Genomic DNA, 53,957 nt, shown 5'->3' with positions numbered 1-53,957 from the left:
TCGCCATCGGCCCGATGCTGATGTCGCTCGCAAGGGCCAATGCCGGTAGACGCGAGCAGACAGGGTGAGAGCATGGTAGATGGCGATTTGCTAGACATGATACCCGCGTTGTCAATTCGGCCACGCTAAGGTCTGAGCAATGGAAGCGTTGTGCCTTTTTACTACCGATAAGCTACCGACTGCTCATTACTGCAAATGGCTGAACGTTCGTAAAAATGGTTTTTTCGAGGTAAATAGTTCGGGCATCGGTCAAGAGGTCGCCAAGGCTCGCGGCAATTTTTGCTGAGCCTTGGCAACGAGTTTTGAAGTTCTATAGCCTCAGGCGGCCTTGCTTTCGCCGACTGCGGCAAACTGCTTCGACCAATCGGCATACCAGGTCTGGAACAGAGCAAACTGCTTTTCGACGAAACCGCGCTGGCTGTCGGACAGGCTGTCCGTTTCGTTGAAGTGCAGCGTGAATTCGGGATGGCCGGTGAGCACGAGCATGTGCTTGTAGTAGAGAACCAAATCCGGGCCTTCGTCGAAGGAGGACAGCACGCCAAGCGCCGCTTCGAGTTCCAGGGCGTGGGCGCGGGCCTTTGCATCGCCGGCGGCTGCGGCCTCGGACAGGGAAACAAGATGCAGGACTTCGCGGGGCAGGACATTGCCGATCCCGGTGATGGCGCCAGCCGCGCCGCAATTGACGAAACCGTGGAAGACCGCGGTATCGACGCCGACCATCAATGTGACGCCGTCGTCGCGGCTGGTGATGTTTTCAGCCGCATAGCGAAGGTCGGACGGACCGCCGAATTCCTTGAAACCGATGAGGTTCTTGTGTTCGTTGCGGAGTTCGAAAAACAGGTCTGCGCGTGTGGCGAAGCCGTAATAGGGGCTGTTGTAGATGACAGCCGGAAGTTCTGGGGCAGCCGAGAGAACCGTCTTGAAATGGGCGCGCTGGGCCGAAACCGATGTGCCGCGCGACAGCACGCGCGGTATGACCATCAGGCCGTGGGCGCCGACGCGCTGGGCGTGGGCTGCGTGAGCGGCTGCCATCCGGGTGTTGACGGCGCCGGTACCGACGATGACGCGAAGACCGGCCTTCACCAGGCGCTCGACGCCTTCCATCCGCTGCTCGTCCGTCAGCAGTGGCCAGTCGCCCATCGATCCACAATAGACCACGGCAGACATGCCGGCCGCGGCCAGTTCCTTGCCCTTGCGCACGAGACCGTCGAAGTCGGGGCTGCGGTCGGCATTGCATGGCGTCATCAGGGCCGGAATGCAGCCGGTGAAAATATTGGAAGTCATTGCACTCTCCATCATGGTGTCGGTCAGCAGCGGTCTCGCGGCGATGCTTCGTTGTATACAGTTTGTATTTTAATGTCGATGCCGAATTTGCGGCGGCATGTGGATTGTCGACCGTATGCCTTGGTCGGAAGACGGAATGGGGAAGGGGGTGACAAAAGGCGTGGGAAAGTCACCCAAGACGCCGGGCAAGCGACGAAGGGTTCGCGGTTCGCGCCAACAACGCAAAAGCACCTACGGCAAGGGCCGCACCACAACATCACAAATTATAAAAGGGGAAAGGTCAGCTTTAAAAGCTGAAATTGGTCGGAGTGGAGAGATTCGAACTCCCGACCCTCTGGTCCCAAACCAGATGCGCTACCAGGCTGCGCTACACTCCGAACCGTTGGTGAGGCGGGGATACACAATTCACTCCCCGCCTGCAACAGCAAATGTGCCGGCATTGCCGTTGCAGGCCGATTTTCCTCTGCGGCCCACAAATTGCGGCCCGTACTGCCCCTTGTTCATCGCTGGCTGGCGGCTTGTCTCGATGACAGATGCCGTAAGCCCTGTAATTTGGGATCAATCGTGCGCGCAGAGAAATGCGGAGACCGTCTGCATGCAGAGATTCTTTTCCTCGACATGCGGCATATGGCTGGAATGTTCGAACAGCACCCATCGGCAATCAGGCACCCGGTCGACATAAGGCTTGACCACGAGCGGCGTCGCTTCGTCGTATTTTCCGGAGATCAGCAGCGTCGGGGCGGTGATCCGGCCCAGCCGCTCCTCGATCGTCCAGTCTTTCATGGTGCCGATGACGTGGAATTCGGTCGGTCCGTTCATGTTGCGGTAGACTGTGTTGTCTTCTTCCATGATCTCGAAGGTCCGGGCCACTTCGGGAGGCCAGGGGGTGACCCGACAGACGTGGCGGTCGTAGAAGACGCGTGAGGCGGCGATATAGTCGGGGTCGGTAAGCGTGCCTGCTCGTTCGTGGCGGAGCAGGGTGTCTTGGACGTCCTGTGGCAATGCTTCGCGCAAGCGGTTGGCCTCCGTTACCCAGGTGTGCATGTTGGCCGGGGAATTGGCGATGACGAGCGCCGTCAGGCCGTCTGGTTGCCGCACCGCGTGTTCCGCGCCGAGCATCCCGCCCCAGGACTGCCCGAGAAAGGCATAGCGGTGCTGGATGCCGAGATGGGTGAGAAGAGCGTCGAGTTCCTCAAGGAACAAGGCGGGCGTCCAGAAGTCCGGGCCCTTGTCCGGCATGCGGGTCGAGTTGCCGTTGCCAAGCTGGTCGTAGTGGATGACGGCCCGGCCATCCAGGGCCGCGATCTCCTTGAATGCGTCGACATAGTCATGGGTGCAGCCGGGACCGCCATGGGCCACCACCAGCGGTAGCCGGTCGCTGTCGAGCGATCCGGTGATGCGGAACCAGGTCCGGTAGGTCCGGAACGGCAGATAATCTTCTTTCGAGGTCATGTCGGCCACCTGCGTCTCCATCTCGATGAACTATCGGGAGCAGCATAGAGGCGGAGGAGTGCCACTGGCAGCTATCACAAGTTATAGGATGGCAGGGTTTCCAGCAGCCGGTAATGGGTGGCGCGGACGACGGCCTGGGTGCGGTTTCTGGCGCCGAGCTTCCGGGCAGCGGCATTCAGGTGCATGACGACGGTCGGTACGGAGCGCTCGATGATCCGCGAGATTTCCTTGGCCGAAAGTCCCTCGGCGGAATAGCGCAGGCATTCCCGCTCCCGCTCTGTCAACCGCATCTTGGCGACCGTCAGGGCAGAATTGTCGAACAGGCAAAAGGCCGCCTCGTGGAAGACATGGGCAAGCAGCCCGAAGTCGGCGATGTAACGCAGGGCATGTTTCTTGAAGTCGCCGTTCTGCCCCAACCTGATGCCGGTAACTGTTGCATAGTCGCCGCGCGGCATGTGAACCGGCACGGTGACGCCCGTCGACATGTCGTGCTCGCTGAGATAGCGGGCAACGGGTTCGCTGGCTTCGCTCATGAACCTGTTGATGACCGTACCGGCGCGCCGGTCGTAGTCCCAAAAGAACGGCGTCGAGGTGCGCAATGCTACCTGCTGTACCGGGTCGAGCCGGAAATAACCGCGGTCGAACCAGTATTCGTGCATGTCGTCGGAGATATTGCGCAGCTTCAGCAGCGAGGGAAGCATGATGCCGCCGTCGAGGTCGTAGGGCACCGGCGTGTAGTCGTAGATCAGCGCCTCAAAGCCGAGCCTTTTGATCGCCTCGAACGCGTGGTCGATGCGCCCGTCAAGGGTGTTGTGGGCAGTGAACTGCCGTCGGATCGTCCCAATCTCATCGAGCATCGCTGTTTCCCCGGTCGTCGAACCGCGACCTATCACTTCTTATAGCTGGTAACGCAGCCGGTTTCCGGTAAAAATTTAGTCATGCCCAAAAGTTGAGCAAGAGAAATCTTCCTGGAGCCCCATCGATGTGGCATGAAATGCAGCCGGACGCCCGCTACGAGGTCGAAGTCGACGGCTTCAAGGTCGTGGCTTACAGCTTCGGCAGCGGCAGTGAAACGGTGTTTTGCCTGAATGGCGGACCGGGGCTTGCCTGCGACTATCTTCGTGAAGCGCACAGCTGCCTTGCCGCAAAGGGATATAGGGTCGTTACTTTCGACCAGCTGGGGACGGGGGCATCGGATCGGCCGGACGACGCCGCGCTATGGACAATCGAGCGCTATGTCGAGGAGACAGAGACGGTCCGCCAGGCGCTGGGCCTCGGCAAGGTGCATTTGCTCGGTCACTCCTGGGGCGGCTGGCTCGCCATCGATTATGCATTGCGCTACCCGGACAATCTCCTTAGCCTCATTCTCGAAGACACTGTCGCTGACATGCCGCATCTGATCCAGGAACTGGACCGGTTGCGGGCGGCGCTCGGGCCCGAGACCGTGGCGATGATGCAGAAGCACGAGGCGCAAGGGACCTACGACCATCCCGAATACCAGGCGGTGCTGACCATCCTCAGCTACCGCCATGTCTGCCGGCTTGCCGAATGGCCGGCGCCTGTCCGCCGCTCGCTCGATGACTGGAACATGGCACCCTACATGGCGATGCAGGGGCCGAACGAGTTCCTCTATATCGGCAATCTCAAGGATTGGAACCGCATCCCGGATCTGGGGCGACTGACGCTGCCGGTGCTGATCACGGTAGGCGAGCACGACGAACTGACGCCGGCCTGTGCCCTGCGCATGAAGCTGGCCCTGCCGAATGCCGAGCTGAAGGTTTTCTCCAACGCCAGCCACATGCCGTTCTACGAAAATCCTGGCGCCTACTACCCGGCGCTTCTCGATTTCCTGACCCGGCAAAAGGCTGCCTGATGCCATGTGAGTGCAAAGAGGTCCGGCTGGAGCGAGGGGGAGTGCGCCACGATGCATCGCTATAAGTTCATCCTGACCCGGCCGCTGCAGTTCGTGCCCGTGTTGTTCGGCATCAGTGTCATCACCTTCATCCTCGTCCGTCTCATTCCCGGCGATCCAGTGCGCAATATTCTCGGTACCCGCGCGACGCCCAGTGCCATCGCCAATATCCGCGCCCAGTACGGCCTGGATGAGCCGATGTGGGTGCAGTACTTCTATTTCCTGCGCAATCTCGCCAATGGCGAAATGGGCAAATCCATCCTCTACAAGATCGACGTGCTCAAGCTCATCCTCACCCGTATAGAGCCGACGCTGGCACTGGTCGCGACAAGCGTCGTCCTGTCGGTGCTGATTGCCGTGCCGCTGGCAGCGATTGCGGCGCGCAGCAATGGGCGCGCGCCCGACCACATCATTCGCGTCGTCTCGACGTTCGGCATCGGCTTCCCGCCGTTCTGGCTGGGGCTGATGCTAATCATCCTCTTCAGCGTCGATCTCGGTTGGCTGCCGGTCTCCGGCTACGGCAATACGCTCGGCGATAAGGCCGCCCATCTGCTGTTGCCGAGCCTGACCATTGCCTTGTCGCTCTCCACCGTTCTCACCCGCAGCCTGCGCACCGCGATGATCGAAGGCCTGAAATCCGACGTCGCAACTGCGGTGCGGGCGAGGGGCATGCCGGAAAGCACCGTCTTCTGGCGCCACGTCCTGCCTAACTCTCTTTTGCCGACCATCAACCTGCTTGCCGTCAACATCGGATGGCTCATCGGCGGGACCGTGGTCGTCGAAACCGTCTTTGCCTTGCCCGGCATGGGGCAACTGCTGGTCCGCGCCATTTTCTCCCGCGACTACATGGTGGTCCAGGGTGTCGCCATGGTCTTTGCCTGCGCCACGGTGTTCATCAACTTCATTGCCGATATCGCGACGGTGATGGTCGATCCGCGGGTGCGGCTATGAGTGTGCCATTGGCGTTTTCCACTGCGTTCGGCTGGCGCCGCGTCTTCGGGGGCCGGCTGACCCTGGCCATCGGCGCGGGCATCCTGCTTTTCTTCGTGCTCGTGGCAGTCGGCGCACCGTTGATTGCGCCCTACGACCCGGTCCTCCAGGCCGCCGATGTGCGTCTGCAGGCACCGACGTTGCTGCATCCCTTCGGCACCGACAATTTCGGGCGGGATATCCTGTCCCGCGTCATCTGGGGTACGCGGATCGATCTACAGATTGCGGTGATCGGGGTTCTCTTTCCCTTCATGATCGGCACGACGGTCGGCACTATCGCCGGTTTCTTCGGTGGGCCGGTCGACGCGGTTTTCATGCGGCTCGTCGATATCATCCTTGCCTTCCCTTTTCTGGTGCTGATGCTGTCGATTATCGCCATCCTCGGACCTGGGCTCGGCAGCTTCTATATCGCCATGGCGCTGGTGGGATGGGTGTCCTATGCGCGGCTCATCCGTGCGCAGATGCTGGTGCTGAAAAGCAGCGACTACGCGGTCGCGGCCGTCAGCCTCGGTTTCAGCCGCCCGCGCATCATGTTCCGGCATCTGCTACCCAATGCTATCGCCGGATCGCTGGTGTTCTCGATGTCGGATGCAGTGCTGGTTCTCCTCAGCGGCGCCGCAGTCAGCTATCTCGGCCTCGGCGTGCAGCCGCCGCTTGCCGAATGGGGTGTCATGGTGGCCGAGGGACAGAGCTTCCTGACGACGGCCTGGTGGATCACGCTGTTTCCCGGCTTGTCCATCGTCCTCCTGGCTTTCGGTTTCAGCATGCTCGGCGATGCGCTTGGCGAACTCTTCGGAGTACAGGAATGATCAGTCCCCTTCTCTCTGTCCGGGATCTGACCGTCAGGCTGCATGGCCTCGGCGAGGAGAGGACGCTCATCGATGCTGTCTCGCTCGACGTCGGCAAGGCCGAGATTGTCGGGCTCGTCGGCGAAAGCGGCTCCGGCAAGAGCCTGTTCTGCCGCTCGCTGGTGCGTCTGATGCCGTCGTCGCGCCTGAAGATCGACAGCGGCTCCGTGCTGCTGGATGGCCGCGACCTGACCGAAATCAGCGACGTCGAGATGCTGAAGGTCCGGGGGGCGGAGATCGGCATGATATTCCAGAACCCGACGAGCCACCTCGACCCCGTCATGCGGATCGGCGATCAGATTGCCGAAGGTATCCGCTATCATCAGGATGCAAGCCCGCGTGACGCGAAGGCCGCAGCCATCGACATTCTGGGCCAGGTCGGGCTGCCCGATCCAGTCCGCCAGTACGACAGTTACGCCCACGAATTTTCCGGCGGAATGCGGCAGCGCGCAATGATCGGGGTTGCGCTGTCCTGCAATCCCAAGATCCTGATTGCCGACGAGCCGACGACTGCCCTCGATGTCACCATTCAGGCGCAGATCCTGCGGCTGCTGATGGACATCCGCGACAAACGCGGCCTTTCGATCATTCTCATCACCCATGACCTCGGCATCGTTGCCCAGACCTGCGACCGGATCGCCGTGCTGCGTGGCGGACGATTGCTCGAGACGGGGTCGAAGCGCCAGGTCCTGTCCGCGCCGCGCGATCCCTATACTGTCAGCCTGATCGCCAGCCATCCTTCTATCGTCGAAGAGGCGCCGTTCTCCGTCGGATGCGTCAGCGCCGCAAAGCCGGTTGAGCGGCCGCTTCTCGAGGTGGACGACCTCTATGTGCGCTTTGCCCTGGGCGGTGGGCTGTTCAAGGCTGGCGCGAAAACTGTCACTGCGGTTTCCGGCGTGAGCCTGCGGATCATGCCCGGCGAAAGTGTCGGGGTGGTCGGCGAATCCGGCAGCGGCAAGAGCACGCTCGCCCGCGCCATTCTCGGCCTGACACCGATCTCCTCCGGCCATGTCTCGTTCGAGGGTATCGATCTTGCCCAGCAGAGGCGCGCCGCCCTCGACAAGTTGCGCCATGAGGCGGCGATGGTGTTTCAGGATCCCTACAACGCACTCAATCCCCGGCTGCGCATCGGCGACATGCTTGCCGAAGTGCTGCGCGTGCAGGGCAAGACCTCTGCCACCGATATTCCGGCGCGGATCGGCGAGCTTCTGGACCTTGTCGGCTTGGAGCGTGAGTTTGCCAACCGCCGGCCGCGCAGCATGAGCGGCGGGCAATGCCAGAGGGCGGGGATCGCCCGGGCGCTGGCCGTCGATCCGAAACTGATCATCGCAGACGAATGCGTCGCCGCCCTCGACGTGACGATCCAGGCGCAGATCATCGAACTGTTCCGGGATCTGAAGCGGAAGATGAACCTGACGCTGATCTTCATCGCCCATGACCTCGCCATCGTGCGCAATCTTTGCGACCGGGTCGTCGTCATGTATCGCGGCGAGATCGTCGAGGAGGGGCTCTGCGCAGAGGTTTTCGCCCGGCCGAAGCATCCCTACACCGCAGCCCTGATCGCGGCGATTCCCGATATCGATCCGGACAAGCCCTTGCTTGCCGACATCGCCTGCGAGCAGCGATTGACGCTACCACCTTCACTCGAACGACTGTCATAACAAAAAAGGGAACGACATCATGACCAGGAAATGGAAGACTGCTGGCCTCGCGCTCATCGTCGCGGGCCTCACCCTCAGCGCCAGCTTTGCAGAAGCGGCCGGCGTTCTGACCATCGGCCGCCGCGAGGACTCGACCACCTTCGACCCGATCAAGACGGCCCAGAATATCGACAACTGGGTGTTCTCCAACGTCTACGACGTTCTTGTCCGCGTCGACAAGACCGGCACGAAACTGGAGCCGGGACTGGCCGAAAGCTGGACGATCTCAGAGGACGGACTGACCTACGTCTTCAAGATCCGCGACGCCAAGTTCTCAGACGGCTCGCCGCTGACGGCTGAAGATGCTGCCTACAGCCTGTTGCGTATCCGCGACGACAAGGCATCGCTCTGGGGCGACTCGTTCAAGGTGATCGACACCGCAGTCGCGACCGACCCCCGCACCATGACGATCAAGCTCAAGAACCCGTCCGCGCCCTTCCTGTCGACGCTGGCTCTGCCCAACGCCTCCGTGATTTCGAAGAAGGGCATGGAGGCGCTCGGATCGGATGGCTACAGCGAGAAGCCAATTGCTTCCGGTGCCTTCGTCGTCGACGAATGGCGTCGCGGCGACCGCGTCATCCTGAAGAAGAACCCGTATTTCTGGCAGGCCGATCGCGTCAAGCTCGATGGCGTGGAATGGATTTCGGTTCCCGACGACAACACCCGCATGCTGAACGTGCAGGCCGGCCAGCTCGACACTGCGATCTTCGTTCCCTTCTCCCGCGTCGCCGAATTGAAGAAGGATGCCAACCTCAACGTCGATATCGACCCGTCCACCCGTGAAGACCACTTGCTGATCAACCACGAGCATGGCGCCCTCGCCAAGAAGGAGGTCCGGCAGGCGCTGGATCTGGCCATCGACAAGAAGGCAATCGTCGATGCTGTGACCTTCGGCCAGGGAACCGTCGCCAATTCGTACATTCCGAAGGGCGCACTCTATTATTACGCCGACAACATGCAGCGCCCTTACGATCCGGAAAAGGCAAAGCAGATGCTGGCTGCTGCGGGAGCCTCGGACCTGAAACTCAATTATCTCGTGCGTGCCGGCGACGAGGTCGACGAGCAGATTGCCGTGCTCTTGCAGCAGCAGTTGCAGAAGGCCGGTATCACCGCGACCCTACAGAAAGTCGATGCCAGCCAGGAGTGGGACATGATCGTTGCCGGCGAATACGATGTGTCGGTCAATTATTGGACAAACGACATCCTCGATCCGGACCAGAAGACGACATTCGTGCTCGGCCACGACTCGAACAACAACTATTCGACCCATTACAAGAACGAGAAGGTGAAGGCGTTGGTGGCTGCCGCTCGCCTGGAACTCGATCCGGTAAAACGTGAGCAGATGTATGTCGATCTCCAGAAGATCGCCAAGGACGATGTCAACTGGATCGACCTTTACTACAGCCCCTACATCAACGTCTCGCGCAAGAATATCGACAACTTCTACCAGAACCCGCTCGGACGCTTCTTCCTGGAAGACACCGTCAAGAACTGAGCCCTTCGAAAACGAAAAAGGCTGCCGCGAGCAATCGCGACAGCCTTTTCGGTTGAATGACGGTCAGATCGCCGTGGAAAGGCGGCTTGCCGTGTAGAGGTCGCGCAGCTGCCGGCAGATCGGGCCGGGCCTGCCATCGCCGATCGTCGTGTCGTCGATCCTGACCACCGGCGTTGCGAAATTGGTCGCGGACGTCACGAAAGCCTCTGCAGCCTGCTTGGCTTCCTCGACGCTGAACCCACGCTCCTCGACGGCAATGCCCGCGCCACGCGCAAGGTCGATGATGCTTGCCCGGGTAATTCCGTGCAGGATCGCGTGGGAGAGGCCACGAGTTACCAGCGTGCCATCGGTCTTGACGATATGCGCCGTTGCAGAGCTGGCCTCGGTGACGAGCCCGTCCTCCACCAGCCAGGCATCGTCGGCGCCGCGCCGCATCGCCTCCATCTTTGCCATCGAAGGGTAAAGCAGCTGGACGGTCTTGATATCGCGGCGCTCCCACCGCCAGTCCGGAACGGTGGCAACCGCGATCCCCGTCTCGTTACGGGGATTGGCTTGCACCGGTTTTGCCTGGGTAAAGAGCACGATGGTCGGCTCCGGTTTTGCCGGAAAGGCGAAATCGCGGTCGGCAGGACCGCGGCTGATCTGCAGATAGATCAGCCCCTCGTCGAGCCCATTCCGGCTGACGAGTTCCCGATGCACGGAAAGCAGTGCGGTCTCGGACAGCGGGCAGGCGATATCGAGTTCGGACAGCGAGCGCTGCAGGCGGGCGGAGTGGCCCTGGTAGTCGATCAGCTTGCCACCGATCACGGCAGTCACCTCGTAGATGGCATCGGCGAACAGAAAGCCGCGGTCGAACACGGAGACTTTCGCGTCGGTTTCAGCAAGCCAGTCGCCATTCAGATAAACAATGCGGGTCAAGTTTGGGTCCTCGGTCAAAGAGCGGGTTTTGCGAAAGGGGCGATATCGATGCCGTGTGCCGAAAGCGATGCACGCAGGGCACGGGCCATGGCGACGGCGCTGGGATTGTCGCCATGGACGCAGATCGTTGCAGCCTCGACCGGCAGCATCCTGCCGCCGATGGTGGGGATCAATCCATCCCGGACCATAGACAGGACCTGGTCGACGCTCTGTTGCAGGTCGTGGATGACCGAGCCCTCCTTCTGCCGCGATGTCAGCATGCCGGTATCGTCGTAGGTCCGGTCCGCGTAGACCTCGCAGGCAACCCGCAGGCCGACGGATTCCGCCGCCTTCATCGTCTCGGAATAGGGGAGGGTGACGAACACCAGAGACGGGTCGACGGCCTTGATGGCGCGAACGCAGACGTCCGCAAGCTCCGCATCTTCCGCCGCCATGTTGCCGAGCGAGCCATGGGTCTTGACGTGGGTCATCGGCCAGCCGAGCGCTCTTGCCATCCCCTGCATCGCGGCGATCTGGTAGATGATCTGGGCTTCCAGATCTTCCGGCCGTTCGCCCGAGATGCGACGGCGGCCGAAGCCGTAGAGATCCATGAAGGACGGATGGGCGCCGATGGCCACGCCCCGCGCCTTGGCGGCAAGGATCGTATCGCGCATCACTACGGGATCGCCGGCGTGAAAGCCGCAGGCAATGTTGGCGGTCGAAATCACCTCCAGCATAGCGCTGTCGTCGCCGATCTTGTAGGCGCCGAAACTTTCGCCCATGTCGCAATTGAGGTCTACGGTTGCCATGGCTGGGATCTCCTTGCAGGATAGGCGTCAGGCCAGCAGACTGATGTCATGCGCAGTTTACGACCGGGCGGTCGCGCGAAAAAGCACTTTCGGTTGACATACAGTTGGTATACTGAAATAGCAATATAATATGACAACCGACAATCGCACCTTACTCGGATGGACGGAAGGGGACCGCAGACAATGGTGAGGACGTTTCCCCGCATTCTTGCTTGCGGCGATAGCGCCTTGTCGGTTGAGCTCGCGGATACCATCGACGAAGCCGTCAGCGAACGGGTGATCGCGCTTGCCGCGAGCATGGCCGACAGCCCGGTGGATGGCGTCGAGGAACTGGTGCCGACCTACCGCTCGCTGATGGTGGTCTACGATCCCGCCGTCGTTCGAGGCCGCAGCCTGGCGCTGACGCTGCAGCAGCGGCTGGATACGCTGGTAGTTGGCAGCGTCCACCCGCAGCGCTTCGACGTCCCCGTTGTCTATGGCGGCGCGGTGGGACTGGATTTGCAGGAACTTGCCGGCATGAAGGGGATGACGGTGTCCCAGCTTATAGAGCTCCATTCCTCCGTCGAATACCGGGTCTACATGATAGGCTTTGCGCCAGGGTTTGCCTATCTCGGCGGCCTGCCGGAGATTTTGCACACGCCGCGACTGCCCACGCCCCGCCAGAGGATCGAGGCCGGCGCCATCGGTATCGGAGGCAAGCAGGCAAGCATCAATTCCGTTCCCGGGCCGAGCGGCTGGCGCTTTATCGGCCGGACGCTGCTTCGCCTGTTCGACCCCTCCCGCGCCACGCCCTTCCTGCTCGGTGCCGGTGATCGGGTCCGCTTCCGGCCCGTCAGCGAAGACGAGGCATCGCAGTTCGCGCGTACCTCGGCTGCGGGGGAGGGGGCGACGTCATGAGCTTCCTCGAAATCCATGGCACGGGACCGATGACGACCGTCCAGGATCTCGGGCGGAAAGGCCTGCAGCATGCCGGCGTCTCCGGTGCCGGCCCTATGGACGGGCCGTCGTTTCGTATCGCCAATGCCCTTGTCGGCAACCCCGCAACATCGGCTGCGCTCGAGTTTGCTGCCGTCGGCGGTCGTTTTACAGTCACCCGGCCGGTTCGCTTTGCCGTCACCGGTGGCGATGTCGATGTCAGGATCGATGGAAGCAAGGTCCACCCGTGGGAAAGCCATCACCTGTTGCCCGGCATGACGCTCGCCATCGACGCGCTCCGCGACTGCGTCTGGGGATATCTGGCGATCTCGGGCGGCATCGATACCGTTCCGGTTCTCGGATCGCGTTCCACCCATTTGCGCACCGGGCTCGGTGGCTACGAAGGCCGGCGGCTGGAGATTGGCGACCGGTTGCCCCTCGGCGACGCTGCCCCGTTGCCCAACCTTGCCCTTCGGCAGCCCTTTCGGCGCAGTGGCGGCCCGATCCGCGTCATCTGCGGGCCGCAGGACGATTATTTTTCCAATGCCGCAGTGGAGACATTTCTCGAGGCATCGTTCGTGGTGTCGGCCGCGCGGGATCGCATGGCCCAGATGCTCGACGGGCCGCCAATTGCAGCAGACGGCGGGCATGACATCGTTTCGGACGGTACCTCGGCCGGCTCGATCCAGGTGCCGTCGTCCGGCAGGCTGATCGTGCTGATGGCGGAGCGACAGACGACCGGCGGCTATCCGAAGATTGCCACGGTGGCCTCCGTCGACCTGCCTCGCCTGGCGCAAGCGGTCAGCGGCCGGTCCATCCGCTTTGCCCGCATCGCGCAGGAACAGGCCGAGGAATTGCTGGTCGCCGAGAGACATCTTCTAGGCGGCATCCTCGACAACCTCACCGTCAAGCCCGAAAGCAGCGATCGATCAGGAGGCAGAGTGTCATGAGCCAGCCGCTTGCCCAACGGGCCTATGGCAAAATCATCGAAATGATCCTGTCCGGCGCGCTGACGCCGGGAGATGCGCTGCAGGAGGCGAAGCTGGGCGAAACGCTCGACATGTCGCGGACGCCGGTGCGCGAAGCGATCAAGCGTATCGAGGCCGAAGGTCTGGCTGTGCAGGATGGTCGCTTCCTCAAGGTGCGAAGGCTGACGGCGGCCGAAGTGGAGGAAATCTTCTTCCTGCGCCGGGTGCTGGAATCCCATTGTGCCCAGCAGGCGGTCGCGGTGCCACCGGCGGTGCTGGAGGCGCTCGAATTGCGGGTCCGCCGCCTGCACGACGAAGGTCCCGGCGAAGAAGACGAGCAGAGACGGGTGGATGACGACCTCCACCGGGTTATCGCCGAGGCCAGCCGCAGCGAGATGATGGTGTCCACAATTGCCGACCTCCGCCGCCGGACCTGCATGTTCGACCACACCCATCTGCCGGACCGCTTCCTGAAAAGCTGCGAGGAGCATCTGGGAATTCTTGCAGCCTTGCGCAGCGGCGATGGCGACCGTGCAGCTCTGCTGATGGCCGAGCATGTCACCCACGCACGCGACGCGGTTCTCGAGAAGCTCGCGCTACCCCCCGGAGGAACCGGCGCATGAGATGCCTTGTCGTTCAGCCGGTCCATGCGGATGGACTGGATTTGTTGCGCCGCGCCGGCGTCGAACCCGTGCTCTGCCCGAAGCCGGACATGGAAACGGTCGCACGGATGATCTCCGGCTGCGATGCGGCGATCACGCGTGACGCCGGCCTTTCGGCTGAGGCCATCGGTGCCAGCGACATCCTGCGCGTCATCGTCGTGCACGGCGCCGGCCACGATGCGGTCGATAAGGATGCAGCCTCCGAGAAGGGCATCCTTGTCTGCAACACACCGGGCGCCAATGCGCGGTCGGTGTCCGAACTGGCATTGGCGCTGGCGCTGGCTGTCGCCCGGCGTATTCCAGCCGCCGACCGTAGCGAACGCGGCGGCGCCCATGGTTTTCGCGAGCGCGAGACGTTCACCGAACTTTCCGGCAAGACCGCGCTGATAATTGGCTGGGGCGCCACCGGCGCCGGTCTTGGACATATGCTCAAGGCGGCACTCGATATGCGGGTGCTGGTCTATTCGCCACGCGTCGCCGATATCGATGGTTTCGAGCGCGTGACGACGCTGGAGGCGGGATTGCAGCAGGCGGACCTTGTGTCGCTCCATACGCCGCTGCGCCCGGAGACGAAGCACCTCATCGGCGAACGGGCGCTTTCGCTCATCAGGCATGGTGCAATTCTGGTCAACACCGCACGCGCCGGACTGGTCGACGAAGAAGCATTGGCCGCTGCCATCGAGACCGGCCGCGTGTCGGCAGCCGGTCTTGATGTCTACAGCCATGATGCACCCTTGGGGCCGCTAGCCTCGACCGGCCGAGTGATTTTCACGCCGCATCTCGGTGGCGCGACCGAAGAAGCCTTGCGCCGCGTGGCCGTCGGGTCCGCCCGCAACGTGTTGACTGCTCTCTCCGGCAAGCGGCCGGCGACCGCCCTCAACGATCCCTTGAGGATATCCCGATGAGCGACAAGGAAACACTGGCGCAGCAGGCCTACCGGGACATCAAGCAGCGCATCCTCGAAGGTGCCATCAAGGCCGGCGACCTGCTGACCGAGCGGACACTGGCAGTCGAATCCGGCATTTCCCGCACGCCGCTCAGGGCCGCGATCTCGAGGCTCCAGAAGGAAGGCGTGGTCTCTCGCCTGATCAACGGCACCCTGATGATCCTGCCGGTCACCGTCGAGCAGTTGCTGGAGATCATCCAGATCCGCCGTCTCCTCGAAGGGGCGGCGGCAGCCCGTGCGGCAGGGCGGCCGATGACGGCGGCACTTGTCGAGGCGCGCCGGGTCATGCGCGCCTATGTCGAGGCCGAGGATGTCGCCTTCGATCGTTTCTGGATGGACGACGACGCATTCCACGAGGCCGTCGCCGAAGCTGCCGGTCTGCGTCTTCTGCCCGGCATGCTGCAGGAAATGCGCAGCATCGCGCGCCGCTGCACGATCACGCGCACCCATGACCGGTTCTCTGAACAGGCTGCCGAGCACATCGCCGTCATCGACGCCATCGAGGCGCAGGATGCGGATGCCGCCGCTGCTGCCATGGAGGCGCATTTCGACAGCGTCCGCAGCCGGTTTCTGAAATGGCTCGCGCGCTGAGCGTTCATCACTGTCTGACCATCCGTTCTTCCGTCCCGATCCCGGGACGACATGCCTGAACCGAGTACCGTGACATGCCTGACTATGCCGAATTCCGAGGTTGCGAGGCCTCGTTCCCCGAGAGCGAGTTCAAGGCGCGGCAGGACCGCGCCCGGGTGGCCATCGCTGCTGCCGGCCACCGGGCGCTGATCGTCACGACGCCCGAAAACATCTTCTGGCTGACCGGCCGCCAGACTGCGGGCTATTTTGCCTTCCAGGCGCTGGTCATGCCGGTCGAGGGGGAGGCGACACTGCTGGTTCGCCAGCTTGAACTGGTGGGCTCGATCGCCAATACCTGGCTCAACGACATCGTCGTCTATCAGGACGGCGAGGCGCCGGCGGCGGTCCTGGCCGAGGTCCTGCGCGAACGTGGCATCCACCGGCCTGCTATCGAGCTCGGCGGCTGGTTTCTGCCGCCGGTCCTGGCAGACGAGATCTCGCTCCGGACGGGGGGGAACGCGCTCATCGACGGTTCCGGCATCATTGCCCCTCTCCGGGCGGTGAAGTCGCCTGCGGAACTTGCCGCCATCCGGCTGGCAGCCACCTACGCGCAGGCAGGGATTGCGGCCGGGATTGCGGCCTGCGGCGCCGGGACTGACGAAAATGCCATCGCCGCTGCCATGCTCGATGCGGCCACGCGCGCAGGGTCCGAGGCAATGGCGATGGAGCCGCTGGTGTCGTCAGGGCCCCGCAGCGGCCTGCCGCACATGACGTGGCGCCGCCGCCGTCTCGAGGTCGGCGATCCGGTGTTCCTCGAACTAGCCGGCAGCCATGCCCGCTATCATGCCGCGCTGATGCGAATGGTGTGGATCGGCGGGCCACCCGTCGAAGCACGGCGGATGATGGATTGCTCGCTTCATGCGCTCGAGGCTGCGCTGCATGAAGTCAGGCCGGGTGTGCCGTGCTCGGCGGCGCACGAGGCAGCCCAGCGGGTCATCGACGATGGCGGCTACACCGCGGCATTCCGTAAGCGGATCGGCTATTCCATGGGCGTCGCCTTTGCGCCGGATTGGGGGGAGGGCGGCATGCTCAGTCTGTTTTCCGGCGTGGATAGGATAATCGAGCCCGGCATGGTGTTTCACCTGCCGGCGACCTTGCGCAGCTACGGCGTCTGGACGGTCGGCGCTTCCGAAACCGTCATCGTCACCGAAGAAGGCTGCGAACCTCTGTCTACCCTGTCACGCGATCTAACCATCCGGTAAAGCCGGTTCCTCCCCGTTGCACCACTGAAAAGGACATCTCCATGCGTTCGCTTTTCCATCTCGCCTACCATGTCACCGATCTCGATGAGGCGCGTCAGTTCTATGGCGGCGTGCTTGGCTGCGAAGAGGGCCGGTCCACCGACACCTGGGTGGATTTCGACTTTTTCGGACACCAAATTTCACTGCATCTCGGCAAGCCGTTCGAGGTCACCCGCACCGGCAAGGTGGGCGATCACATGGTAATGATGCCGCATCTCGGCGTCGTCCTGCCGCTCGATGCCTGGCTTGCGCTGTCCGAACGGCTGCAGCATGCGGGCATTGCTTTCGACATACCGCCGGTCATACGGTTTGAAGGCGAGCCGGGCGAGCAGCGCACGATGTTCTTCTTCGATCCGAGCGGCAATCCGATCGAGGTCAAGGGGTTCAAGGATTTCGACGGCGTTTTCGCCCATTGAGGCCAAGCCACCGGCGGCTCCGGCCGCCGGCTCTTCCGTCATTGCATTAGGCGCTCACCACCAATATGCGGGCGAGCGGGTCAGCAGTTCGTTTTCATGTCCGCCGATAATCAGGATGTCTTCGAAGAACGCGGCCCCGACCCCATCGAGTGATAGGAATGCTTCGACACCGAACACCATGTTTTCGTCGACGACATCGTCCGGCTGCGACATGACAGTCGAGATCCGCGGCTGTTCGAAGCCGAGGCCTATCCCGTGCCCGTAGAACGGGAAATTCTTCATGATCGGCGAGACCGATCCGCCAAAGGCAGCTGTCAGGCGGTCGCCTTCGGCAGCGACGTCCAGAAGCTTCGTTCCGGGGCGCATCATGTCGGACAGGCGATGGACGATGTTTGCCGCTGCCTCGATCAGCCTCCGCTGGTCGGCGGTCGGCCTGCCGCGCACGCCAGTACGGCCGGGGTCGAGATAGTAACCCTGGTAAAAGGCGCCGTGCAGCGTGCCGGTTACGATATCGCCCGGCTTCGGCGTATCGGCGCTGTAGCCTGTTAACGGAAAGCGCTGGTCGAAGCCGAGGGTTTCGCCGTGGTTGGTGCCGATCATCTGCAGCCGGCCGCCTCGCCGCACCACTTCGCGGGCTGCCTCGCCGGCCGCTTCCCGCTCTGAAAGGCCCGACGTCAGCCCCTCCATCAGGCGATTGAGCCCGGCCGTGGCCGTCTCGCCGCCGATGCGATAGCACTCCAGCTCAAGCGGGCTCTTGATCCGCCGCGCGGCGCGCACCAGGTCGTCTGCGGGCACCCAGTCGATACCGGGCGCTTCCTCGAGCAGTTGCTGGTAGAATTTCATCGGGATGAACTGTGTACCGACCAGCGCCACGCGGCCCGTGATGCCCCTGTCGTTCAACGCCTTCGCCACGCTGCGGAAGGGATGGTTCGAACAATGCGCGTCGGAGATGGAGACGAGATCGGTTCGAACCTCGGGTTCGTCGATGTGGAGCTGCGGCTCCTTGCCCTGTTGAAGAATGATGCCCGAGAACGAACGCGCCGACCAGATCAGCGAATCCGTGCCGCCGCTGATAGCGTAGTGGTTCGAAAGATAGAGGATGTCGCCGCAATTATCGGTGGTCCCGCCGCCACGTCCGAAGACGACCGCCGTCTCGAAGTCGTGCGCCCGCATGACCTCCAGCACCCTGTCCCACCGGCTTTGATATTCGTGCAGCGGGAAATAGCGGCTCATCGTCAAACTCCTGTTGGCGGACCATGGCGCCAGTGGCTGCGTTCGCAGATCCTACGCATTCAGGGCGGCGGCGGATTGGCAAAACGTCGAAACTTCACCGGCGCGGAAATTGGGTACACCAAGCGTGTTCCCAAGTCAAACCTCGGAGCTTCTTCAATTGATTATTTAATGGGCCGGGTGAAATTTTAATCAATCAGAACAGTCTGATGACGGGCCGGCTGGTAAATGTATGAAATCAGTTCTTGAATTCCAGCGGTATACTGAATACCCTTCCTGTGGGCGGTAAGGCAAAGGCAATCCCGGCAACAGGCTTAGAGCCATTCCCGGGGTGAGAGTATTGGGTAACCGAACGATGACAGACATTTCCGAGACGGCAATTGCTGGCCAAGCTACACCGCCCCCCACGACACCGCTTCTGGTCCTCAAGGACATCCGAAAGAGCTTTGGCGACAACGAGGTCCTGAAGGGTGTTTCGCTTGCGGTCGAGCCCGGCGAGGTGGTTTCGATCATTGGCGCCAGCGGCTCCGGCAAAAGCACTTTCCTGCGCTCGATCAACGGCCTCGAGATGCCGCAATCCGGCTTCCTGAAGTTCGAGGAACTGTCTTTCGATTTCCGCACGGAATCGCGTTTTCTTCCGACTCCGGCGCAGATGCAGTCGCTGCGGACCCGCGTCGGCATGGTCTTCCAGAGCTACAATCTCTGGCCGCACATGACGGTGCTCGAAAACGTCATCCATGCGCCGATGAAACTGTTGAAGCTTCCCAAGGCACAGGCCGTCGAAGAGGCGGAGGCACTGCTGTCGCGCATCGGTCTCTACGACAAGCGCCACAGCTATCCGTCCCGGCTTTCCGGCGGCCAGCAGCAGCGCGTCGCCATCGTTCGGGCGCTGGCGATGAAACCGCGTCTGATGCTGTTCGACGAGGTGACCTCGGCCCTCGATCCCGAACTGGTGCATGAGGTTCTGGTGCTGATGGCCTCGCTTGCCGCCGAAGGCATGACGATGCTCCTGGTGACCCACGAGATTGCCTTTGCGCGCGACGTGTCGTCCCGCGTCCTGTTTTTCGACAAGGGCGTTATCGCCGAAACGGGGTCGCGCGATATTCTGCGCAACCCCGGCAGCGACCGGCTGCGGCAGTTCCTCCATCGCATCCTTCACGATGGCCTGGCCTATGGCTCCGCGCCTGCTGAAACTATCGAGGGAGCATGATGATGCTGGCTGATTTCCTGGGGGATGTCCGTCTTTACGGATCCGGCTTCCTGATGGCATCCTGGACCGTCTTCTGGCTGACGATCCTCACCATTGTCGTCAGCTGGATTTGCGGTCTGCTCGCAGCCCTCGGCCAGCGGTCGAAATGGCGTGCCGTTCGCTCGGTCACGGCCTTCTACATCTGGTTCATTCGCGGCACGCCGACGATCATCCAGATATTCATCGTCTATTTCGGCTTTCCGCAGGTCGGGATCCGGTTGTCGCCGTTTACCGCCGGCGTGCTGGCGCTCGGCATAAACAGCGGCGCGTATGTGGCTGAAATCATCCGCAGCGGCCTCATGGCGATCCCGCGCGGGCAGACCGAATCCGCACTGGCGATCGGCTTCAGCCAGGCTGCCACGATGCGGACGATCGTCTTGCCGCAGGTCTTCCGCATCGTTCTGCCGTCGCTCACCAACGAGGCGATCTCGACGCTGAAGAATACCTCGTTGCTGTCGACAATTACGGTTGTGGAATTGACGCTCTACGCCCAGACGCTGATCGCGATGACCTTCCGCCCGTTCGATTTCTACATTGCGGTTGCGGTCATCTACCTGCTGCTGACGACGATCCTGACCCAGCTTGCCGCCTGGCTGGAGCGCCGCTACGCGGTGAACAGCTGAGGCACCCTGCCTATTCCTCGTGCGCCATGCCCGAAGAAACTGACCCCGGTTGCAAACGACAGGGGATATCGATCAAGAAAAATGAAGGGAACAGTCATGAAACGCCAGCTTATCGCCCTTGCGCTTGCCGCAGCGGCCGCCTTTTCCACTCACGCTCCGGCTTCGGCCGCCGATCTCGAACTGCTGCAACCCGGCAAATTGCTGGTGGCTACCGAGGGCACCTTTCCGCCGTTCAGCATGCGTGGTGCCGATGGCAGCCTCGACGGCCTGGAAATCCGCGTCATGAAGGAGATTTCCAAACGTCTCGGTCTCGAATACACACCGGTCGTCATCAAGTGGGAATCGCTGTTGATCGGGTTGCAGGCCGACCAGTATGATATCACCAGCGACGCCATGGATATCACGCCCGAGCGCCAGAAGCAGGTCGTCTTTGCCGATGGCTGGCTCGAATCCGGCGCGGCTGTGGTCGTTGCGAAGGGCTCCGCCATCAAGACGCCTGCCGATCTCAAGGGCAAATCCGTCGGGGCGCTGGCATCCTCGACCTTCGCCAAGCTGGCAGAAGACAAGGGCGCCACGGTCAAGGCCTATAAGGCCGAGACGGACGGCATCCAGGATCTCCTCAACGGCAACATCGACGCCGAGATCACCGACGCCATCGGGGCCGGCTACATGATCAAGTCGGCGAAGATGCCGCTCGAGGTGCTTCCGGAAGCCATCAGCCATATCCAGAAGGGTTTTGCGGTCAAGAAAGGCAAGCCTGAACTCGTCAAGGCCGTCAACAAGGCTCTGGCCGAGATGGTTGCCGACGGCACCTATGCCAAGCTGACGACAGATCTCGTCGGCTTCGATCCAGCGCCGAAGAATCCCATCAGGACTATCCAGTAAGGCTCACTGCCGACATCGCCTAGCAGGTCGCTGCAGCGGTTTTGCCGTAGCAGCGATCTCTATCGTCAATAATTTAAAACAAAAGAGATCGATCATTACCTTGCCTTGAAAGCCGTATCGTGTGAACAGGTTATATATCCTGACAGACAGAGACTTGTGGAAAGCAACCATGAAGTTCAAACTGCATACCTTCGGTCGCTTAAGACTTGTTGATCGCGTCGGTGATGTTTCTTTTCCTGAAAAAGCTCTTTTAGCGCTCTGTTATCTTCTTGATACCAAGCAGATGGAAGCAAAGCGCGAAGATGTGGCCGCGTTACTGTGGAGTGGCTCAAGTCAATCCGGCCTGCTCGCCAACATGCGCAAGCTCATCTCCCGGATCAAGGACAGGCAGCTCGAACTCGGTGTCGAATTCCTGACGTTTACCGACAAGACAATTCGCGTGGAGATCGGCTCGCTCGATTTCGACCTCACATCCATCGACACTCTGGAAGACGAGGACGCGGTCCGCTCCCTGCACCGGATGTTGAATGTCATTGGTCCGGAGTTTCTCCAGGACTTCGTGCCCATGGATACGCTGCTCGACGCCTGGGTCGAGGAAAAACGCAAGGGCTGTTCAGACCGGTTGCTGCGGGCGTTCAAACGCGCCTTGCCGATGCTCTCGGCCCGGGGCTGCGACGACGCGATGCGGACAGCCGCGCTCCGCCTATTCACGCTCTACCCTCAGGACGAAGAGGTCCAGCGCTTCCTTCTCGAATGCTCGGGGAGCGAGGGTAGCCTGGAGGGTTTGTCATCCGGCGCGAGCCTGAAGGAGGAGACGCCATCCGGCTCTGCGGATGCGGGGCAAGACCTGCTTTCGCTGGATCTGGCGGGCCGGATGTTCAACAAGCAGTTTGCGGAGGCCCGCGCGTTGCTGCTGGCTCGCCCGTCGCCGTTCCTGTCTCCCTACGGCGGCGGCCATCTCAAGCTGCCGCGTCTGGCACTTCTGCCGCCGCAACTCGACAGCGGAAATATTGTCGCGACGCTGCTCGCGGCCTCCCTGATCGAGGACATCACGATCGGTTTCGGCGCCCTGAAAAGCGTGCGCGTGATCGCACCCCACACGGCTGGCCAGTTTTCCCGCGATCCGGACAAGGCTGCGACATTCGCCCGCCATTCCATTTCCTACATCCTCGACACCCGGATCAGCTACGATGAGGAGGTTTCGCTCTTTGCCCAGCTGATTTCCTTTGCCAATGACGAGATCGTCTGGGCTGAACGTTTCAGCCTCGATGCCTCCAACCTGACGCGCCAGAGGCGGGAAATTTCCAAGCGTATCGCGGTGACCGTTGCCTCGCAGATTGAGCGGGACGAGCTGTCACGGGCTTATTTCGAGGCCAGCCCGGAGGCCTATCACAGCTATCTGGTTGGGCAGCGTCATCTCAAGGATCTGACATTGCCGAATCTGCGCCGGGCCCGTCGGGAATTCCGGTCCGCGCTGCAAACCAACCCGCATTTTGCTCCGGCGCTGAGCGGTATAGCGCGCACCTATTCCAAGGAGTGGTTGCTCACGGCGCGCGGCGACCAGGAATTGCTGGCCTCGGCTGCGGAGTTTTCCACCAAGGCGATTGCTGCCGGTGCAGATCTCGGCGGAGGGTATCGCGAGTTGGGAGTGGTCAGGCTGCTGCAGGGGGACCTCGACGAGAGCGTCGAGGCGATGAAGCTTGCCGAGAAGCTCAGCCCGCACAATGCTGATATTATCGCCGACCATGCCGATACGCTGGTTCATTATTCGCAGCCGGCGGCGGCGATGGAAAAAATAGTCAATGCCATCGACCTCAACCCGCTGACACCTGACACCTACCTTTGGACTGCCGCCGGTGCTAGCTACTGCCTCGGGAATTTCGAGGCTGCCCTGGCTTATATCGCCATGACGCACGACAAGAGCCTTACCAATAGGCTCTCTGCGGCCTGCTGGGCGATGCTCGGCGACATCAGGAAGGCGCGTTCCTTCGTGCGCAAGGCGCGGCAGAGCAATCCTGATTTCGATGTGGATAAGTGGCTTTCAGTCATCGCCATGAAAGAACAGTGGCAGAAAGATCTGTATCGCGAAGGCCTGCGAAAGGCTGGATTTTAAGCAGACACGAGAGGGGACATCGATGGCGAAAGTGGTTGTAATCGGACTGCCAGGAGAAGACGGCTTGTGGATCGCGGATCTTGCTGCGGGGACAGTGACCGCTCTTGCCGCACCGACTTCCGGAGCGCTCAAGCAAGCGAACGATCTTAGGGCGGCCGGCGCAACGGTCGTAAAAGAGGTCGATCTGGCTGTTGCCGTCAGCAGCACGGCCGACGTGGCCTCCGGTTTCCTCGACGGCTAGGGCCTCGTTTCCCGGGTTGCGCGGCGAGGTGGCAGAGGCTACCACAGTCAGGCAATCACACGCTGCAAGCCTTGAATAGGCCATTCGTAAAGAGGGGAACACCGATGAAAGCACTTTCACTCCTGGCAATGTTGAGCGCCTCCGTTGCCGGACAAGCCTTTGCGATAGAGACCGGGCCGGTTTCGGCCGAACCTGCGGCCAAGACATTCACCATCGGCAGCATCAAGGTGACCGCGCTGCGGGATGCTCAGTTCGTTGCAGCCAATGACGGCAAGCTTTTTGGCGTCGGGATCGGACCGGAGGCCGTTTCCAAGGTGCTGAAGGCAGCCGGACAGCCGACGGACCGCGTTACGCTCAGTGTCGACGGGCTTCTTGTGCAGTCCGGCAGCCAGAAAATCCTGATCGATACCGGCCTTGGGCCATCGGCGCACGGTGTTCTGCTGGAAAGCCTCGCCAAGGGCGGGAGCAAGCCCGAGGACATTTCCGACGTACTGATCACCCACGTTCACGGCGATCACATCGGCGGACTGGTAAAGGCAGACGGTTCTCTTGCATTCGCCAACGCGACGATCCGCATCTCGGCGCCCGACTGGACGTGGCTGCAGACCCAGCCGAAGATGGCCGCGCTGGTGACCGCCATCACGCCCAAGGTGAAGACATTCGCGCCTGGTGACAGCGTTGCCGAGGGCATCACCTCCGTGCCCATCAAAGGACACACCCCGGGTCATGTCGGCTATCAGATCGTCTCCGGCAAGAAACGGCTTCTGGACATCGGTGACACAGCCCATAGCTCCATTGTATCGCTAGCCGAGCCCGATTGGGCGATGGGCTTTGACAACGATGCAGTCGAGGGCAAGGTCAGCCGCCGGGAAATCCTGTCGCAACTCGCCAAGGATGACGAGCTGATCTTTGCACCCCACTTCCCGTTTCCCGGTGTCGGCCACATCGTGGCGGTAGGCGATCACTTCGCCTGGAAGCCGCAAAAGTAAACATGTTTAGCCGGCTCCACGCCTAGGTTTACCAAAAGCCGAGGCGGCGTGGTCTGGAATGCGGGTACTTTCCTGCATTCCACCTCGCTCAGACAGCCGTTTCAGTAGCCTTTGCCGGCCAGGTATCTGTCGATGATGTCGATGAAGGCGTCGATATCGGCGGATGTCGTCCTGTGGTTGACGATTGCGCAGCGCACTGCCAGCTCGCCGCCGACCGTCGTCCAGGACGGGGCAGCCAGGCCGGATTGCTGGAGGTCGAGCACCAGATCCCGGACAAAATCGGAACCTGCCCCGCGAACACCGAAGCAGACGATGTTCAAGGCGACCGGTGCCCTGAGTTCCAGCAGCGTGTGCCGCTCGATATGGTGGGCAAGATGGGATGCGAGTTCGCAGGTATGCGCAATGGAACTGCCGATGCGCTCCGTGCCGAGCGTTTCGATCGTCATCCAGGTCTTGAGCGCTCGAAAGCCGCGCGACAGATCGGGGCCGAGATCGCAGGGCCAGGTCTCACCGGCCGCAAGGCCGCGATCGGCGCGCTGGAGATAGGGCGCCGGCTGGGCGAAGGCCCGCTTGTGGGCGGCGCCGTCCCTGACCAGCAGAAACCCGGCATCATAGGGAACATGGCCCCATTTGTGAAAGTCCAGCGCCACAGAGGCTGATTTCTCGATGCCCGCAAACAGCTCTCGCAGATCGTGCGAAAGCACTGCCAAAGCGCCGATAGCGCCGTCGACGTGGAACCATAGATTTTCCTGGACAGCGATGTCGGCTATGGCAGAAAGCGGATCGATGGCCCCGGTATTGACGGTGCCGGCGGTGCCGACGACGAGAAACGGCAGGTGTCCGGCGGCCCGGTCGGCGTCGATCATGGTGCGCAAAACGCTGGTCTGCATTCGTCCGTCAGCGTCGACAGTCACCGTTCGCAAATTGGCCGAGCCTATGCCGGAAAGCTCCATCGCCTGGGCAATGCAGCCATGGGCTTCGCTCGAGGTATAGGCTACGAGTTGTCGGTCCCGATTCCGCAAGCCGTTTTGGCGGACGGAATGGCCGAGCGCCTCCGTTCTGGCGATGATCACAGCCAGGAAGTTGGCCATGGAAGAGCCGGTGAGAAACAGGCCGCTGGCGCCTTGGGGATAGCCGAGGGCCTCGCTCATCCAGCGGACGATCTGTTGCTCGACCTCCAGTCCGATATGGTCGCGGCCGCCGCAATTGAGGTTCATTCCGGCGGCGACGATCTCGGCCACCATACCGACGGGCGTACCCGCGCCATGGACCCAGCCCATGAACAGCGGATGCAGGTTGCCGGTGGCGAAGGGAAGGATGTGGGTGCGCACGTCATCGAGGATGTCGCCGAGTTCGCGAGGGTCTGCAGGCAACGGACGGGCAAACCGGGCGCGCGTTTCGGCTGCCGGCGGTTGCCAAACCGGTCGCTGCCGGACGGTCTCGATATGGCTGATCATGTCGTCCAGCATGCCGTGGGCGAGCGCGCGAAATTCACTCCAGTCCAGCGGGTCGAGGCTGGAGCGCTCAGCCGTTCTATCGCCGCGCGTATCCGCTTCCGGCATCAGAGAGCCCGGACATGGTGAAGGACGGCCGCCAGCTTGTCGAACACCGCATCGAGCCGCGATTCCACCGGATGGAATGCCTGGTGCAACGGCAGAGCAGCTGCCATGCGGGCCGAGACATCAAGCACGTCGGCCGCTGAAGCCGCGACCCTGAGGACCGTGCGAGATCCAAGCCGGACGGCTTGGCCAAGATGGCAAACCGGACCGTCGTCGCGCTCGCGCATGAGCAGGTGGATCATCTGCGAGTGCTCGAAGGAGGCAAAGCCGCCGGTGCGGTTGGAGATCGTGAAGGGCACGATCGTTCTTGCGTCGAGATGGGCGCCCTCATCGTTGGCATGCAGGCGGATACCGGCGACGCTGTCGATACGGGCGCGCACCAGTTTCACGAAATGGGCCTTGATGAGCGCCTGCTCGTCGTCCTGGATGACGGCGTAGCGATCGAGGGCGGCAGAGGCCGCCACCCATCGAAGGCCGAGACCGAGATTGAAGTGCGAGCCGAATGTGAAATCCATCTTTTCCCGAAGTGCCGATGGCCAGTCATGGGCTGCCGTGTAGGCCGAGAGGCCGGAAGGAATAGCGCTTCTGGTGGCGAGGGCCTCCCCGAGAGACGTCGGCACGAGGAGAGCGCCGGAAAAGGGTGGGCCCCCGACAAATTTCGAGCCAGTCAGTACGACGAGAAAACCGTCGGCAAGATCCTGCCGGATATCGGACGCCGAGCAGCGGAACTGGCAGGCATCGACGATCACATGCACGCGGCCGGGGGCAAGCAAAGCCGCATGCCGGGCTGCCTGCCGCGTCACGCCGGACAGGCCTGTCTTCGATGTATCGAGCACATGGACGAGCACGTCGCGGTCGCGTTTCAGCTCCCGTTCGACGGCAGCGATCATGGCATCGTCGATCTCCTCCTGACGACGCGGTTCGCCTTCGCCGTTGCGGATGGCCACGGTGCACACCTCGATCCGCTCGGGATCCAGGCCTTCCAGCGGCTTTCCGGCTTCGACGGTGCTGCCGAGGGCAGCAAGATCCGAATAGTGGCATCCGGATGCAGCCCGGGGCACGCCGCTGCCGGTCTCTTCCGGCGCAACGAGAATATTGGTGAGGGGCCGCGCGGAAAGCCCTGCAAACAGGCAAAGGGCCATCAACTCCGCGTCTGTCCCGGAGGCTGCCAGAATGATCGTGGCGTCGGTACAGCCAAGGCTGGTGGCGATGCCCTTACGGATATCGGCAAACCATCGGTCGATCGCAACCGGATCTGCTGACTGGCGATCGACGAGCCGCTCGAGAGCGATCCCGGCCGCGCGGAACCCGTCGCCTGATACGTTGCTGGCCGTCGTCGACGAGAACGAAATTTCGTGCTCGGCGGGCGTCGTCAGTGTGCCGTAGCGGTTCCGTCGATGGACGGGATCGGGCGAAATGCGTTGGTCGCCGCCAGCCCCGAGTAGCAGCGGAACGGAGGCGAGCGACTGCCCGAGAAGCGCTGTTTTAGCCGGCGTCGATGACGGGTCGACTGGCATCGGTAGGATTAGACGCTGACTTGCAGCCATGATGGTCTCCGTAATTTGGCTGCGAACGACGGCTTCAGAGGATCGGCTCGTCGACCGCCACGGCGCCGGCGATATAGGAGATTTGCATTTCGTGCTGGATCAGCGGCGCAAGATCACGGGCGCGCTGGGTGAACTCCAGCCCGCAACGGTCGACATATGCGCGGTCGACGCGTGCGCTCGAGCCGGGGTCGATGATCTTCTCGCCGTCCCAGAAGACCGCATGCCCGGTGTCGGGGACCGTCGGTGAGACGACGCCGATGATCCCGGGCTTGTCCCACAGCATGTAGATACCACTGAGCAGCACGAGGCCGCATGCGTTGGCGACGCCGCGCATGATGGAGTGGCTCATGGGCCCGCCCAGAGGGAACCGGGGGTCGCTTTTTATCGCCATGTCCTGGATGTCTTCGTAGGTCCTGCCGGTAAACATCGCCAGCGCGCAGATCAGGCAGTCGTCGTCAGTCCTTTGGTAGACAGCCGGTTTTCCCGTATGGGCACAGGTGACGTCGGAGGCGGAGGTCGCGCGCAGCATGCGATCTCTCAGTGCGCCTTCGAAGGCTGCGAATAGCTTGGTCGTCGCCTGCTTCTTGTAGGGGAAGACCTTTTCGGAATCCATCGAGTGGACGATCATGGCGACGTCGGCTTCGAACATCAGCAGACGTCCGTCCGACAACTCGGCGCAATCGATGGCGAAGTAGTCAAGCCCGAAGCGGCGATGCAGGGCGTCGAAGGCTGCTGCGTGGCGGACGGCGAAGTCGGTGTCGAAATTGGCCATCCAGCGGCCTTCTTCCTCGCGACGCTCCGCATGCTCAGCCATGCCGGCGCTGAGGTAATGGACCATCCAGTGGTCGGAAATCGCCAGGTGGCTGGCATAGGCCTTGCCATTGATGAACGCGATGCGCTGTTTGCGGAACTTTCCGTCCTCGTCGCTGTAGTCGATGAAGGGCGTCAGGTAGAATTCGGTGTCGGCGTGCGCGGCGAGATAGCCCGAAAGCTCCCAGCGGGCCGAGATTTTCTCCATGCCCTTGCCCGCATGCGTGCCGTGTGGCCGGACGATGATCGGAAAGCTCGTTGCGTCGAGGATGGAGCCCAGTTCGATCTCGCCAGCAGCGAGCCGCTGAAGCTTTTGACGATCGACGCGAACGGTTGCAGGCGCGAGAACCCAGCGCTCGTCCCTGAAGGCATTGGAAACGCCATCCCTGGAAAGATCCATGATGGACTGCGGCGCATTGTTCAGGATCGGTCCCGACCAGTCGCGCAAAAGCCGCTTGAGGTTTTCGAGGACCGGGAGATTGTCCGTGGATTCACCAACCGCGACGAAGGCGACGTCATGTGCCGGGATATCGGAGAGATCCCGGGTTTCCGCGTCGACGTAATAGAGCAGGAGGTTGGTATCCGAATGCTCGAGCAGAAACTCGATCGGCGTATTTGCCATGAAATCGCCAGCCGTCATGAACACCAGAATGTCCAGGCCTGTGCCCTTGCCATTCTGGATCCGGTACTGGCGGCTGATATCGAGGGCAGCCTTCTGGCTGATGACGGCCTTTTCCTTCTCGCCCACCGTATGTAGGACGATCGAGGCATCCATGAAGGCGGCAGCGTCGCCGAGATCGGCAGAAGCCCGCTCCAGCAGCTGGTTCCAGAGGGGCGTGATGTCTCTCTGCTCATAGATCGCCCGCACGATCGGCGCCTTGCCGATGATCAGGTTGGGGTCCGCAAATGTCTGGATCTGAGCCGCTGCACCAATCAAACTCTCAAGCCTTCCACTATGCGGCGCGCCCCGCCTTGCCCGGCGTGGTTCCGCTTTCAGATACATGTTGTCACGATATTCGCTCCCAGCGCTTGCGCGAGCCTTGTCCGGGCTGCCTGAGCTGACGAACGATCGGATCGCCGCGTCTCAAAGCGCGCGCTCTGCTCGTTCGCGATTCGCAAGGACGGCCTTCCCCCCATGTCCGGTCGGAGGGCTCAAGGGCCCGAAATGCGTCTTCCGGGTGACTATTACAAAACGTAGTCGTGCTAGCCGTTTTCTAAATGTGTTTTCACAGCCGCGTCGCTGGAAATCGGCTCTTCCAGCGGCCCCGTTTGGCGAGACGGAAGTTGTGCGGCCGCACCCTTTCGCCATAGCCTTGGTCCACGGGCGAAAGCTCCGGATAAAACAGGCTCCCACCTAGCAGGCTTCAGACCGTATCGACCCTCTCGATACAAGCGACCTGCACCGAAGAAATGGATTTTAAAGATGATGATTAAGGGTCTTCTCCTTGCATCGGCTGCCGCCCTCTCGGCATTCTCGGCTGCCAATGCAGCGGACGCAATTGTTGCAGCTGAGCCGGAACCGCTCGAATATGTTCGCATTTGCGATGCCTACGGCGCCGGTTACTTCTACATTCCAGGCACGGAAACCTGCCTGAAGATCGGTGGCATGGTTCGTACTGAAGGCGAGTGGAAAGATGCCTACCAGCCTGATCACAAGATCGGCACGCTTTGGCACACCCGCGCTGAACTCAGCCTCGACACTGCCAGCGACACCGAATACGGCGCGCTGAAGACCGACATGGTCATGCGTTGGGATTCGCAGGAAGGCGACAACTCCACAAAGCTGCTGTTTGCCAACATCAGCCTCGGCGGCTTCCTCGTCGGCAAGGCCGACTCGCAGTTCTCGTCCTATCCGGGCTATGCTGGCGACATCATCCAGGACGACGTGGTTTCCTACGGCCCTGGACCGACGAACACCGAACTCAACCAGCTGACCTACACGTTTGATCCGGGCAATGGCTTCACGGCTCTCGCTTCGATCGAAGACAGCAATTCGAGCGGCGACACCTACTACGACTCCAGCTTCACCCAGAGCAACGGCAAAAGCTGGCAGATCTCCAAGAACGACCAGTACGTTCCAGACGGTGTTCTGGGCTTCGGCTTCAAGTCGGGCGCATGGGGCATCAAGGTTGTCGGCGGCTACGACTCGATCGTCAAAGAAGGCGCCATCAAGGCTCGCGTCGATGCCGATTTCGGCACCTTCTCGGCATTCCTGATGGGCGGCTGGAACACAGACGGCGACAAGCTCAACAAGTACGCTTCGGGCTATGTTACCGACGGTGCTTGCCCTGCGAACAAGGAAGAGCTTTGCGGCTGGGGTGACTGGGCAGTCTGGGGCGGTGGTTCTGCAACCATCAACGACAAGCTCAAGGCCAACGTTCAGGTCGCCTACACAGACTCGAAGATCTTTGCCGCTGCTGCAAACGTCAAGTTCCAGCCAGTCAAGGGCCTGACCGTCGAGCCTGAAGTCGAATACACCAACTGGGATTCGACAAACGAACACTCCTGGGCTGGTATCCTGCGTTTCCAGCGCAGCTTCTAATAGACAGCTTCTTTAAAGCAGTCTGAGCATGGCCCGGCTTTTGTCGGGCCATGTTTTTTGTGGTTCACAACGCATGACCGGCGTGCCACCGCGGCGGCTTTGCTGAACGGCATGACGCACGCCGTTTTATTAATGTGCACAAGCAGCCACGTCTCCTAGAAGATGTGATCCTGGTCGTGCTGCTAGCGCAGGAATGCGTTGCCGAAAACTTATGCTAGGCTAACAGTAACGATGCTACGCGCGACATTCCCTGCCGCTCAACGTAGCACACCAATTGGATTGACCTCCAATGGCGGAGGCCTGGTCTCCCTGGCCAGGCCTCTTTCTCCCCGCTAGATCCGGGTGAACCTCGGGCCTTCTGCAAAGCTGCCTCCAACGGTATGTTGGCTATCGGCGATCAGCTTGCGCCGGAAATGACCATCTTTCTCCGACGAAACACTTTAACCCCGCTGCAATATATATTCGGCAAAATGCATAAACAGCGGCGGGAGATGTATTCCGACGATCGGCATGAAGCCATTTTCCGTTTCCGGGAGTAGCTCTGTGCAATCACTGCGCCGAAATCGCGCCAAGGTCGAAGCAATCCTCTGGATTGCGACATTCCTGGTGATCTACGGGCTGGCCGTTCATTACAACGGGCACGAGGCCCTCGATACATTTTTCCGCGAAAACGAGAAATACGATTTCGATGAGGTCTTTACGGCCCTGAATATCGGCGGCGCCCTGGGTCTGATCTATTCGCTGGTCCGCATAAAGGACATGGCGGAAGAAATTCGCCGGAGACATGCCGCCGAGAGACATGTCGACTGGATTGCCTGCCACGATCCCCTGACCGAGCTCCCCAACAGGCGTTTTCTCGGCGCGGATGCGGCGACACGAGAAAACCTTGCCTGCAAGGATGGATACGCAGTCTTCAGCATCGACCTCGATGGCTTCAAGAAGATCAACGACCTTCTCGGCCACGATTACGGTGACCAGGTGCTGAAGATCGTGGCGGAGCGGCTTCGCTACATTTTTCCGGATGCCAACGTCTATCGCCTGGGCGGCGACGAGTTCCTTGTCATCACGGAGAGGATGGGAAATCCCGATCTTGTCGCGGTGGGAAACCGCATCGTCAGCAATATCTCGAAGCCGATGTCCATCAACGCTGCAAACGTCGACGTGGGCGCCAGCGTCGGCATCGCGCGGATCCCCGAGGATAGCGCCACCTTGGCGGAGGCTATCCAGCAATCCGACTGCGCGATGTATGCCGCGAAGAAAACAGGCCGCAACGGCGTCAGGACCTTCGTACCCGCCATGCAGACCGAGCTTGAAAAGCGCGTCCAGATGGAAGCCGACCTGAAGCGCGCCATGAAGGCGGGAGACATCCGTCCGCACTACCAGCCGCTGGTCGATCTCAAGACCCGGGAGATCGTCGGTTACGAGGCGCTTGCGCGATGGGAGGTCTCGCCGGGACGATTCATTCCGCCCAGCGACTTCATTCCGCTCGCCGAGGATAGCGGCCTGATTGTCGAACTGACCGACAGTCTCTTTCGAACGGCCTGCCGGGATGCTCTGTCCTGGCCAGTTGATACCGTGCTGTCGTTCAACATCTCTCCCGTCCAGCTCAGCGACAGGCTGCTGGGGCTTCGCCTGATGCAAGTTCTAGGAGAGGTCGGCCTTCCCGTCCACCGGCTGGAACTGGAGGTGACGGAAAGCGCGCTCATCCAGGATCCCGAGGCGGCCCGCTATGTCCTCGATCAGTTCACCAAGGCCGGCATCAAAATCGCGCTGGATGATTTCGGCACCGGCTATTCCAGCCTATCCCAACTGTCCGCATTCCAGTTCGACAAGATCAAGATCGACAGGAGCTTCGTCGCGACCTTCGAAAACAGCGACAAGCAGGACAAGGTCGTCAGGGCAATCATCTCGCTGGGCAGCGGGCTCGGCATCAAGATCACGGCGGAAGGCATCGAGGAGGAGAGCCAGCTCCAGCGGCTGCAGGCCCTGGGCTGTGACATCGGCCAAGGCTACCTGCTAGGCAAGCCGCAGGCGATAGCCCAGCCTAACCTCATCCTCCCAAACGAGCGGCCGCAGACATCGTCCTCCCGCTGACTTCTGAGTACGATCTCACGGGCATGACGGGGTCATGCTCCTAGTTCCGTTTTGTCTCCGAGCGCACCCTGATGGCAAATGGGACGCAGGCCAGGGCGGCGAGGGTCAGGATGGCCACCATTGCCCATGCCTCATTGATGGACTGGGTGAGCGCTGCCTTCTCGACCAATGGCTGCAGCATGGATCGCGTGGCGTCGTCGATAGGTCCTGACGGGCGGGAGGTGAACATGTCGAGCGGTATGCCGACATAGGTCGCCGTGGCTACGTCTCCGGCGGCAAGCTTTTCCATCAATGCCGTACCGTGGCCCGGCGAGCGGCCGTAGATCACCGTGTCGATCAAGGCGAGGCCGATAGCACCGCCGAGGTTGCGCATCAGATTGAAAAGACCGCTGGCGTCGGGAACGCGGCTTTCGGGCAGGTTGCCGAGGGCAAGGCGCGTCGGTGGAAGCAGGCAGAACATGATCGCCACGCCACGGATGACCTGGGGCCAGAACATCGCGGCGGAATCGCTGTCCGGCGTCTGGAACGCGCTCATCCCGAGGCCGACGGCAAAAAGTGTGAACCCTGCTGCGGAGAGAAGTCGCGCCCCGACGCGCTGCTCGAGAAAGACGGCGATCGGCGCTGTCAGCAGTTGGGCCACACCGGTGACCAGCATGATGGTGCCGATTTCGAGCGCATTGTGACCGCGCACGAACGCCAGGAACACCGGCATCAGATAAACCGATCCGAACAGTCCGATGCCGAGAACGAAGCTCAGGATGCAGCCGACCAGGAACGACCGGTCGGCGAAGTTTCCGAGGTCGACGATGGGCACCCCGGCTTTCAATGTCCGGCGCACGAACATCGAAAGGCTGGCGAGGCTGAGCACCAGCAGGCCCAGCACGAGGCCGGACAGCCATCCGCGCTGCGGGGCTTCTTTGAGGGCAATTTCGAGGGCCGCGAGTGCCACGGCCATCGCGAGCAGCGACACGAGGTCCAGAGTTTTCAACGTGCCCAAGCGCATCGTCGACTTCGGCAGCAGGAAGCCGGCGATACCGGCCGACAGGATGCCTGGAATGATGTTGATCAGAAACAGCCAGTGCCAGGAATATGTTTCGGTGATCCAGCCGCCGACGACCGGGCCGACCGTCGGGGCGAGAACGGCAAGAACGCCGGCGATGGTGGTGGCTATACCCTGCCGCGCTACCGGGAACAGGATGAAGACGGCAGAAAAAACAGCCGGAATCAGCGTGCCTCCGGAAAAACCCTGCAGCACCCGCCAGGCTATCAACTCCGAAAAGCTGTCGCTGGCGGCACAACCGGCCGAGGAGAGCGTGAACACCGTGACGGCAAGCACGAACAGCCAGCGCATCGTCAGGGTACGCGTCAACACGCCGGTCAGCGGGATCGCAATCACCTCCGCGATGAGATAGGCGGTCTGCACCCAGCTCATCTGATCCTGAGGAATATCGAGTGCGCTCTGGATGGTCGGCAGGGATGTCGCCACCACCTGGACATCGAGGATCGCCATGAACATGCCGACACACATGACGATAAAGCCCAGCCAGGTGGCCGTGCCGGTTGCAGTCACTTGAGATTGGCTCACTTTCGATCCTCCGCACGCCGTTCGTGCGCGATGATTGATATGGTCGGATCATGGCCGTTGGCAATGGAGGGGCGGCGATGGCGATCTGACGCGTCAACGGGGTCCGGGCTATCTTACGGCTACGTCCGGTGGCGGACGGATTTGATTTTCAATCTTGCTAACGGCGGTCGTCGTTCCATATCGTCAAGTTCGCGAACCATTTTATCAGCGTTCGCCGTTGAAAGCTTCCATGACGCGCATCGCTATTATCGGCTCCGGCCCGACCGGCATCTATACGCTGAAGGGTCTGGTAGGCTCGCCCGAGCCGCTGTCCATCACCATCTTCGAGATCGAGCCGGATCCGGGCAAGGGAACGCCCTATCATCCGGCATTGAACGACCAAGCGATGCTGTCGAATATCGCCAGCATCGAGCTGCCGCCGATCTGCGAGACGCTGGTTGCCTGGCTTCGGCGTCAGAGCGACGCTGGGCTGGAGAGACTGCACGTGTCGCGAGACGCAATTGACGAGCGCGAGTTCTATCCGCGCGTGGTTCTTGGTGAGTATCTGCAGGCTCAGTTCTCGCAGCTCGTGCAGGCGGGGAAGGAGCGGGGGCATAGGATCGACATCAAGCCGCGCCACCGCGTCATCGACATCGCGTTGCAGGTTGACGACATTGCCCTCGTGGCTCAGCGGCCGGATGGGACGCAGGCCGATTACGGGTTCGACCACGTCGTCATGGCGACCGGCCACGACTGGCCTGACAACATCGAGATCAAGCCGGGATATTTCATGTCGCCCTGGCCGGCAGTCAATCTGAAGTCGATCGGCAATTGCGCCGTTGGCATCCTCGGGACATCGCTGAGTGCAATCGACGCAATGGTGACCGTGGCGACGGCACATGGCGCATTCTATGTCGATGCCAGCGGTTTGCTCGAATACCAGCAGGCCTCCGATTCAGAGGGCTTCAGCATCACCATGATGTCCCGCAAGGGGCTTCTGCCGGAAGCCGACTTCTATCACGAGATCCCCTACCTTCCCTTGCAGTTCTGCACGAATGAAGCGATCGACGCCTTGCTGGCGACGAGCCGTGGCAACTTGCTCGACGATATCTTCGACCTGTTCAAGGCCGAACTGCTCGCCAACGATCCGGAGTATTCGGCGAGTATCGGCCTGTCGCTGCGGACGATCGAGACCATCGGACCCGCTTATTTCGCAGAGCGCGAATCCCGCGATCCTTTCGCCTGGGCGGCACTGAACCTTGCCGAAGCGGCGCGCAACAAGCAGCAGCGCCATACCGTGCCATGGCGCTATGCGATCCTGCGCATGCACGAGGCGATTGCCCGCGCGGTACCGCAGCTGGACAGCGAGGACCTGAAGCGGTTTCACAAGCACTTTAAAAGCATTTTTATCGATGACTATGCCACCGTGCCGCATGAATCCATCAAGAGGATATTGGCGCTGCGGCGCGCGGGAAAGCTGGATATCGTTGCCCTTGGCGACGACTACGAAATCGACAACGAGCGGGTCGAGCGCGGAGCAGAGGTCACCTACGACGGCAAGACACTAACCTTCGGCGCCTTCATCGACGCGACGGGGCAGCATCCGCTGTCGGTACGGGACATTCCGTTTCCAACCCTCCTGAAGCAGGGCGTCATTCGCAAGGCAGCCACCAGTGCCGCGTCATCGATCATCATGCCGGACGGTCACCAGGCCGTGGTGCGGACCGGCGGCATCGACCTGGATGATGCTTTCCGGCCGAAATTCGAAAGCCCGGTGTCGAACAAGCTCTATTGCGCCGCAATCTCGTTCCTGCTGCACAAGCTACCCTTCGTCCAGGGCATTACCAGCGCAAACGATATCGGTGGCGTGGTCTCCGCTGCCATACTGGCCGACAGTATGCCGGGTAGCGCCAAACCGGAGCTGCTGGCCGCCGGCTGACATTCCAGCTTCAGGAGTCGAGCCGGAGCTTCAGTTGCTGTCCCGGCTTTTCAAGATAGTGCTCGAGCGAACGACCGAATTGCAGGCGGGAGTAGGTTTCCTTGCGCTGTCGTTCGGCATGCTCGCGCGCAGCTCTTGATTTTGCGACGATTTCGAGAGTCTTCTGAATGACGAGGTTGGCACTGTCCATCTGCACGTCTCCATTTGTTCTCTTTATGTTCTCATTTTTCGCGAGGTATGTCAATGCATGCCGAAGCAGGCGTTTCGCACGCCGGTCTTAAGGCTGGAAGGCCTTATGCCGACTGCTGCGCCAGGAAGGATTTTGCAGTTTCGATTGCCGGGCGGCAGCTTGGCACTGCGTTCGACAGGATGCGATCGGGTGCGGTGCCGAGGACCCAGATGTCGAATGCCATGGATACGAGCGGCAAAGGATTTGTGGTGGCGTGGTCGGTGATCACCTGACCGGCGCTGGTCGTGCAGGCCCTGACATTGGCAACGACCTCGTAAGGCACGTTGGCCTTTGCAAGGCGGCTGGTAATCTCGGTTTGAAACGGGTCGAGGATAAGGAGCTGCACGAAATAAAAAACGAGGGCGCTGAGCATTTTGGTTTCCAGTTGGCCGTGACGTGCGATCCGACATCGCACAAGCAGCCAAAAGCTTGCACCAGAGGGGCCCGGATCAGGGTAGTCCCTATGTAGGAAGCCTGGAGCGATCCGCAACACGGGGGCAAGCGTTCCGGCCATCTTGACCGTTCGGCAGGCGTACCAGTGCCCATCGGTTTTCATCGTCTGCTCCGAGGTATATAGGACCCTGGCGCTCGTCCCAAGAATGCCTTCGTTCAGGTAGATGTCAGGAAAATCGCACATTGTTTTCTGCTGCATTGCCAGGGTGCAGCCGGCCTCGTACCGCACGCCCGGGCATGCCATTTTGGAGACCTTCTTTGAACGATCGTAACACCGAAAACGCGCGGCCCTTCGGTCGGCCCGTGCTGGGAAGCGTGACGCTTTGCTTCCTGACGACGCTCTATCTGCTGGTCGTCACAAACTGGACGTTCTGGCAAAAGGCCCATGGCTACCTGACCGGAAATGCGCTTGCCTTCACCGCATTTGTCATCGGCATCTCCGCGCTTTTCATGGCCGTCGTCACATTGTTCTCGGCGAAATATGTCACGAAGCCGATCCTGATCTTCTTTGTCCTGGTATCGTCCGCCTGTTCCTGGTTCAACGACCAGTTCGGGGTCGTCATCGACAAGGACATGATCCGCAACGCGGCCGTTTCGACCGGCGCCGAGGCCGGGCACCTCATTACCTTCCGATTTGCCCTTCATCTACTGCTGACAGCCTTGCTGCCGTCGCTGCTGATAATCTGGGTGCGTATCCGCCACCGGACAATCCTGCCGAAGCTGGCGCAGAACACGGCGATCATCCTCGGCTGCCTTGCTATCTTTGCCGGCGCCGGCATCAGCTATTACAAGGTCTTTGCCGGCGTCGGGCGCGCCCACCGCGATATCCTGGCTACCCTCAACCCGTTCATGCCGATCAATAATGCCGTCAGCTACGTCGTGTCGGCACAGAAGGATGCGCATGTCGTCGCCGAGCCCCTGGGGACGGACGCCCACCGGGTCAACATCGATCCCTCCGGCAAGCCTCGGGTGACGATCATCGTTGCCGGCGAAACCGCGCGCGCCTCGGATTTCTCGCTCGGTGGATATAACCGCGATACCAATCCCGAGATGAAGAAGCAGGACGTCGTCTATTTCCCCAACACGACCAGCTGCGGCACGGCGACGGCGACGTCAATTCCCTGCATGTACTCGATCTACCCGCGCGCCGACTACACCCATCGCAAGGGGCTGCAGACCCAGAATCTTCTGGATGTCCTCAGTCATGCCAAGGTGGACGTCTCCTGGCTGGACAACGACACCGGCAGCTACAACGTCACCGACAGGGTGGCCTACGAATACCTGCCGAATTCCAAGGATCCGCGCTTCTGCAAGGATGGCGAATGCCTGGATGCGATCCTTCTGGACAAGGTCGATGCCTGGCTCGATCACGTCAAAGGTGACAGCGTGCTGGTTCTCCACCAGCTCGGCAGCCACGGACCTGCCTATTTCCAGCGCTATCCCGAGGAGTTCCGACGCTTCACACCGGATTGCCGCGCCAACGATTTCGGTGCCTGTACGCCGGAGGAGATCACCAACGCCTACGACAATACGATCCTCTATACGGACCACGTCGTCTCGGTCGTCATCGACAAGATTAAGCAGCGCGCTGCCAAGCTGGATGGTGCCGTCGTCTATGTCTCCGATCACGGAGAGTCACTCGGCGAGAATGGTATCTACCTGCACGGCACGCCCTACTTCATCGCGCCGACGCAGCAGACGCACGTGCCGTTCCTGGCCTGGGTATCGGACGACCTGTCGAAATCTGCCGGCTTCGATATGAAATGCCTCGGGCAGCACGCCGACGGGCAGTATTCGCACGACAATTTCTTCCATTCGATCCTCGGCCTTATGGATGTCTCCACCAAGGTCTACAATGCGAAGATGGATGTTTTTTCCCAATGCCGCCGGCCCGCCGGCGCGCTCGCCAGCGCTGGATGAGAGCTCAGTGGCAGGCAAAGCACAGAGAGAAACGCCCACGGACAGTGGGCGTTTCTGGCCGTTTTGGGGGTGGCTCAGGCCTTGAAGAAGGCCAGCAGGTCGGGGTTGAGAACGTCGGCGTGCGTCGTCAGCATGCCGTGCGGAAAGCCCTTGTAGACCTTCAGCGTACCGTTCTTCAGGAGCTTGACCGACAGCATGGCGGAATCGGCGATCGGCACGATCTGGTCGTCGTCACCATGCATGACGAGGACGGGAACGTCGATATTCTTCAGGTCATCGGTGAAGTCCGTCTCGGAGAAGGCCTTGATGCAATCATAATGGGCCTTTGCCCCGCCCATCATGCCCTGACGCCACCAGTTGTCGATCACGCCGGGATAGGTCTTGGCGCCATCGCGATTGAAGCCGTAGAACGGGCCGGTCGGAACATCCCGGTAAAACTGGGCCCGGTTGGCAACGAGTGCCGAGCGGAAGCCGTCGAAGACCTCCATCGGCAGGCCGCCGGGATTGTTCTCGGTCTTGAGCATGATCGGCGGTACGGCACCGACGAGCACTGCCTTAGCGACCCTGCCGTTTCCGCCATGCTTTGCTACATAGCGGGCGACTTCGCCACCGCCGGTGGAGTGACCGATGTGAATGGCGTTCTTCAGGTCGAGATGTGCAACCAGCGCTGCGACGTCGGCAGCGTAGGTGTCCATTTCGTTGCCGTGATCCGTCTGGCTGGAACGGCCGTGGCCGCGGCGATCATGGGCGACGACCCGGTAGCCCTGGCCGAGGAAGTAGAGCATCTGGGCATCCCAGTCGTCTGCGCTGAGGGGCCAACCATGGTGGAACACGATCGGCTGACCCGTGCCCCAGTCCTTGTAGTAGATCTGCGTGCCGTCCTTGGTCGTGAAGATGCTGCTGCTCATGGTCGTTCCCTTCGGTTGTGAAGCTTTGGGTGTTGCTGCGTCTGCAGTTGCAACCAATGGCATGGTCGCTGCTGCAGCGGCAAGGCCCAACCCGGCGGTCATCACGCCACGGCGTGTCGTGTGATTATTCGAAGCCATCGTTCTGCTCTCCTGATAAGTGAGATCGCAAGAATATTTATCGCGATAACGAATTTGTAGATAAAAAATTTTGGATAGTCCAGTCAAAATCGATATCGCGACATTATTTTTAATGATATCGATGTTTGCTTATAAACGGGAGATGACGATTTTGAGCCAAGCGCTCCTGCCATTGGATGACCAGCTGTGTTTCTCGCTGTATGCGGCAAGTATTGCTGTCAACCGCACTTACAAGCCGATGCTCGATTCCATGGGCATTACATACCCGCAATATCTGGTGCTGAGCGCGCTCGGCCAGGAGGATGGCCTGACGGTGGGCGCGATCGCCGAGCGGTTGGGGCTGGATTCCAGCACAATCACCCCGCCCGTCAAGCGCCTCGAGGCGGCAGGCCTTGTGGAGCGCCGGCGCAGCAAGGTTGACGAGCGTCAGGTCCATGTCTGGTTCACCCATGCGGGGCAGGCGCTGCTGAAAAGATGCAGCTGTCTGGCGGAGACGCTCCTGCGGAAGTCGGGCATGACGCTTGAGCAGGTGCACGCTCTGAACCGGCAGGTTCGAACCTTGCGCGCCGCACTGGAGGCAGAGGAACAGCTCGGCACAGGCTCGCAGTGAATATGATGACTTCAGTGGGAATATTGTGACAGCGGTGCATTGCACTATATAAATAGCAGAGCCTTCCGGAAGACGATTTTCAATCTTTCCTGTTGACGGCTGCGCTGAAACAAAAATTGTCACCCAACGGTCGTTCTTCGTTGTAATATGGTGGAAGAAATGAATGAGGTTTGATTTGTGGCAGTTCTTTCAGACTACGCAGGGCAGCATCATCCTCGGTGTCCTGTTGGGCGCCGGTAGTATTGCAACAGGCGTCATGCTTTCCAGATCTCTCTTATGGGCGGGTATCCGACGCCCGCAGCGGGTCAACCGCAGGCGGGAGGAACGTATGCTGGCCATGCGGGTCGTGCTCGCATTGGACGATCTGGTCGGCGGCTGCCACAGTGCAGCAATAGACGCACCTGAATTCAACCCGTCCGATGCCGGCGATTTCGTCCTGCACACGGAGGATCCACGCCTGATCTTGCCGAAGGATGTTGACTGGAGCCTCCTTTCTCCAGAGCTGGCTGAGGAGGTCCTCTGGATGCCGAACCGCCTGCGCAACATACTCGACGCGCTGGAATCGCTCGACGTCAACGCGCCCGAATTCGACGACTTTTTCCTGCATCGGCAAGCGGATTTTTCGAAGCTCGGCCTGCGTGCGATGGATATCATCGACACCCTCTGTGCCGAATATGGCATCGAGGCGCCTGAGCGTCCTCTCTACTACGATCCGCGCGCGACCTTCGAGGAAGGTGTCGCACTGGCCGTGGACTTCACGGATCGCCGTCGCAAGTCGCAGAAGAATGCCTCGACCGGGCGCTCAAACGTGACGCCGCTGTTTGGCAATGGCGGTATCGAAGCCAAAACCGTCAAGCCGTCGGACAAGGATCCGATCGCCTGAGCATCTCATATATGACCATCGAAGAGGCCACCGGCAAAGCATAGTTCATATGCAGCGCCGGTGGCCTCGGCGTTTTCTGGATGGTGTGCCTCAACCTTCCCGGTTGACGCGGAAACTGAAAACCTGCAACAGCCTCTTCACAACCGTGCCATCCGGCGCAGCACTCTCTGGACTTTGCCCGACGATGATACGTATCGAGAATATCAGCAAGCAGCTCAGCCATCGCATCCTGTTCATCGAGGCATCTGCCGCCCTCAACAAGGGTGAGAAGGTTGGGCTGGTTGGGCCGAACGGCGCCGGCAAGACCACGGTCTTCCGTATGATCACCGGCGAGGAACATCCCGACGAAGGTCAGGTCGCCGTCGATAAGGGCGTGACCATCGGCTATTTCAACCAAGATGTCGGCGAGATGCACGGTCGCAGTGCCGTTGCCGAAGTTATGGAAGGTGCCGGCCCGGTCAGCATCGTCGCCGGCGAACTGCGCGAACTCGAATCTGCCATGGTCGATCCCGATCGTCTCGACGAGATGGATGAAATCATCGAACGCTACGGAGAAGTCCAGGCGCGCTACGAAGAGCTGGACGGCTATGCGCTGGAAGGTCGCGCCCGGGAAGTGCTGGCTGGCCTCAGCTTCAGCCAGGAAATGATGGACGGCGATGTCGGCGGGCTGTCGGGCGGCTGGAAGATGCGCGTGGCGCTCGGTCGCATCCTGCTGATGCGCCCCGACGTGATGCTGCTCGACGAGCCGAGCAACCATCTGGATTTGGAAAGTCTGATCTGGCTGGAGGAATTCCTCAAGAACTACGAGGGCGCATTGTTGATGACCTCGCACGACCGCGAGTTCATGAACCGCATCGTCACCAAGCTGATCGAGATCGACGGCGGCACGCTGACGACGTTCTCCGGCGACTATGCCTTCTACGAGCAGCAGCGGGCGCTCAATGAAAAGCACCAGATGGCGCAGTTCGAACGCCAGCAGGCGATGCTTGCCAAGGAAATCAAGTTCATCGAACGCTTCAAGGCGCGCGCTTCCCATGCTTCGCAGGTGCAGAGCCGGGTGAAAAAGTTGGAAAAGATCGACCGTGTCGAGCCGCCGAAGCGCCGGCAGGTCGTCTCCTTCGATTTCGCGCCGGCGCCCCGCTCCGGTGAAGACGTGGTGAACCTGAAAAACGTCTACAAGAGCTACGGTAGCCGCAGCATCTATGCCGGCCTCGATTTCATGGTCCGCAGGCGCGAGCGCTGGTGTGTCATGGGCATCAACGGTGCCGGTAAATCGACATTGCTGAAGCTGGTTACCGGCTCTACCGATCCGGACGAGGGTGCGGTTGCACTCGGCGCCAGCGTCAAGATGGGCTATTTCGCCCAGCACGCCATGGACCTGCTCGATGGCGAGCGTACCGTGTTCCAGTGGCTCGAGGATTCCTTCCCGCAGGCGGGGCAGGGGCCTTTGCGGGCGCTGGCCGGCTGCTTCGGCTTTTCCGGCGACGATGTCGAAAAGAAATGCCGGGTGCTGTCAGGCGGCGAGAAGGCCCGCCTTGTCATGGCAGCGATGCTGTTCGACCCGCCAAACCTGCTGGTGCTGGACGAGCCCACCAACCATCTGGACCTCGACACGAAGGAAATGCTGATCAAGGCATTGTCCGAGTACGAGGGCACGATGCTGTTCGTCTCGCACGACCGCCATTTCCTCGGCGCCCTGTCGAACCGCGTGCTGGAAGTCACGCCCGATGGCGTGCAGCAATATGGCGGTGGCTACACGGAATATGTGGCGCGCACCGGCCACGAGGCCCCCGGCCTGCACGGCTGATCAGGGTTCGCGGACGTCGTGGGAGCCGGCAGCTTGGGCCGCCTTGATAAACCTGCGGTCGAACGTCATCATGGCTTCATAGCTGCCGATTCTGCCCAGATGGAGGGCATCGGCGAAATCCATGCCTTGCTCGGTGCGATCGAGCGCCCGCGCCACCAGCGCTGGACTTTCTAGCGTCACCCGACGCAGGCCGGCGAAGGCCCGGAGCGCCGCACAAACCTGCTGCGGCTGATAACTGTAGACGCTCCGCAGGACCCATTCGCATTCGAGCATGACAGTTGTTGCCACGAACACATCCTTAGTCTCGACAAGGCTGCGTGCTTTCGTCGATTGCTCTGGATGATCGCCGGTGAGGTAGCGAATGATGATATTGGTATCAATCGCCAGCATGGCGACGCCTTGCCTCGGCGATGATGCCCGCGTCCATATCCTCTATCGATTTCGAGGTGCCGGCATAGGCAAGCGATCCGAAAACCTCGTCTGGCTCGGTGGCTGCGAAATGCGGTGCCGCGCGTAAAAGCACACCGTCGGCGGTTTCCTCGACCACCAGGCGCGTGCCCGGCTCCCACTGCTGGTGCAGACGCACCGCCTTGGGCAGGATGACCTGCCCTTTGGTGGACACGACGGTTGTCAGTTTTTCCGGCACGGCCATCACAAGCTCCTTGTAAGACGGAGGTAAGATAGCACGGCAGGGCGCCAATGCCAATCGGACGATAGCGCGGGGCTAGCGCAACCGCTCGCCGGCAGCGTCGAACACCAATGCCTTAGCCGGATCGAAGCGGGCGGTGATGGTCTGGCCTGATTTCAGGCCGCGGCCGTTGCGGGTCAGCACTGTGACGAGTTCGCCTTCGCCATAGCGGGCAAAGGCGTATGTTTCGCCGCCCAGATGTTCCAGCATGTCGACGACCATATCGAGTGACGCATCCCCGACCTCGTCAAAATGTTCAGGCCGGACGCCGATCGTCACCGGTGTTCCCTCTGCTGCCTTGTCGGCGCCGATCACCAGCGGAATGGTGGTGTCGCCAAGCTCCGGGAGCTTTGCAGACCAGCGGCCATCGGCGTTTCGAGCCAGCACGCCCTTGAAAAAATTCATCTTTGGCGAGCCAATGAAGCCGGCGACGAACAGGTTGGCGGGATCGTCGTAGAGATCGAGCGGCGCGCCGACCTGCTCGACCGTGCCGCTGCGCAAGACGACGATCTTGTCGGCCAGCGTCATCGCCTCGACCTGATCGTGCGTCACATAGATGATGGTCGTCGCCAGCTTCTTGTGCAGCCGGGCGATCTCGATGCGCATATGCACGCGCAATTCTGCATCGAGGTTCGACAGCGGTTCATCGAACAGGAACACCTTGGGATGGCGGACGATGGCACGGCCGATGGCGACGCGCTGGCGCTGGCCGCCCGAAAGCTGCTTCGGCTTACGGTCGAGCAACGGCTCCAGTTCGAGAATGCGGGCTGCTTCCTCCACCTGACGCGCAACCTCGGCCTTGGCGACGCCGGCGAAGCGCAGCGCAAAACCCATGTTTTCGCGCACTGTCATATGGGGATAAAGCGCGTAGGACTGAAACACCATGGCGATGCCGCGCTTTGACGGATCGACATCGTTGACTTCCTTGCCGGCAATCGACAGCGTCCCCGAGGTGATATCCTCGAGGCCGGCGATCATCCGCAGCAGGGTCGACTTCCCGCAGCCCGACGGCCCGACGAAGACGACAAATTCGCCGGACTGGACGTCAAGGTCAACGCCCTTGATGACGTCGAGGCTGCCGAAGGATTTGCGGATATTGCGGAGAGAGACTTCGCTCATGGGGTTACCGCTTCCTGCTGGGTCGAGTTGACCGCCGTGAGTTCTACCGTGGTGCCGGTAAAGCGGGGCGAGGTGACCTCTATGGTAATATCGCCGCTCTTGCCTGTCGATTCCAGCCAGAAGCCGGTCGTGCCGCCCTGGAACGGAATGACGTGGGGGCCGACGATCTTTGCCGGACCAGACACCTTTAGTGTCACGACATCGTTGATGAACGGGAGGCGCGAGCCGACCTGATCGAGCGCGCGGACGATAACGCGGGTGCTGTCGCGCCCTTCGGCACGGATCGTCTTGCTGTCCGCTTCGACCTGCAGTGTCGTCGGCAGCGGATCGGCGACCATGTGCAGTTTTGCGACGGCTTCGCCGGCGACAAATCCAGTGAAATGGGCGTCTTCCCACTGCATGCCCCAGACGCCGAGTTCGTCCTTGGTGAAATGACGATGGTCGACGACGATGGGCGGGTGCGGCAGGTGTGGAAACGTCTCGCGGTCAGGACCGACGCGCTTGACCAGCGAGCCGTAACGCAATTCGATCTCGTCGCAGTTGCTAAGGATGATCAGTGGCAGCACGCCGCCGATGTTGCGCTCGCCACGCGCCCAGAAGGTGACTGGTTTCATCACCACTTCTTCTGATGGCTCGCACTGGCTGGCATAGACATGGGCTGCAAATTTCGGTTCGCGGAACATGTCCATGACGCCATGGTAGCAGATCCGGTCGCCGGAGCCGAAGTCCTTGTGGGTGTTGTAGTCGAACATGCACCAGCCGATGGCACCGGAAATGTTGGGATCACCATAGGCAGCGTTCAGCACTTCCAGATGGCGCCGCACATGCTCGGCCTGCCGCTGTTCCTGGTCGTAGATTTTCGTCGGATACATATGGCCGCCGAATTCGGTGATCAGGTATGGCACGACCTTCTGCAGGCCCGTGCATTCCTGCTGGCTTCTCAGCGCCGTGCGCGGGCGGTTGCTGCCCGGCAGCTCCTCGTTGCCGAGGATAAAGTCGTTCATCGTGAAGACGTCTTCGAGGAATTCGCTGTCGAGGATGAATCGGACGCCGCCGGTCTGGCGCGTGCTGTCTAACTCATGGGCGAGCCGGTTGGTCTCGAGATAGAAGTCGTGGCTATCCTTGGATTCGTTGATGCGCACGCCCCAGATGATGATCGACGGATGGTTCCAGTCGCGCTCGATCATGCGGCGGACGTTCTGGATCGATTCCTGCTTCCACTCCTCGCCGCCGATATGCTGCCAGCCGGGGATTTCCTCGAACACCAAGAGGCCAATGCGATCGCACCGATCGAGAAACCATTTGGACTGCGGATAGTGTGAGGTGCGGACGAGATTGCACTTCAGCGTGTTCTTCATGATGTCGGCGTCCAGCTCCTGGGCGGAGCGGCCGGCGGCATAGCCGACATAGGGGTAGGACTGGTGACGGTTGAGGCCGCGGATCTTTAGCTTGCGACCATTGAGCTTGAAGCCTTCGGTCGTGAACTCGGCCGTGCGGAAGCCGAAATGCGTGCCGACCTGGTCCGAGCCCTGGTCGCTCTCGAGCGAGACGGCGACGGTATAGAGGACAGGGTCGTCGATATCCCAGAGCGACAGGCCTGTCAGGTTGGCGAAGGCCAGCGTCACGCTTGTGCCTGTCGTTTCGGACGAGGCCGTGGCAATTTCCTTGCCTGCGGCGTCGGTGATGACGGCGGTCACGGTGCCGTTGAACGCCACACCCTGTGGATTGGAGAAGTCGCAACGCACCGTCGCCGACTTTGCCTCGCTGAGCACATGGCCGGTCTCGATCTTGATGTTGCCGATCGACACCGTATCGGTGACCTTCAGCCAGACATCGCGATAGATGCCGGCATAGGTGAGATAATCGATTCGGCCACCGAAGGGCGGGATTTCCGGGTTTTCGCTGCCGTCGATCTTGACGGTGATCAGGTTGTCGCCCTGATGCAGACCGTCGGTCAGGCGCGCCTCGAAGGGCGTGTAGCCATCCTTGTGGGCGACAATCTCCTTGCCATTGAGATAAACGACGGAGTCGGCCATGGCGCCGTCGAATACCAGCGACACTTCGCGACCGTCGAACTCCGGCTGCCACTTCAGAACGGCCTGGTAGGTGAAGGCGCGCTGATAGGATTTCTCGTCGAAATAGTTGAACGGCAGGTCTACCGCATTGTGCGGCAGGGTGACCATTTGGCCGGCGGTCAGGGCCTCGGTGAGACCAGGGGCGAAACCCTCGTGAAAGGTCCAGGTATCGTTGAAGGAAACAACAGAACGCATTTTCATTCCTATTTGACGGAGCCCAGCATGCCCTGGACGAATTGACGTTGCATGAGAAAGAAGACGACGAGCGTGGGCAGCGTCGCAAGCACGGTGCCGACCATGACGACACCGAAATCGGGGTAGTAGGCGGAAGCCAGTGACGAGACGACCAGCGTGATGGTCTTGGTGTCGTTCGACTGCAGCACGATCAGCGGCCAGAGATAGTTGTTCCACGCCGTCATGAAGACGATGATGAAGGCGGCCGCATAGGTCGAGCGCATCACCGGCACGTAGATGAACAGGAAGATCTGCCATTCCTTCAGCCCGTCGACCTTGGCGGCATCGCGCAGTTCGGACGGAAAGGCTTTCGTGCTCTGGCGGAAATAGAAGATGATGAAGGCTGAGCTGATTGTCGGCAGAAGAACAGCGATATGGCTGTTGATAAGACCGGCATGGCCCATCAGCACGAAGAGCGGGATCATAAGGGCGGCAAACGGGATCATCAGCGTCAGGAGGATGGCGCTGTAGACCCGCTCGCGAGCCTTTGACTTGAACATCTCGAAGCCATAGCCGGCAAAGGAAGAGATGGCGAGCGTCAGCACGGTGCTGAGGATGGCGATCTTGGCCGAGTTCCAGAAGATCAACGGCACGTCGACTTGCGAGAAGAAGCCCTGCACGTTGATCCAGAAAGCCGAACCAATGGTCACGCTACCCTTGACGATGTCGATCGAAGAATTGCTGGTGCTAATGATCATCCAGAGAAACGGGAAGACCGAGATGAACGACATGACGCCGATGAAGCCATAGGTGAAAACCTGGATGGCGAGTGCCTTGAAACGATCGCCGCTCATTGGTCTTTCTCCCGTGCCGCGTAGAACTGCACGAAGGCCAGCATCGCCACCAGCACGACGATGACGTAGGAGACCGTCGCGGCATAGCCGAGGTTCGGTATGAACTTGAAGGTCAGGTTGTAGATGTAGAGCGACAGGGTCAGCGTCGAATCCGAAGGACCGCCCTGGGTGATGTTCATCACCTCATCGAACAGCTGCAGCGTGCCGATGGTCGAGATTACTGAGGTGAACAGGATAACCGGCTTCAGCAGCGGGATGGTGATGTAGACGAACCGTCCCCAGGCATTGATTCCGTCGATGCGCGCCGCCTCATAGATTGACTTGTCGATGTTCTGCATGGCGGAGAGGTAGAAAATCATGTTGTAGCCGGTCCACCGCCAGGTGATGGCAAGAATGATCAGCACCTTCGCCCAGAAACCGTCGGTCAGCCACGGGATCGGCGACGCGATGATGCCGATGGCCTCCAGCGTGCTGTTGACCACGCCCTGCTCGGCGAACATCCCTTTGAAAAGCGCGGAATAGGCCACCAGCGAGGTGACGCACGGCAAGAAGATCGCGGTACGGAACAGGCCCCGTCCGACGAGCTTCGGCATGTTCAGCACGGCCGCCAGCGACAGGGCCAGCAGGATCATGATGGGAACCTGGATGATGAAGAACGTTACCGTATTGGTCAGCGCGTGCAGGAAGACCGGATCGTTGGCGAGGCGGACGATATTGCCGAAACCGACGAATTTTACCATCGCTCCGCGGCCGGACTGGGACGACATGAACAGCGACCAGAGGATCGGATAGACCATGAACAGGCCGATCAGCACCAGCGCCGGGGCAATGAAGAGCCATCCGTTGACATTATAGAAGCGGCGAACGCCGCTGGGACGCGCAGAAGCCATCGATCGCCCTCGAAGCTGCAGAAAGAGATGGGGGCGGCTCGAAAGCCGCCCCTTCGGGGAGGAAGTCCTACTGGATCTGGGTCTTTGCCTGGGCGTCGATGGCCTTCAGCGCTTCGTCGACGGAACCGCCCTTGGCAATCGCCGGGATCTGCGCCGTTACAGCCGCATCGACTTCGTTTGTGTAGATGCCGTAATTGACCGGGGGAACCTTGGCCAGCCAATCGGCAAAGCTCTGCCACACCTTCTGGCCGCGGAAGAACGCGTCGGCCTGTTCATAGGCAGCACCGGTGCGGGCGGCCGTCAGTGAGCCGACAGCGCCACGATCGGTCAGGATCTTCTGGTAGAAATCGATGTCCTTTGCGTATTCCGCATTGAGGAAGTCGATCGCCTCGTCCTTCTGCTTGGACGCAGACAGAACGTACCAGCTGGAACCACCGAGGTTCGATGCATGCGTTGCGCCCTCGACGTTCAATGCCGGGATCGGGGCAACACCCCATTTGCCGGACTGGTCCTTCTGGGCCTTGATTGTGCCGGTAATCCACACCCCGGTCACTGTCGAGGCAACATCGCCCGAGGTGAACGTGTTGACGTAGTTCGACCAGCCGACAGCCTGCTTGGCAATGCCCGAGGCCATGATCTTGCCGAAGGTTTCAAGCGATGCCTTGAGCGCCGGATTGTTGAGGATGTTGGGGTTGCCATCCTTGTCGAAATACCAGCCACCAGCCGACTGCATCAGGATGCGGACGAGACCGGCGTCGTTCGGGTCGGTGCCCATCATTTTCTTGCCGGTCTTGGCTTCGACCTGCTTGCCGATCTCGATGAAACGGTCCCAGGTGATATTGTTGAGATCTTCTGCCTTGAAGCCAGCGGCTTCCAGATAGTCCTTGCGATAGTAGAGGCCGGTGACGCCGGAATCGAACGGCATGCCGTAGACCTTGCCGTCGACCGTCATCAGTTCGACCTTGTAGGGGGCGAACGCCTTGTAGTCGACCTTGTCAGACATCGGCGCAAATGCACCCGGGAAGGACTGGAGATATTTCTGTGCGCCGTAGTCCTCTATGAGGACGATATCCGGCAGGCCGCCGCCAGCACCCGACGACAGGCCGGTCTGCAGCTTCTGCTCGACGTCAGCCTTGGCAAAGTCGACGACGTTGAAGGTGGTGTCCGGGTGTGTCTTGGTGTAGCGGGCGCCGGCTTCCTTCATGATTGCGACGTTGAAGTTCGGATCCCAGCACCAGACGGTGATTTCTTTTGCCTCGGCGGCTGTAACCGCCAAAAGGCTGACGCCGGCCAGAGCCAGAGCGATGATGCGCGGCGCGCGGGCGCGCAGAAAATTATCCATTGCTTCCTCCCAGAAGTCACGTTGACGAGACAAGCCTCCTGTCTCCGAAACGCAGTATTCCTCATAAAAGAAAAAGAAGCAATATTTTCAGTAAATTTTTACTGCGCTGCACAAAGAGCCCCTTTGTCGGCACCGTTTTGGCCCGTCAACGCGTGCTTTCCCGCCAGATAATGTCTGTGGATAAGATCACCGTCTTGACGATATCGCGGCCGGCAAACCGCTCCAGCAGCAGGTCGACAGCGGTCTCGCCGATCAGTTCGGCCGGGATACGCACGGTCGACAGCGGCGGATTGAGCAGCTGCGCCACCGGAATGTCGTTGAAGCTGGCAATAGCCACATCGTCCGGGATCTTGAGGCCGAGTTCCAGCATTGCCCGGTAGGCGCCGATGGCCATGTTGTCGTTACAGGCGACGATGATGTCTGGCGGCGACGCGATCTGCATCAGGGATTTCGCAAGGGTGTAGCCACTGTCGGGGGTGAGGTGTTCGGTAACGCAAAGCTCCGGGTCGAAAAGGTCGTGCTGCTTCATCCACTCGATATAGGTCCTGCAGCGCCGCTCGGTGAAATGATTGGGGACCTGGTTGATATGTTCGAGCCAGCCAATAAAGCCGATGCGCCGGTAGCCGCGGTCGCGGAGTGCCGAAAGCAGCTTGCGCATGGCCAGCTGGATGTTGCTCTCGACACTGTCCTCGAGGTCGATCTGCGGCGAAAAGTCCGCAAAAACCACCGTACGGCTGTGTTCGCGCAGCCATTCCACCTCCTCGTCGGTGTGGCGGCCGATGGCGATGACGCCCGAGGCCTCGCGCAGGAGTGTGGCATCCGGCAGGCTGTCGGCGTGGTAGACCTTGACCACATCGATCTGCAGCGCGCGACAGCGGTTCTCGATGCCGAGGCGAACGCCGATATAGTAGGGATCTGTCAGCTCCTGCGGCGGCCGCAGGAAGTGGACGAGGGCAATCCGCCCCGCACCGGAGACCAGTGCTTGCGCGCCATTGAGGCCGTTTGCCCGGTTGCGGCTGCGCGGCGTCGCGTAGTTCAATGCCTCGGCGGTTTCGATGACGGCCTGGCGCTTGGACGCGGAAATCGACAAGGTCGCATCGTAGTTCAGGACGCGGGAAACCGTAGCCGAGGAGACGCCGACCGCATTTGCTATTTCCTTGATCGTCACCATTCTACTGATTGCCTATCACTGCATCGCCGCAGTGCCGAGTCTGCCCCAAGATTATATTCATATTTGCGCTTACGACACCGCAATGGGAAGCCTTTTCCATCAGTAAATTTTTACTTCCTGTACGGGGTGCGATGCAGCAAGGTCCGAATTCTACTCCGCGCGGCTTTGGGGGCGACAATCGCCGGCAGGTTAGCAACCCAGGAATGAACTCTGGATATCGGATTTCTCTTCCGTTAGCCTGCTCCCTGTCTCGAGAGGAGTCCTTCATGCGCCTGCCTGCCTTCGTTTTCGCCGTTCTTGCTGCCGTCGCCGCCGGTCCAGCCTTTGCTAGCAGTTTCGAAACACCGCAGGCGCTTTTGAAGGCGCTCTATGACGACAAGGTCGGCTCGTCCGATCCCGCCTCCGTGACCCGGTACCAGGACTACTTTTCGGATCATCTGAACGGTCTGTTCAAGGCCGATGCGGCAAAGACCGAACCCGGGGATTCGCTGTCTCTAGACTTCGATCCCGTCATTGCGGGTCAGGACGGGGAGGCCGAGCACCTGAAGATCGGCAAGCCGGACATCAAGGGCGACAGGGCGATGGTCGTGGTCAAGTTCATCAACGGTGTGCCGGTGACCTTGCACTACAGCCTCGTTCATCAGGCTGACGGCTGGAAGGTCGACGACATCGAGGACAAGGGGGCGCAGTTTCCCTGGAAGGTCAGCGCTATCTTTGCGGATGCGAAATAGCATCTCGGGCGCCACGCAGATGTGTATCGCAGCTTGAAGTCGGGACGCCGATCAGTCATGCCGTTCGCCACGCTGGATGCCGCCGGTCAGCCGTGCGATATCATGGCGCCAAAACAAGGAGGCCGCGATGGCTCTGGACCCGATCAAAGTTCTGAACGACTACGCCATGGCCGATTGCTCCGTGCAGTTCTGGGTTCCGGGCGCGACGGCCGTGCAATTCCGTGGCCTGAAGGCGGCCGTCAGGTACGCCAAGGAAAATGCCGGCCGCTGGAACGAAGTCGAGATCACAGTCCACCTGCCGCAGGAAGACATTGTCTACGCGACTGACAAGGTCCACCGCCTGATAGACGCTCTACGCCCGCCCCGTCGCTCGAAATCCTAGCAATTTCGCTCGACCCCAAAAAGGCAATCGCGTGGGCGATGGCGGATAGCGTTGTAAACTACGGGCCCGTCTGTTCTCGTGTTCAAACAGTGGGAAGCCTGCCGGCGAAGTTGCAGGGTCGCTCGGAAATTCAACTCGTCCGTATTGTTCCCGCTGCGATGGTAAGCACGAACTGGTCGACCTCGCGTTCGAGGCGTTCGAGTGGGAGGCCGACGAAGCGGCCTGCCAGGCTGATGCTGATGACGCCGTGAACGGCGCCGAAGAGTGTCCTCGCCCGGATCGATCTTTCTTCCGCCGACAAACCGGTCTGGAGTCCGGCAACCGGTTCGGCGATGACTTCCATCAGGGCCAGGTGCTCGTCGAGATGCCATTGCGGGGCAAGGCGTCCATCGGCAAAAACATGGTCGAAGAGCGCGCTCCAGAGATTGCGATGGGCGACGGCAAACTTCAGATAGCCTCGCGCCAAGTTGCGCAGCCGGTCCGTCGGAGAGCGATCCCCGACTTCGCCAAGGACCAAAGTCTGCTCAAGCATCCGCAAGGTCGCGGAGTTCACGTGGATGACCAGGTCGTCCAGATCCTTGAAGACCGTATATAAACCACCGAGCGCGCAGCCTGCATCGAGAGCGACATCGCGGGCCCTCAGGTTTGAAAGCCCTTCCGCTTCGATCCGGCGCCTTGCGGCCTCTATCAGCCGCACCTTCAAATCCTCGCGCTTCATCTCTCTTTTGCCGGCCAAGCGACTATCTCTCTGTAAAAGTGAACGACGTTCATTTTTATTCTTGAACAATGTTCATGTATGTGTCACATAGATATTCATGAACATTGTTCATAAACGGGAGCGTGAAAATGATCAAACAAATTCGTACCTTGATCCGCGGCAGGCTTTTCGAAGCACAAGAGGCTGTCGTCGACCGAAATGCAGCGGTGTTGCTGGACCAGCAGATAAGGGATGCGGCAGGCGACATCCAGTCAGCACGGCGGGCCGTGGCGGTTGCCACCGCCCAGAACGAGCAGGAGAAGAGCCGGCGCGCAC

The 53,957-nt window shown here is 60.9% G+C and carries 50 protein-coding genes and 1 tRNA gene (1 of these 51 cut by a window edge); 28 read left to right on the top strand and 23 right to left on the bottom strand.

Going from position 1 to position 53,957, the window contains the following annotated elements; genetic code table 11:
• Window positions 1–318 precede the first annotated feature (318 nt).
• The 4 genes from EQW76_RS20760 to EQW76_RS20745 form a co-directional block, all read right to left on the bottom strand.
• Window positions 319–1,284, bottom strand: a complete 966-nt coding sequence (locus tag EQW76_RS20760) for a dihydrodipicolinate synthase family protein (protein WP_143123179.1) — start codon at window positions 1,282–1,284, stop codon at window positions 319–321.
• Between the two features lie 300 nt (window positions 1,285–1,584).
• A tRNA-Pro gene (locus EQW76_RS20755) sits at window positions 1,585–1,661 on the bottom strand.
• A 181-nt stretch (window positions 1,662–1,842) separates the two neighbouring features.
• Window positions 1,843–2,757 (bottom strand): proline iminopeptidase-family hydrolase, encoded by a 915-nt coding sequence (locus EQW76_RS20750; RefSeq protein ID WP_161991071.1) that lies wholly within the window; start codon window positions 2,755–2,757, stop codon window positions 1,843–1,845.
• 53 nt (window positions 2,758–2,810) lie between these two features.
• A complete protein-coding gene (locus EQW76_RS20745) occupies window positions 2,811–3,593 on the bottom strand; it encodes a LuxR family transcriptional regulator (protein ID WP_143123177.1) in 783 nt (260 codons plus the stop codon).
• 125 nt (window positions 3,594–3,718) lie between these two features.
• Here EQW76_RS20745 and EQW76_RS20740 point away from each other — a divergent pair, with 125 nt between their 5' ends.
• From EQW76_RS20740 to EQW76_RS20720, 5 genes are read left to right on the top strand one after another with little or no spacing between them, the layout of a single operon-like run.
• Window positions 3,719–4,609 (top strand): proline iminopeptidase-family hydrolase, encoded by an 891-nt coding sequence (locus EQW76_RS20740; RefSeq protein WP_143123176.1) that lies wholly within the window; start codon window positions 3,719–3,721, stop codon window positions 4,607–4,609.
• Between the two features lie 51 nt (window positions 4,610–4,660).
• Window positions 4,661–5,599: an ABC transporter permease gene (locus EQW76_RS20735; protein WP_143123175.1), complete on the top strand. Its 939-nt coding sequence runs from the start codon at window positions 4,661–4,663 to the stop codon at window positions 5,597–5,599.
• On the top strand, window positions 5,596–6,447 hold the full coding sequence (locus EQW76_RS20730) for an ABC transporter permease (RefSeq protein WP_143123174.1): 852 nt from the start codon (window positions 5,596–5,598) through the stop codon (window positions 6,445–6,447). The genes EQW76_RS20735 and EQW76_RS20730 overlap by 4 nt, the downstream gene beginning before the upstream one ends.
• Window positions 6,444–8,147, top strand: coding sequence for an ABC transporter ATP-binding protein (locus EQW76_RS20725; RefSeq protein ID WP_143123173.1), 1,704 nt, complete (start codon window positions 6,444–6,446; stop codon window positions 8,145–8,147). The genes EQW76_RS20730 and EQW76_RS20725 overlap by 4 nt, the downstream gene beginning before the upstream one ends.
• Before the next feature lie 19 nt (window positions 8,148–8,166).
• Window positions 8,167–9,681, top strand: a complete 1,515-nt coding sequence (locus tag EQW76_RS20720; RefSeq protein ID WP_143123172.1) for an ABC transporter substrate-binding protein — start codon at window positions 8,167–8,169, stop codon at window positions 9,679–9,681.
• Between the two features lie 63 nt (window positions 9,682–9,744).
• Here EQW76_RS20720 and EQW76_RS20715 read toward each other — a convergent pair whose 3' ends face one another.
• Together EQW76_RS20715 and EQW76_RS20710 are read right to left on the bottom strand one after the other, a co-directional pair.
• A complete protein-coding gene (locus tag EQW76_RS20715) occupies window positions 9,745–10,599 on the bottom strand; it encodes a D-amino-acid transaminase (protein ID WP_143123171.1) in 855 nt (284 codons plus the stop codon).
• A 14-nt stretch (window positions 10,600–10,613) separates the two neighbouring features.
• Window positions 10,614–11,387 (bottom strand): 5-oxoprolinase subunit PxpA, encoded by a 774-nt coding sequence (locus tag EQW76_RS20710; RefSeq protein WP_143123170.1) that lies wholly within the window; start codon window positions 11,385–11,387, stop codon window positions 10,614–10,616.
• A gap of 159 nt (window positions 11,388–11,546) precedes the next feature.
• Here EQW76_RS20710 and pxpB point away from each other — a divergent pair, with 159 nt between their 5' ends.
• The 7 genes from pxpB to EQW76_RS20675 all read left to right on the top strand — a co-directional run bounded on the left by pxpB (window position 11,547) and on the right by EQW76_RS20675 (window position 17,165).
• Entirely contained in the window at window positions 11,547–12,284 is a 738-nt protein-coding gene (gene pxpB, locus EQW76_RS20705) for a 5-oxoprolinase subunit PxpB (protein WP_348539570.1), read from the top strand.
• Window positions 12,281–13,252 carry a biotin-dependent carboxyltransferase family protein gene (locus tag EQW76_RS20700; RefSeq protein WP_143123168.1) on the top strand — a complete coding sequence of 324 codons (972 nt, stop codon included), beginning with the start codon at window positions 12,281–12,283 and terminating at the stop codon, window positions 13,250–13,252. The genes pxpB and EQW76_RS20700 overlap by 4 nt, the downstream gene beginning before the upstream one ends.
• Complete coding sequence (locus EQW76_RS20695; RefSeq protein WP_143123167.1) at window positions 13,249–13,893, top strand: GntR family transcriptional regulator; 645 nt, start codon at window positions 13,249–13,251, stop codon at window positions 13,891–13,893. The genes EQW76_RS20700 and EQW76_RS20695 overlap by 4 nt, the downstream gene beginning before the upstream one ends.
• A complete protein-coding gene (locus EQW76_RS20690) occupies window positions 13,890–14,837 on the top strand; it encodes an NAD(P)-dependent oxidoreductase (RefSeq protein ID WP_143123166.1) in 948 nt (315 codons plus the stop codon). Before EQW76_RS20695 ends, EQW76_RS20690 begins: the two co-directional genes overlap by 4 nt.
• Window positions 14,834–15,469 carry a GntR family transcriptional regulator gene (locus tag EQW76_RS20685; RefSeq protein WP_143123165.1) on the top strand — a complete coding sequence of 212 codons (636 nt, stop codon included), beginning with the start codon at window positions 14,834–14,836 and terminating at the stop codon, window positions 15,467–15,469. The genes EQW76_RS20690 and EQW76_RS20685 overlap by 4 nt, the downstream gene beginning before the upstream one ends.
• A gap of 74 nt (window positions 15,470–15,543) precedes the next feature.
• Window positions 15,544–16,710: a Xaa-Pro peptidase family protein gene (locus tag EQW76_RS20680; RefSeq protein ID WP_142830845.1), complete on the top strand. Its 1,167-nt coding sequence runs from the start codon at window positions 15,544–15,546 to the stop codon at window positions 16,708–16,710.
• 41 nt (window positions 16,711–16,751) lie between these two features.
• Window positions 16,752–17,165: a VOC family protein gene (locus EQW76_RS20675; protein WP_143123164.1), complete on the top strand. Its 414-nt coding sequence runs from the start codon at window positions 16,752–16,754 to the stop codon at window positions 17,163–17,165.
• A gap of 54 nt (window positions 17,166–17,219) precedes the next feature.
• Here the strand turns inward: EQW76_RS20675 and EQW76_RS20670 are convergent, their stop codons facing one another.
• Window positions 17,220–18,398 carry a M24 family metallopeptidase gene (locus EQW76_RS20670; protein WP_143123163.1) on the bottom strand — a complete coding sequence of 393 codons (1,179 nt, stop codon included), beginning with the start codon at window positions 18,396–18,398 and terminating at the stop codon, window positions 17,220–17,222.
• A gap of 352 nt (window positions 18,399–18,750) precedes the next feature.
• On the opposite strand from EQW76_RS20670, the gene EQW76_RS20665 reads away from it, so the two are divergent.
• The 6 genes from EQW76_RS20665 (at window position 18,751) to EQW76_RS20640 (ending at window position 24,495) form a co-directional block, all read left to right on the top strand.
• Window positions 18,751–19,605 (top strand): amino acid ABC transporter ATP-binding protein, encoded by an 855-nt coding sequence (locus EQW76_RS20665; protein ID WP_142830851.1) that lies wholly within the window; start codon window positions 18,751–18,753, stop codon window positions 19,603–19,605.
• Window positions 19,606–19,607: 2 nt separating this feature from the next.
• A complete protein-coding gene (locus EQW76_RS20660) occupies window positions 19,608–20,267 on the top strand; it encodes an amino acid ABC transporter permease (RefSeq protein ID WP_142830853.1) in 660 nt (219 codons plus the stop codon).
• Window positions 20,268–20,363: 96 nt separating this feature from the next.
• Window positions 20,364–21,152 carry a transporter substrate-binding domain-containing protein gene (locus EQW76_RS20655; RefSeq protein WP_143123162.1) on the top strand — a complete coding sequence of 263 codons (789 nt, stop codon included), beginning with the start codon at window positions 20,364–20,366 and terminating at the stop codon, window positions 21,150–21,152.
• Between the two features lie 169 nt (window positions 21,153–21,321).
• Window positions 21,322–23,265 carry a hypothetical protein gene (locus EQW76_RS20650; protein WP_143123161.1) on the top strand — a complete coding sequence of 648 codons (1,944 nt, stop codon included), beginning with the start codon at window positions 21,322–21,324 and terminating at the stop codon, window positions 23,263–23,265.
• Between the two features lie 22 nt (window positions 23,266–23,287).
• On the top strand, window positions 23,288–23,506 hold the full coding sequence (locus EQW76_RS20645; protein WP_143123160.1) for a hypothetical protein: 219 nt from the start codon (window positions 23,288–23,290) through the stop codon (window positions 23,504–23,506).
• Window positions 23,507–23,610: 104 nt separating this feature from the next.
• Window positions 23,611–24,495 (top strand): MBL fold metallo-hydrolase, encoded by an 885-nt coding sequence (locus EQW76_RS20640; protein ID WP_143123159.1) that lies wholly within the window; start codon window positions 23,611–23,613, stop codon window positions 24,493–24,495.
• Between the two features lie 101 nt (window positions 24,496–24,596).
• On the opposite strand, the gene EQW76_RS20635 is transcribed toward EQW76_RS20640, so the two are convergent.
• Genes EQW76_RS20635 through EQW76_RS20625 form a run of 3 tightly spaced genes read right to left on the bottom strand, consistent with a single transcriptional unit; the run spans window position 24,597 to window position 29,348 of the window.
• On the bottom strand, window positions 24,597–26,057 hold the full coding sequence (locus EQW76_RS20635; protein WP_143123158.1) for an aminotransferase class V-fold PLP-dependent enzyme: 1,461 nt from the start codon (window positions 26,055–26,057) through the stop codon (window positions 24,597–24,599).
• Window positions 26,057–27,601 carry a hypothetical protein gene (locus EQW76_RS20630; protein WP_143123157.1) on the bottom strand — a complete coding sequence of 515 codons (1,545 nt, stop codon included), beginning with the start codon at window positions 27,599–27,601 and terminating at the stop codon, window positions 26,057–26,059. The genes EQW76_RS20635 and EQW76_RS20630 overlap by 1 nt, the downstream gene beginning before the upstream one ends.
• Before the next feature lie 34 nt (window positions 27,602–27,635).
• On the bottom strand, window positions 27,636–29,348 hold the full coding sequence (locus EQW76_RS20625) for a tetratricopeptide repeat-containing protein (protein ID WP_202617190.1): 1,713 nt from the start codon (window positions 29,346–29,348) through the stop codon (window positions 27,636–27,638).
• A 486-nt stretch (window positions 29,349–29,834) separates the two neighbouring features.
• On the opposite strand from EQW76_RS20625, the gene EQW76_RS20620 reads away from it, so the two are divergent.
• Together EQW76_RS20620 and EQW76_RS20615 are read left to right on the top strand one after the other, a co-directional pair.
• Complete coding sequence (locus EQW76_RS20620) at window positions 29,835–30,953, top strand: porin (RefSeq protein ID WP_142830867.1); 1,119 nt, start codon at window positions 29,835–29,837, stop codon at window positions 30,951–30,953.
• Between the two features lie 543 nt (window positions 30,954–31,496).
• Window positions 31,497–33,047 carry an EAL domain-containing protein gene (locus EQW76_RS20615; protein ID WP_143123156.1) on the top strand — a complete coding sequence of 517 codons (1,551 nt, stop codon included), beginning with the start codon at window positions 31,497–31,499 and terminating at the stop codon, window positions 33,045–33,047.
• Between the two features lie 40 nt (window positions 33,048–33,087).
• Here the strand turns inward: EQW76_RS20615 and EQW76_RS20610 are convergent, their stop codons facing one another.
• On the bottom strand, window positions 33,088–34,575 hold the full coding sequence (locus tag EQW76_RS20610) for a DHA2 family efflux MFS transporter permease subunit (protein WP_143123184.1): 1,488 nt from the start codon (window positions 34,573–34,575) through the stop codon (window positions 33,088–33,090).
• A 286-nt stretch (window positions 34,576–34,861) separates the two neighbouring features.
• Here EQW76_RS20610 and EQW76_RS20605 point away from each other — a divergent pair, with 286 nt between their 5' ends.
• Window positions 34,862–36,550, top strand: coding sequence for an FAD/NAD(P)-binding protein (locus tag EQW76_RS20605; RefSeq protein ID WP_142830869.1), 1,689 nt, complete (start codon window positions 34,862–34,864; stop codon window positions 36,548–36,550).
• 10 nt (window positions 36,551–36,560) lie between these two features.
• Here the strand turns inward: EQW76_RS20605 and EQW76_RS20600 are convergent, their stop codons facing one another.
• Window positions 36,561–36,740 carry a hypothetical protein gene (locus tag EQW76_RS20600; RefSeq protein ID WP_111218572.1) on the bottom strand — a complete coding sequence of 60 codons (180 nt, stop codon included), beginning with the start codon at window positions 36,738–36,740 and terminating at the stop codon, window positions 36,561–36,563.
• A 103-nt stretch (window positions 36,741–36,843) separates the two neighbouring features.
• Window positions 36,844–37,152: a hypothetical protein gene (locus EQW76_RS20595; RefSeq protein WP_142830871.1), complete on the bottom strand. Its 309-nt coding sequence runs from the start codon at window positions 37,150–37,152 to the stop codon at window positions 36,844–36,846.
• Between the two features lie 317 nt (window positions 37,153–37,469).
• On the opposite strand from EQW76_RS20595, the gene EQW76_RS20590 reads away from it, so the two are divergent.
• Window positions 37,470–39,152 (top strand): phosphoethanolamine--lipid A transferase, encoded by a 1,683-nt coding sequence (locus tag EQW76_RS20590; protein WP_142830873.1) that lies wholly within the window; start codon window positions 37,470–37,472, stop codon window positions 39,150–39,152.
• A gap of 74 nt (window positions 39,153–39,226) precedes the next feature.
• Here the strand turns inward: EQW76_RS20590 and EQW76_RS20585 are convergent, their stop codons facing one another.
• Window positions 39,227–40,198 carry an alpha/beta hydrolase gene (locus EQW76_RS20585; RefSeq protein ID WP_161990972.1) on the bottom strand — a complete coding sequence of 324 codons (972 nt, stop codon included), beginning with the start codon at window positions 40,196–40,198 and terminating at the stop codon, window positions 39,227–39,229.
• Window positions 40,199–40,340: 142 nt separating this feature from the next.
• Between EQW76_RS20585 and EQW76_RS20580 the strand changes: the two genes are divergently transcribed.
• From EQW76_RS20580 to EQW76_RS20570, 3 genes are all read left to right on the top strand, one after another.
• Complete coding sequence (locus EQW76_RS20580) at window positions 40,341–40,808, top strand: MarR family transcriptional regulator (RefSeq protein WP_142830875.1); 468 nt, start codon at window positions 40,341–40,343, stop codon at window positions 40,806–40,808.
• A 163-nt stretch (window positions 40,809–40,971) separates the two neighbouring features.
• Complete coding sequence (locus tag EQW76_RS20575; protein ID WP_142830877.1) at window positions 40,972–41,691, top strand: hypothetical protein; 720 nt, start codon at window positions 40,972–40,974, stop codon at window positions 41,689–41,691.
• Between the two features lie 184 nt (window positions 41,692–41,875).
• Entirely contained in the window at window positions 41,876–43,498 is a 1,623-nt protein-coding gene (locus EQW76_RS20570) for an ABC-F family ATP-binding cassette domain-containing protein (protein ID WP_143123155.1), read from the top strand.
• On the opposite strand, the gene EQW76_RS20565 is transcribed toward EQW76_RS20570, so the two are convergent.
• The 8 genes from EQW76_RS20565 to EQW76_RS20530 form a co-directional block, all read right to left on the bottom strand.
• Entirely contained in the window at window positions 43,499–43,888 is a 390-nt protein-coding gene (locus EQW76_RS20565) for a type II toxin-antitoxin system VapC family toxin (protein ID WP_143123154.1), read from the bottom strand.
• Window positions 43,875–44,150, bottom strand: a complete 276-nt coding sequence (locus tag EQW76_RS20560; protein WP_111218560.1) for an AbrB/MazE/SpoVT family DNA-binding domain-containing protein — start codon at window positions 44,148–44,150, stop codon at window positions 43,875–43,877. The genes EQW76_RS20565 and EQW76_RS20560 overlap by 14 nt, the downstream gene beginning before the upstream one ends.
• A 72-nt stretch (window positions 44,151–44,222) precedes the next feature.
• Window positions 44,223–45,305 carry a sn-glycerol-3-phosphate ABC transporter ATP-binding protein UgpC gene (gene ugpC, locus EQW76_RS20555; protein ID WP_142830883.1) on the bottom strand — a complete coding sequence of 361 codons (1,083 nt, stop codon included), beginning with the start codon at window positions 45,303–45,305 and terminating at the stop codon, window positions 44,223–44,225.
• Complete coding sequence (locus tag EQW76_RS20550; protein ID WP_143123153.1) at window positions 45,302–47,575, bottom strand: glycoside hydrolase family 2 TIM barrel-domain containing protein; 2,274 nt, start codon at window positions 47,573–47,575, stop codon at window positions 45,302–45,304. Before EQW76_RS20550 ends, ugpC begins: the two co-directional genes overlap by 4 nt.
• 8 nt (window positions 47,576–47,583) lie before the next feature.
• Window positions 47,584–48,408 carry a carbohydrate ABC transporter permease gene (locus tag EQW76_RS20545; protein ID WP_142830887.1) on the bottom strand — a complete coding sequence of 275 codons (825 nt, stop codon included), beginning with the start codon at window positions 48,406–48,408 and terminating at the stop codon, window positions 47,584–47,586.
• On the bottom strand, window positions 48,405–49,298 hold the full coding sequence (locus tag EQW76_RS20540) for a sugar ABC transporter permease (protein WP_142830889.1): 894 nt from the start codon (window positions 49,296–49,298) through the stop codon (window positions 48,405–48,407). The genes EQW76_RS20545 and EQW76_RS20540 overlap by 4 nt, the downstream gene beginning before the upstream one ends.
• Before the next feature lie 67 nt (window positions 49,299–49,365).
• Complete coding sequence (locus EQW76_RS20535) at window positions 49,366–50,640, bottom strand: sugar ABC transporter substrate-binding protein (RefSeq protein ID WP_143123152.1); 1,275 nt, start codon at window positions 50,638–50,640, stop codon at window positions 49,366–49,368.
• A gap of 145 nt (window positions 50,641–50,785) precedes the next feature.
• Window positions 50,786–51,811 (bottom strand): LacI family DNA-binding transcriptional regulator, encoded by a 1,026-nt coding sequence (locus EQW76_RS20530; RefSeq protein WP_143123151.1) that lies wholly within the window; start codon window positions 51,809–51,811, stop codon window positions 50,786–50,788.
• Between the two features lie 266 nt (window positions 51,812–52,077).
• Between EQW76_RS20530 and EQW76_RS20525 the strand changes: the two genes are divergently transcribed.
• A complete protein-coding gene (locus tag EQW76_RS20525; protein WP_143123150.1) occupies window positions 52,078–52,542 on the top strand; it encodes a DUF3828 domain-containing protein in 465 nt (154 codons plus the stop codon).
• 127 nt (window positions 52,543–52,669) lie between these two features.
• The gene (locus tag EQW76_RS20520; RefSeq protein ID WP_142830897.1) at window positions 52,670–52,924 is read left to right on the top strand and encodes a hypothetical protein; all 255 of its coding nucleotides are present in this window, start codon (window positions 52,670–52,672) and stop codon (window positions 52,922–52,924) included.
• Between the two features lie 130 nt (window positions 52,925–53,054).
• Here the strand turns inward: EQW76_RS20520 and EQW76_RS20515 are convergent, their stop codons facing one another.
• Window positions 53,055–53,660: a TetR/AcrR family transcriptional regulator gene (locus EQW76_RS20515; protein WP_142830898.1), complete on the bottom strand. Its 606-nt coding sequence runs from the start codon at window positions 53,658–53,660 to the stop codon at window positions 53,055–53,057.
• A gap of 110 nt (window positions 53,661–53,770) precedes the next feature.
• Here EQW76_RS20515 and EQW76_RS20510 point away from each other — a divergent pair, with 110 nt between their 5' ends.
• A protein-coding gene (locus EQW76_RS20510; protein WP_143123149.1) for a PspA/IM30 family protein crosses the window boundary here: on the top strand, window positions 53,771–53,957 show its beginning. Its footprint extends 500 nt past the window's final position; 187 of the gene's 687 nt are visible here — the first part of the coding sequence; the start codon lies at window positions 53,771–53,773; the stop codon falls past the right edge of the window.

The organism is Rhizobium sp. rho-13.1 (assembly GCF_007000305.1).
Classification (GTDB): Bacteria; Pseudomonadota; Alphaproteobacteria; order Rhizobiales; family Rhizobiaceae; genus Rhizobium; species Rhizobium rhododendri.
This window is presented reverse-complemented; position numbering and strand designations above follow the sequence as displayed.

Coding starts and splice junctions, on each gene's coding strand:
- EQW76_RS20740 (WP_143123176.1), top strand. CDS start 3,719: ATGTGGCATGAAATGCAGCCGGACGCCCGCTACGAGGTCGAAGTCGAC.
- EQW76_RS20610 (WP_143123184.1), bottom strand. CDS start 34,575: ATGTGTGTCGGCATGTTCATGGCGATCCTCGATGTCCAGGTGGTGGCG.
- EQW76_RS20620 (WP_142830867.1), top strand. CDS start 29,835: ATGATGATTAAGGGTCTTCTCCTTGCATCGGCTGCCGCCCTCTCGGCA.
- EQW76_RS20665 (WP_142830851.1), top strand. CDS start 18,751: ATGACAGACATTTCCGAGACGGCAATTGCTGGCCAAGCTACACCGCCC.
- EQW76_RS20535 (WP_143123152.1), bottom strand. CDS start 50,640: ATGGATAATTTTCTGCGCGCCCGCGCGCCGCGCATCATCGCTCTGGCT.
- pxpB (WP_348539570.1), top strand. CDS start 11,547: ATGGACGGAAGGGGACCGCAGACAATGGTGAGGACGTTTCCCCGCATT.
- EQW76_RS20660 (WP_142830853.1), top strand. CDS start 19,608: ATGCTGGCTGATTTCCTGGGGGATGTCCGTCTTTACGGATCCGGCTTC.
- EQW76_RS20735 (WP_143123175.1), top strand. CDS start 4,661: ATGCATCGCTATAAGTTCATCCTGACCCGGCCGCTGCAGTTCGTGCCC.
- EQW76_RS20650 (WP_143123161.1), top strand. CDS start 21,322: ATGAAGTTCAAACTGCATACCTTCGGTCGCTTAAGACTTGTTGATCGC.
- EQW76_RS20645 (WP_143123160.1), top strand. CDS start 23,288: ATGGCGAAAGTGGTTGTAATCGGACTGCCAGGAGAAGACGGCTTGTGG.
- EQW76_RS20570 (WP_143123155.1), top strand. CDS start 41,876: ATGATACGTATCGAGAATATCAGCAAGCAGCTCAGCCATCGCATCCTG.
- EQW76_RS20545 (WP_142830887.1), bottom strand. CDS start 48,408: ATGAGCGGCGATCGTTTCAAGGCACTCGCCATCCAGGTTTTCACCTAT.
- EQW76_RS20670 (WP_143123163.1), bottom strand. CDS start 18,398: ATGAGCCGCTATTTCCCGCTGCACGAATATCAAAGCCGGTGGGACAGG.
- EQW76_RS20630 (WP_143123157.1), bottom strand. CDS start 27,601: ATGGCTGCAAGTCAGCGTCTAATCCTACCGATGCCAGTCGACCCGTCA.
- EQW76_RS20540 (WP_142830889.1), bottom strand. CDS start 49,298: ATGGCTTCTGCGCGTCCCAGCGGCGTTCGCCGCTTCTATAATGTCAAC.
- ugpC (WP_142830883.1), bottom strand. CDS start 45,305: ATGAGCGAAGTCTCTCTCCGCAATATCCGCAAATCCTTCGGCAGCCTC.
- EQW76_RS20565 (WP_143123154.1), bottom strand. CDS start 43,888: ATGCTGGCGATTGATACCAATATCATCATTCGCTACCTCACCGGCGAT.
- EQW76_RS20760 (WP_143123179.1), bottom strand. CDS start 1,284: ATGACTTCCAATATTTTCACCGGCTGCATTCCGGCCCTGATGACGCCA.
- EQW76_RS20600 (WP_111218572.1), bottom strand. CDS start 36,740: ATGGACAGTGCCAACCTCGTCATTCAGAAGACTCTCGAAATCGTCGCA.
- EQW76_RS20525 (WP_143123150.1), top strand. CDS start 52,078: ATGCGCCTGCCTGCCTTCGTTTTCGCCGTTCTTGCTGCCGTCGCCGCC.
- EQW76_RS20690 (WP_143123166.1), top strand. CDS start 13,890: ATGAGATGCCTTGTCGTTCAGCCGGTCCATGCGGATGGACTGGATTTG.
- EQW76_RS20605 (WP_142830869.1), top strand. CDS start 34,862: ATGACGCGCATCGCTATTATCGGCTCCGGCCCGACCGGCATCTATACG.
- EQW76_RS20695 (WP_143123167.1), top strand. CDS start 13,249: ATGAGCCAGCCGCTTGCCCAACGGGCCTATGGCAAAATCATCGAAATG.
- EQW76_RS20640 (WP_143123159.1), top strand. CDS start 23,611: ATGAAAGCACTTTCACTCCTGGCAATGTTGAGCGCCTCCGTTGCCGGA.
- EQW76_RS20520 (WP_142830897.1), top strand. CDS start 52,670: ATGGCTCTGGACCCGATCAAAGTTCTGAACGACTACGCCATGGCCGAT.
- EQW76_RS20575 (WP_142830877.1), top strand. CDS start 40,972: ATGAGGTTTGATTTGTGGCAGTTCTTTCAGACTACGCAGGGCAGCATC.
- EQW76_RS20595 (WP_142830871.1), bottom strand. CDS start 37,152: ATGCTCAGCGCCCTCGTTTTTTATTTCGTGCAGCTCCTTATCCTCGAC.
- EQW76_RS20710 (WP_143123170.1), bottom strand. CDS start 11,387: ATGGCAACCGTAGACCTCAATTGCGACATGGGCGAAAGTTTCGGCGCC.
- EQW76_RS20530 (WP_143123151.1), bottom strand. CDS start 51,811: ATGGTGACGATCAAGGAAATAGCAAATGCGGTCGGCGTCTCCTCGGCT.
- EQW76_RS20580 (WP_142830875.1), top strand. CDS start 40,341: ATGACGATTTTGAGCCAAGCGCTCCTGCCATTGGATGACCAGCTGTGT.
- EQW76_RS20655 (WP_143123162.1), top strand. CDS start 20,364: ATGAAACGCCAGCTTATCGCCCTTGCGCTTGCCGCAGCGGCCGCCTTT.
- EQW76_RS20730 (WP_143123174.1), top strand. CDS start 5,596: ATGAGTGTGCCATTGGCGTTTTCCACTGCGTTCGGCTGGCGCCGCGTC.
- EQW76_RS20585 (WP_161990972.1), bottom strand. CDS start 40,198: ATGGCTTCGAATAATCACACGACACGCCGTGGCGTGATGACCGCCGGG.
- EQW76_RS20675 (WP_143123164.1), top strand. CDS start 16,752: ATGCGTTCGCTTTTCCATCTCGCCTACCATGTCACCGATCTCGATGAG.
- EQW76_RS20745 (WP_143123177.1), bottom strand. CDS start 3,593: ATGCTCGATGAGATTGGGACGATCCGACGGCAGTTCACTGCCCACAAC.
- EQW76_RS20725 (WP_143123173.1), top strand. CDS start 6,444: ATGATCAGTCCCCTTCTCTCTGTCCGGGATCTGACCGTCAGGCTGCAT.
- EQW76_RS20635 (WP_143123158.1), bottom strand. CDS start 26,057: ATGCCGGAAGCGGATACGCGCGGCGATAGAACGGCTGAGCGCTCCAGC.
- EQW76_RS20750 (WP_161991071.1), bottom strand. CDS start 2,757: ATGGAGACGCAGGTGGCCGACATGACCTCGAAAGAAGATTATCTGCCG.
- EQW76_RS20590 (WP_142830873.1), top strand. CDS start 37,470: ATGCCATTTTGGAGACCTTCTTTGAACGATCGTAACACCGAAAACGCG.
- EQW76_RS20685 (WP_143123165.1), top strand. CDS start 14,834: ATGAGCGACAAGGAAACACTGGCGCAGCAGGCCTACCGGGACATCAAG.
- EQW76_RS20560 (WP_111218560.1), bottom strand. CDS start 44,150: ATGGCCGTGCCGGAAAAACTGACAACCGTCGTGTCCACCAAAGGGCAG.
- EQW76_RS20680 (WP_142830845.1), top strand. CDS start 15,544: ATGCCTGACTATGCCGAATTCCGAGGTTGCGAGGCCTCGTTCCCCGAG.
- EQW76_RS20550 (WP_143123153.1), bottom strand. CDS start 47,575: ATGCGTTCTGTTGTTTCCTTCAACGATACCTGGACCTTTCACGAGGGT.
- EQW76_RS20720 (WP_143123172.1), top strand. CDS start 8,167: ATGACCAGGAAATGGAAGACTGCTGGCCTCGCGCTCATCGTCGCGGGC.
- EQW76_RS20700 (WP_143123168.1), top strand. CDS start 12,281: ATGAGCTTCCTCGAAATCCATGGCACGGGACCGATGACGACCGTCCAG.